The following is a 57,066-nucleotide window of genomic DNA, read 5'->3' as shown; positions in this document are numbered from 1 at the left end:
GGTCACGCGGCTGGCGCTCTTCAACACGCTCTTCTACACAACGGTGGCGAGCGTGTTCAAGTTCTTTCTCGGCTTGTGGCTGGCGGTGCTGCTGAACAAGAACATCCGCTTCAAGACCTTCTTCCGGGCGGTCATCCTGCTGCCCTACATCGTGCCGACCGCACTGTCGGCGATTGCCTTCTGGTGGATCTACGACTCGCAGTTCTCGATCGTCAGCTGGGCGCTGGTCAAGATGGGGCTGATCGATCATTACATCGACTTTCTCGGCGACCCCTGGAATGCACGCATGGCGGTGATCGCCGCCAATGTCTGGCGGGGAGTGCCATTCGTGGCGATCACGCTGCTGGCTGGCCTGCAGACCATTTCGCCTTCGTACTACGAGGCATCGGCCATCGATGGCGCAACGCCCTGGCAGCAATTCCGGCATGTCACGATGCCGCTGCTGACGCCGATCATCGCGGTGGTCATGACCTTCTCGGTGCTGTTCACCTTCACCGACTTCCAGCTGATCTACGTCATCACACGCGGCGGTCCGCTCAATGCAACGCACCTGATGGCGACGCTGTCGTTCCAGCGTGCGATTTCAGGCGGCGCGCTGGGCGAGGGTGCGGCGATCGCGATTGCGATGGTGCCGTTCCTGCTGGCTTGCATCATGTTCAGCTTCTTCGGCTTGCAGCGCCGGGCCTGGCAGCAAGGGGGGTCCGACAAGTGAACTCGCCCCCAGTCTGCGCGCACTTCGTGTCGCTTCGCCAACCCCCTGCCGGGGGCAATACCAGCGGCCCGGCGAAGCCGGTTCCGCGGTATTCCTGTTGCTCGCCCCCAGGCTTGCCCACTTCGTGTGGCCGCCCACGCCCTACCGGGGGCAACACCAGCGGCCCGGCGAAGCCGGTTCCGCGGTATTTCTTGAAGGGGCCTGTGAAGGGTCAGGGAGTGGGGTCATGAAAGGTGGTCAGATCGATGTGGTCGGCATGGGCTACCTGGAGTCCATTCCGCGCAAGATGGTGACGGTCTACCTGCCGCTGCTGGCTTTCCTCATCGTGCTGCTGTTTCCGTTCTATTGGATGGCGATCACCTCGGTGAAGCCCGACGCCGAGCTGCTGTCGCGCGAAGGCAATCCTTTCTGGGTGATCGCGCCGACCATCGAGCACTTTCACAAGCTGCTCTTCGAAACTTCGTATCCGCAATGGCTGTGGAACACGCTGATCGTCTCGGTGGTGTCGACCTTCTTCTCGCTCGCGGCGTCGGTGTTTGCCGCCTACGCCATCGAACGCCTGCGCTTTCGTGGCGCGCGGCATACAGGGCTGGCGATCTTCCTGGCTTACCTGGTGCCCCCGTCGATTCTTTTCATTCCGCTGGCGAGCGTCGTCTTCAATCTGGGGCTCTTCGACACGCGCTGGGCGCTGATCCTGACCTACCCGACCTTCCTGATTCCGTTCAGCACCTGGCTGCTGATGGGCTATTTCAGATCGATCCCCGCGGAACTGGAGGAGTGCGCGCTGATCGACGGCGCCACGCGCTGGCAGATCCTGGTGAAGATCGTGCTGCCGCTCGCAGTGCCGGGCTTGATCTCGGCGGGCATCTTCGCTTTCACGCTGTCGTGGAACGAGTTCATCTATGCGCTGACCTTTGTTTCCTCGTCGGAGATCAAGACGCTGCCGGTCGGCGTCGTGACCGAGCTCGTGCAGGGTGATGTCTACCAGTGGGGGCCGCTGATGGCCGGGGCGCTGCTGGGCTCGTTGCCGGTGGCCTTCATCTACTCGTTCTTTGTCGAGTACTACGTCTCGGGGCTTACGGGGTCTGTGAAAGAGTGAGGTAGACCTGCCGATGCACCGGACTACCACTGGCAGCGTGGCCCCTTCGCTGCGCGCCTGCCCTGTCGTTGTCCAGATATTGCGCGAGCGTCCGTCCAAGGCGAAAGCTGATCCCGGGGGACGTAGGGAATGGGTTCAGGCATTGCTCTTCGCTCCCCGACGAGACGCTGTCTGGATTTCGCTTTCCAGCGCCGCAAGGTCGTGCTGTGGTGCGGCCAAGGTGGCGAGAGCGTCGTGACGCTGGATCAGCCACAGCGCCGTGCCGTAGACCCCGACAGACACTGTCGGATCGCCTTTTTCCATCTTGGCGAGCGTTGGGACAGAGACGTTCAGACGCGTTGCCCAACTTCGGAGCGACTGCTTGCGCCGCTTGCGTGCAAGCGCAAGATCGGAGCCGAGCTGAGTCAATGCGACAGCGACGGCTGAAGGAAGTGTTTCGATGGCATCGGAGTTCCGCGGCATGAAACTATTTTTTCACAAAGGACGTGATTTGGCTAATGATAGATATCGACCGACCACATCATCGGGGCTCGGGAACACGGCCGAATTCGCTTTATCGAAGCTTTTGCCGGCCGGAATTTCTCGTGTCTGGAGGCCGGCAGGAGGTGTGTGATGAAGCGACTCAAGCATTGGCAGGACGTGGTGAATGCGCTGCTTGGCGTTTGGCTGGTCCTGTCCCCCTGGATCGTGGGCTTCCAGGGCGAAAGGACCCCCACCGCGAACGCCGTCGTGGTGGGCGTGGCGCTGATCGCGGCTGCGCTCGGAGCCATGATCGTGCCGCGCGCATGGGAAGAGTGGATCGAGTGCGCGCTCGGCGCCTGGCTGGTGATATCACCGTGGGTGCTGGGCTTCAGCACGATGCGGGATCCGATGCTCTCCACGGTGATCAGCGGCATCGTGGTCGCGGTGCTGGCGCTCTGGACGCTGACGACCGACAAGGACTACAGCGGCTGGCTGCACCGCGCCGCGCATTGAACTGAAAGACGCGGCGGGAGCCCTGCGGAGGCGGCCCGCCGCGAGCGTCTTCGCACGATATGTCGACGAGGATCGACAGGAGGTCGTAGTGCCGCCGCTCAGGGCTCGTCACAGAGCCGGCGGATCTCGGGCGGAATCGGCACTGCGCGGATGCCGCCGCCGTCGCGCCTGGCGGCGAAGATGCGCACTTCGTCGCACTCCAGGATCAGGTCTTCGCCGCGCGTCACGCGATAGCGTTGCACGAAGCTCTTTTCGCGCCACTCGGGAATCGTGGCCGCGATGCTCAACGTGTCGCCATAGCTGGCGCTCTTGACGAAGCGCGTGTGCGTGTCGACCAGCGGCGTGCCGATAACGCCGAGCGTCTGGGCCGTCTCTTCCCAGCGCGGCACGCCGCGTTCCGCAAAAAAGTGGCGCGACGCCGCATCGATCCAGCGAAAGAAATTGGGAAACCAGACGATGCCGGCCGGATCGCAATCGCCGAATTCGACCCGCACGGTGTAGGTGACTTCGATGCTCATCAGTTCATTCTCGTCGGGAGCCACAGCGCAATGATCGGGAAGGCGATGAGGATGATGAGGCGCAGGATGTCGGTCAGGATGAACGGCAGAACGCCCTTGAAGATCGTCGTGAAGCTCACATCCTTCACCACGCTTTTGATCACGAAGACGTTCATCCCCACCGGCGGATGGATCAGCCCGAGCTCCACGGTCATCACGATGATGACGCCGAACCAGATGGGATCGAAGCCCAGATGCACGATCACCGGAAAGATGATTGGCACCGTCAGGATGATCATCGCCATGGCGTCCATCAGGCAGCCCAGTACCAGGTACATCAGCATGATCAGGGCCAGCACGCCATAGCGGCCGATGCCGAGACTGGTCAGGAATTCGGTGAGCTTCTGCGGGCTTTGCGTGATCGTCAAAAAGTAGCCGAACAGCAGCGCGCCGATCAGCACCGTGAACACCGCTGCCGCGGTGCGCGTGGCTGACAGAAGGGCTTCGCGGATCTTCGGTCCGTCGAGCTTGCGCCGCAGCACGCCCAGGATGAAAGCGCCACTGGCACCCACGCCGCCAGCCTCGGTCGGCGTGAAGAACCCGCCATACAGCCCGCCGATCACGAAGATGAAAAGCACCAGCGGCGCCCACACGTTCTTGAGATCGGCCACCCGCTCTGCCCATGGCTTGATCTCGCCGCCGGGGAGCCACGTCGGCCTGAAGCGCACGATGAGCGCGATGGTCATCACATACATCGCCATCGCCAGAATGCCGGGAATGATCCCCGCCATGAAGAGCTTGCCGATGTCCTGCTGCGTGAGGATCGCGTAGACCGCCAGCACTGTCGATGGCGGAAGGATGGCGCCCAGCGTGCCGCCCGCGGCGATGACGCCTGTGGAAAACGACTGCGGGTAGTTGAAGCGCCGCATCTCCGGATACGCCACGGCCGAGAACGTGGCAGCCGTTGCCACCGACGAGCCGCAGATCGCCGCAAAGCCGCCGCAGGCCACCACGGTCGCCACGCCCAGGCCGCCGCGCAGGTGGCCGATCATCGAGTTGGCGGCCTTGAAAAGCTCGCGGCTCACGCCCGACACGGAGACCAGCGCCCCCATCAGCATGAACATGGGAATGACGCCGAAGGTGTAGTCGGTCACGGTGCGCATCGAAGTCTGGCCGACCAGCTTGAGCGCAGGCCCGGGGCCGACGATCCACGCGTAGCCGGTGACTCCCACCAGTCCCATGGCCATGCCGACCGGCACCCGCAACAACATCAACGCGAAAAGAACAAAGAAGCCGAGAACGGCAATCGCGTCAGTGCTCATTCATCAGCTTTCATTTCCGGCTTCTCGTCGTGGAGCAACTCAGGATGGAAGATCAATCGATAGGTGCGGATAGCGATCAGCACGACCGCCGAGACGTCGCCGAGCCACGCCACCGCATAGAACGGCCAGGTGGGGATGTTCATGTCGTAGGTCAGCACGTGGTCGACATAGGTGCCGCGCACCTTGTCGAACAGCGTGGCGGTCTGCACCGCGACCACGAACAGCAGCACCAGCGTGGCGAAGACATCGATCCAGCGCTTCATGCGCGGGCTGGCCGCTGTCCACACGAGGTCGACCGTGATGTGGCCGCCCCTGTAGCTCGTCGCGGCAATGCCCCAGAAGATGAGGATGCCCAGCAGCATGCGTCCGAAGTCGTAGGCGTCGGGGATCGACGTGTCGAAGAACTTGCGCAACACCACCGCCACGAAGATATTGAGCGCGACGATGCCGACAAACATGGCCGCGAGCCATTCGATCCCGTTGATCAGCTTGTCGCTCAGCATCCCTTTCACAGGCGCCGGCGATGGCATGTCGTCCCGGCCCGCCATCACAAGGCAGCTTTGTTCTTGACGAGGTTGGCTTTCAGCGAATCGAGCACGGCCTTCGGATCCTGTCCGACCTTCTTCACGCCTTCAGCCCACTGCGCTTCGACGGGCGCGGTCGCCTTGCGCCACGCGTCGAGCTGTTCGGGCGTGAGCTTGTAGATCTCGTGGCCGGCCTGCGAGCCGATCTTCGCGCGGCCGCCATATTCGAAGTCGGCCCATGGCGCGGCCACCTTCTCAGCCCACTCGCTGGTGCAATGGTCGTCGATCACCTTCTTCTGCGCGGGCGACATGCTGTCGTATTTGCTCTGGTTCATGGCCCACACGAAAGGCGTGACATAGAGCGGAACATCCATGTGATAGCTCACCACCTTGTCGATGCCGAACAGCCCGATGGAGCCCCACGGGAAGGTGATGGCGTCGGCCACGCCGCGCTCCAGCATGTCGCGCGATTCGGGCGCCGAGGCTTGCACGTTGGTGCCGCCGAGCGAAGTGACCATCTGGCCGATGGTGCTTGTCGCAGGGCGAATCTTCATGCTCTTGATGTCGGTCGGAAGCACGATCTTCTTGCGCGCATGGAAGGTGCCGGGGTCATGCACGAAGGCGAAGCAGAACTTGACATCCTTCATCTCCTTGGCGGCGTACTGCCGGTACCACGTGTCGATGGCGACGGTGCCGCCCTTGGCGTTGGCAAAGAGGAAGGGGAGCGATGCGCCCGCCATGATCGGAAAGCGGCCCGGCTGGTAGCCGGGGTTGATGTAGGCGAAGTCCGCGATGCCGTCGCGCGCCATGTCGTAGTGGTCGAAAGCCTTGCCGAGCTGCTCCGATGGGAACAGCGTCGCGGTGATCGTGCCGTTCGACGCCTTCTTGATGTCATCGGCCCATGCCTGCAGCGATGGATTCAGCGGATGCTGCGCCGGCACCCAGCTGGACAGCTTGAGGTTGACCGGCTTGTCCTGTGCATGGACCGGTGCGGCGGCGAGCGCCAGCGCGGCCGAAAGCGCCAGCACGGCGCGCGCGGCGGCCGAAGTCATGAAGCGAGTTGTCGACATGGGTGTCTCCTAGGTGTTGTTGGTTCGGTGGCAGTCGGCACTCTGCGGATGCCGACTTTGTGCGGTGCGAAATCGGTTATTTTTTATAAGAGTCGCTGATTGCGTAAATCGGCGTTTACCTTGAGAGACTTTTCTCAGTGCGCGCGAGGCGCGGCATTTGGCGTGCGCTTCATCCATCGGATCGGTTGCGGCTTGACGGGACGCGGCGCTGCGCCGTGGCGCACCAGCGTGGCATCGAGCGCGGTGCCGGCATCGTCCGCGAGTGCGGCTTCGCGCGCCGCCGCGATGGCCGTGGCGCGCGAGGCCGGCGAACCGTCGGGGAGCGGCGCGATGGCCAGATGGTCGATGACGTGCAGCAGATTGTTCTTGCCGCGCTCGTTGGTGCTGCCATAGCCTTTGATGAGCCGGCCACAGAGCGCGATCTCATGCCCCAGGCGCCAATGCGTGCGCGTGCCCTCGACCACCGCCCAGAGCCAGCGTTCGATCAGTGCCTGTTCCTGCGCGAATCGCTGTCCGCGTCTGCGCAGCCAACGCAGGGACGCCAGCAAGCGCAGCGAGGCCATGCCGAAGACTGAATGGCTGCCCACCTTGAGAGGCAGCGCCCAAGGCGCCGAACGGCGCCGATCCCATGCGGTCACCCGATTGGCCAGCGAAGCCGGCAGCAGCGCCGCGAACTCCGGCGCGCCGGGCTTGAAGTGGTCGTAGACCTTCACGATGTCGTCTTCGCCGGCCTTCACTTCATCGCGCACGCGCCGCGAGCGGCTTGCGCGGCTCTTGAGTTCGGCCACCCGCACGATGTCGTCGAAGGCCATCCACAACGCGAGCCAGCGTGCCATCTCGCGCGTGACGGCGAAGCCCTGTGCACCCGCCGGATCGGCAGCGCGCTCGGCGGCGAGCACCCGCTGAAGGCGCTCGACGTAGAGATCGGCGTAGCGCGCATCCTGATAGTCGAGAACGCGTGCATGGCCCAGCGCCAGCATCTCGTGCACTGACGGAGGGAACAAACTCGCCACCGATGAGGACAGCGCCTCTGCGCCCGGCGCCTCGTCTCCGCTGGAGGCCAGCAGGCTCGTGATCATCGCGGCGTGCTGGCGCGGTGCGTTGACCGCGTCGAACGCCTTCGAGAACCCACGCAGACTGGCCGCCGCCATCTTGCTCACCTTCTCGGGCGCGCTGGTGTCCCCACCGCGCACGACGCGCTCATAGGCTTCGCGCGGAAAGGGAAAGAGCCCGCTCCCTGCGATCGCGCCCAGCATGACTGCGCTGACGACGGTGCCCGCTTCGCGTGCCGCAGCGCCCATGTCGAAAACGTGGTGCTCGCGGCTGAAAGCTTTCACGACATCCAGCAGTCTTTGCCCATCGGCGCGGCCGTCGCCGGGCTGCATGCGTTCGGCGGTGGTCAGCGTGCGGTTCGACGAGGTGATGACGATGGTTCGCTCGGGCGCGCTCATGCCATTGCCGATCTGTCGCGTGGTCTCCAGCAGCTCCGAAGAGATGATGGCGTCCAGCGCGCCCGGCACCGGGCTCAAGCTGAAGATCGGCCGGCGCCCCCCGAGCTTGGCCAGCGGCACCGGAAAGACTTCGACGTAATAAGTGGTGGCGCCCGTACGCTGCGCCACCCCGGGAATGGACGTGCTCTGCGCCGCAAAGCCGGCATGTCGCGCCGTATCGACGAGCCATTCAGTCAGCACACCGCCGCCTTCGCCGCCGAGCGCGCAAATGAGGAGGGTGATCGGTTGAGAGTCGTTCATGAAGAATCCTGCTTACTCTGCGCTTGTCTGTTCCAGAAATACCGCGGAACCGGCTTCGCCGGGCCGCTGGTATTGCCCCCGGCGAGGGGGTGGGCGGCTACACGAAGTGAGCCAACCTGGGGGAGTGCCAATCTCATGCCGTTTGGAGCGCACGCACGACGGCGCCGCGCAGCGAATGCAGCAGCCTTTCGTGCCACTTGGGGTTCTGCACCACTTCCGCGCGATAGAAGCTCGGGCACAGCGTGGCGGCGTGCGCATTGGCGCCGCACAAGCCACAGCCCACGCAGCCGTCGATGACCACGGCCACCGGATCTACCTTCAGCGGATCGGGGTTGTCCTTGATCGTGAGCGTCGGGCAGCCCGACAGGCGGATGCATGCGTGATCGCCGTTGCACACGTCCTCGTCGACGCCGTATTTCACGCGCACCACGCGCTCGCCCTTCTTGAGCAGGCTTGCAATCCACGGCTTGATGCGGCGCTGGCGCTCCAGTTGGCATTCGCCCTCGGCGATGATGACCTTCAGCCCGTTGAAGTCGCTCGTGAAGGCTTCGTTGAGCGTCTTGCGCATCTTGTCGACGTCATAGGTGTGAACGGTCCGCAGCCATTGCACGCCCAGGCCCTTGAGCGTCGACTCGATGGTCTGGTTCTTGTCGACCAGGCTCTGCTGCTTGTCGATGGCCCGCTCTTTCACCTCGTCGTCCGGCGTCGAGATGATGTCCTGCGTGCCCGTCGCCGAGGTGTAGCCATTCTTGAAAATAAGCAGCACCGCGTCATCGCCGTTGAAGAGCGCGCTCTGCACCCCGGTCAGCAGCCCGTTGTGCCAGAAGCCACCGTCGCCCATGATCGAAAGCGCCCGGCGCTGCATCATCGGCGACACACCGGCTCGGCTTGCGAGGCTCATGCCGTAGCCGAGGATCGAGTGGCCCATCGAGAAGGGCTCGAAGGTGCCGAACGCGTGGCAGCCGATGTCGGCGGCGATGTGCACCGGGCCGCTGTCCTGCTGCGCCAGCTTGAGCGCGGCAAACACAGGTCGCTCGGGGCAGCCAATGCAGAAGCTGGGCGGGCGGGTGGGCAGCGGTGACTCCAGCGACTTCGCCACGGCTGCGCGGCGGTCGCGATTCCCGGTCAGCCATTCCGCGGCGGAGTCTTGCGCATGTTCCGGCAGATAGCGCGCCGCGAATTGGCCAAGTCCGGTCGCCAGCACTTCGACGCCGTATTCGCCGGCGGCCGGCAGCATGTCGCAGCCATGCAGCGGCGTCTGGATGTCGCGCCGGCGGAGCAGGGTGGCGATCTCCTGCTCGATGTATTCGGGCTGGCCTTCCTCGACCACCAGCACCGCGCGTTTGCCCGCGCAAAAGTCCGCCACTTCTTCCGGCACCAACGGATAGGCGACGTTGAGCACCAGCAGGGGAATGTCGGTGGCGCCGAAGGCATCCGCCAAGCCGAGTTGCTGAAGACTGCGGATGAGCGCGTTGTAGAGCCCGCCTTGCACGACGATGCCGAGGTCGGCGTGCGTGCCGGGGATCAGCTCATTGAGCTTGTGTTCGGCGATATAGCGGCGTGCGGCCGGCAGCCGTTCTTCGCCCTTGAGCTTCTCGTGGCGAAAGGTCACCGGCGGATGCGCGAGCCGCATGTAGTCGAAGCCGGCCGGTTCTTCGATCAACGCGCGCTTCGAGATGGCTGGCGGCAGGTTGTCCTTGCATTCGAAGCTGCCGCGCACATGGCAGGTGCGAATGCGCAGTTCCATCATGCAGGGCATGTTCGAGTGTTCGGAGAGGCGGAAACCGTGCTCGACCATGTTCACCATCACGCCAAGGTCGGGCCGCGGGTCGAGCAGGCACATGCTCGACTTGAGTGCGTAGGCGTGCGTGCGCTCCTGGATGACGGAAGCACCCTCGCCATAGTCTTCGCCGACGACGATCAGCACGCCGCCTTTCACGCCCGGGGACGACAGGTTGGACAGCGCATCGGCCGCCACGTTGGTGCCGACGATCGACTTCCACGTCACCGCGCCGCGCAGCGGGTAGTGGATCGACGCACCGAGCATGGCTGCCGCCGAGGCCTCGTTCGAACACGCCTCCACATGCACGCCGAGCTCGTCCATATACGGCTTGGCCTGCACCATCACGTCGAGCAGGTGCGACACCGGCGCGCCCTGGTAGCCGCCCACATAGGCCACGCCCGATTGCAGAAGGCCCTTGGTGATGGCGAGGATGCCTTCGCCGTGAAACGTATCGCCTGCACCGAGGCGCAAGGCCTCGATTTCCTTGCTGAATGAAACTTCCAAGAGACTTGACTCCGATCGCGTTTGAAATTGCTGCCGCTATTGGCGCTGCTGTTTGCGCTGCTACTTGCCGGTCGATGGTTTCGGCGCGCCGGGAAAGCGCGCGATGTAGTAGGCGAGCGTGTCGAGGTCGTCCGACGGAATCGGCCTCACGGCCTCGGCCATCGCCTGTGTGTAGCCCGGGCGCTTGCCCGATTGAAATTCGTGCAGCGTGAGCTTCAGGTAGTCCTCGCTCTGTTGCGCGATGCGCGCCACCTGCTGGCCGCCGCTCAGATCCGCGCCATGGCACATCACACAGCGAAACTCCTGCGAGAGCGCCTGGCCGCGCGCCATGCGCGCGGCATCGGGCGGCGCGGCCGGTGCAGGTGCAGGCACCGGCGGCAGCGTCGCGATGAAATCCGAGAAGCCCCGCATGTCCTGGTCCGTCATGCCCTTGGCAATGGCCGACATCGCCTCATTGCTGCGCCGGCCTTCGCGAAACAGAAAGAGCTGTGTGATCGCATAGAACGAATGCTGGCCCGCAAGCGATGGCGTCCCCGCCATCTCGCTGCGCCCATTGGCGCCATGGCAGGCCGCGCACACGCTTGCGAAGCGCTGCGCATAGCTGCCTTGCGTGGATGCCGCGCCTTGCGTTCCCTGGGCGCTTGCTGCCAGAGCCGCAAGCCCCAGGAGCGCCATGGCCCCCGCTCTGATCGCCGGTTGCGCCAGCCTCCTCATCGGCCGCCGTAGCTGATGCGATAGATCGCACCCGCGTGGTCATCGCTCACGAGCATCGAGCCGTCCTTGAGTACGAGGAAATCGACCGGCCGCCCGAGGTATTGGTTGTTCTCGACGAATCCGGTCATGAAGGGCTCGACCTTGGCGCCGCCCTTGCCGTCAGGCCATGCCACGGCGATGTCGGCGTACTTCTTCGAGCGGTTCCACGGGCCATGGCGTGCGATGAACATCGCGCCCTGGTACTTCTTCGGGAACATCTTGCCGTCGTAGAAGACCAGTCCCAGTCCGGCCACGTGCGGGCCGAGCAGCGCCGCGGGCTTCACGTAGTCGTCACAGCTCTTGCCCCAGCCGAACTCAGCGTCGAGGATGTTGCCCTGATGGCAATATGGATAGCCGAAATGCTGGCCGACCTTGGTCAGGTGATTGAGCTCATCGTTCGGCAGGTCTTCGCTGAACCAGTCGCGGCCGTTGTCGGTGAACCAGAGGTCGCCCGTCTTCGGATCGAAGTCGAAGCCGACCGTGTTGCGCACACCCTGCGCAATGGTCTCCACGTTGCTGCCGTCGAGGTTCATGCGAAAGATGCGTCCGTGCTGGTCGTCCGGCTCGCAGAGGTTGCAGGGTGCGCCGACGGCGTAGTAGAGCTTGTCGTTGTGTACGCGCAGAAAGCGCCAGCTGTGGTCCTGGCCGCCCGGCAGCTTGTCCGTGAGCACCACGGGCGTCCCGGGGTTGTCGAGCTTGTCCTCGATGTTGTCGTAGCGGTAGATGTGCGTGTTGGTGGCGAGATAGAGCGCGCCCTTGTGATAGGCGATGCCAGTGGCAAAGGGCATCTTGTCGATGAGCGTCTTGGGCTCGTGCTTGCCTTTTTCAGGAATCACGTAGACCTTGTTGCCGACGAACAGCGTGCTCACGAACACGTTGCCCTTGGCGCCTTCGCGCAGTTCGCGCGCGTCGAGCACGCCAGAGGCCCAGGTCTCCACCTTGAAGCCCGGCGGCAGCTTGAACTTGGCTGTAGGCAACTGGTCGGGTGCGGTCGGTATCGGGAAGGCCGGCACCGGCGCCAGACGATTGGCCGCGTCCGTCTTCGGACGCCCCTTGGCCCAACCGGGCTCGTCTGCCGGAGCTTGCTGGGCCCATGCGGCGGTTGCCGCGCAGAGCAAAGCGGCTATCACCGCGAACTGACGGATCGTGGCCATGTGGTGTCTCCTTCTCGTTGTGGGTTGGCTTGCGCCACCCGCCAGTGTGCGTTTGCCGCTGTGCGCGTTCAATAAAATAATCGAGCTAAGCAATATGAACGCCATGCATATCGACGCCATCGACCTCAACCTTCTGCGGCTGTTCGACGCCGTCTATCGAGCCCGCAGCGTCAGCCGTGCGGCCGAATCGCTTGGGCTCACGCAGCCCGCCGCAAGCCACGGGCTGGGGCGCTTGCGTCTGCTGCTGAAGGACGCGCTCTTCATCCGGGCGCCGGGAGGCGTCGCGCCGACCCCGCGCGCCGAGCGGCTCGCGGTGGCGGTGCAATCGGCGCTGGGCACGCTCGAAGATGCGCTCAGCGAGCCCGATCGCTTCGAGCCCGCCGAATCGCGCAAGACTTTCCGCATCCACATGAGCGATATCGGCGAAGGCCGTTTTCTTCCGCTGCTGATGTCCAGGCTGGGCGAATTGGCGCCTGGCGTGCGGCTGGAGACCTTTCCGCTGCAGCCCGGCGACATCGCGCCCGCGCTCGACAGCGGGCGTGTCGATTTCGCGTTTGGGTTCCTTTCGAAGGTGCGCGACACCCAACGCGCGGCGCTGCTGAAGGACCGCTACATCGTGCTCCTGCGCAAGGGCCATCCGTTCGCGCGATCGCGGCGCAATGGGCAGGCCATGCTGGAGGCCTTGCGCAAGCTCGAATACGTGGCGGTGCGCACGCACGCCGAGACGCTGCGCATCCTGCAACTGCTCAATCTAGAAGATCGTGTGCGCCTGACGACCGAGCACTTCATGGTGCTGCCGGCCATCGTCCGCGCGACGGACCTGGCCGTGGTGATGCCGCGCAACATCGCGCGCGGCTTTGCCGAAGAGGGCGGCTACGCGATCGTCGAGCCGGCGTTTCCGTTGCGCGACTTCACGGTGTCGCTGCACTGGAGCAAGCGCTTCGAGGCCGACCCTGCGAACCGGTGGCTGCGTCAGGTGGTCCGGGATCTGTTCACGGAGGCGTAGGTGCTTAGGTGTTTACCCACCCCTTCCATACCAAGCCCCACATAGCCGATATGGGCACGCATATATGCGTATGCGGCTCTAAAGGACTAACTTCCAGTTGGCCCGATTTTTGAACGAGCATGAGCATGACACCGAGCACACAACCCATCCGCTTTTTCCACCAAGGCCGGATCGTCGACATCAGCGGCGTCCACCCGACGCGCTCCGTGCTGGACTGGCTGCGCGAGGATGCTCGCTGCACCGGCACCAAGGAAGGGTGCAACGAGGGCGATTGCGGTGCATGCACCGTTGTGATCGGCGAACTGGCCGAACCCGGCGAAAAGGGCGCGATCGGCGGATTGCGGTTGCAGACCGTCAATGCCTGCATCCAGTTTCTGCCGACCTTGCACGGCAAGGCGCTGTTCACCGTCGAGGATCTCAAGGCGCAATGCAGCCAGGGCCGTGACGCGCACGTGCACGACAAGCACCCCGTGCAGCGCCTGCATCCGGTGCAGCAGGCGATGGTCGACTGCCACGGTTCGCAATGCGGCTTCTGCACGCCGGGCTTCGTGATGTCGCTCTGGTCCACCTATGAGCACCATCAGGCCGATGGCACGCGGCCGACGCGGCAGCAACTGGCCGACGATCTTTCGGGCAACCTCTGCCGCTGCACCGGCTATCGCCCCATCCTCGACGCCGGTCAGCGCATGTTCGACCTGCCTGATGCGCGCCTCGACACCCAGCCTGTGGTGAAGGCGCTCACGAGCCTGCAGCACGAGAGCACTTTCGAATACGCCGCCCCCTTGGGTCAGCGCATCGACCACTTTCATGCGCCCACCACCTTGGCCGAGTTGGCGGCGCTGCGCATGGAAAAGCCCGCGGCGCAGCTTCTGGCCGGGTCGACCGATGTGGGCCTGTGGGTGAACAAGCAGTTCCGCGACTTGGGCGACATCATCTTCGTCGGCGATGTGGCCGAAATGAAGACCATCGAGGAGCGCGCCGACGAGCTTTATCTCGGCGCCGGCGCATCGCTCGAATCCGCCTTCGCGGCCCTGACGCGGCGCGTCCCCAGCCTGACCGACGTGTGGCTGCGCTTTGCCTCGCCGCCGATCCGCAATGCCGGCACCATCGGTGGCAATGTCGCCAACGGCTCGCCCATCGGCGATTCGCCGCCCGTGCTGATGTCCCTCGACGCCGAAATCGAACTGCGTCGAGGCGAGCACGTGCGCCGCATGCCGCTGCCCGATTTCTATGTCGACTACATGAAGAACCGCCTGCTGCCAGGCGAATTTGTCCAGGGGCTCGCGATTCCTCTCGCCGCGCTCCAGCGCCAGATCAGGGCCTACAAGATCAGCAAGCGATTCGATTGCGACATCTCGGCCCTGTGCGGCGGATTCGCGGTCACCCTCGACCGTGACGTCGTGAAGGAGGTGCGCCTGGCTTTCGGCGGCATGGCCGCGATCGTCAAGCGTGCTGCGCAGGCCGAAGCCGCCCTTGTCGGCAAGCCCTGGACACAGTCCAGCGTGAACGCCGCCAAGCTCGCGCTGGCGCAGGATTTCAAGCCCTTGACCGACATGCGGGCAAGCGCAGACTATCGACTCCAGGTGGCGCAGAACCTGCTGCAACGGCTTTGGCTGGAAACGCGCGCGACCGATCCGTTGCCGCTCGAAGCGACCAGCGTCTGGAGCGTGATGCCGCACATCGTGGCGGAAGGAGCCTGAGATGAACAAGCCATTGGACCCGAACCTCCTCAAACCGGCTGAGGCTTTTGCCGACTACCTCACCAACACCGCCGCACGCATCGACGTGGGCGCGGAAGCCAAGGCGCATGACGATGGCGCGCGCGTGGGCATCAGCCGGCCGCACGAATCGGCGCGGCTGCACGTGGCCGGCGAGGCGACCTACATCGACGACATCCCCGAACTTGCGGGCACGCTGCATTGCGCACTGGGTCTCTCGCCCGTGGCCAACGGCCGGCTCAAGGACATGAAGCTCGATGAGATTCGCGCCATGCCGGGCGTGGTGGCGGTCATCACCGCCGCGGACATCCCGGGCAGCAACGATTGCGGATCGATCGTGCACGACGACCCCATCCTCTGCAGCGGTGACATCCGCTACATGGGCCAGCCCGTCTTCGCCGTCATCGCCGAAACACGCGATGCCGCACGACGCGCCGCCGCCCGCGCCAAGGACGCGCTCGACATCGAGGCCGCGCCGCCCGTCCTGACGCCGCAAGAAGCGCATGCGAAAGAGCAGTACGTCGTGCCGCCGATGCACGTCGTGCGCAGCACGAACGAAGGCGGTGCGAAGGCGGCCATCGCCAGGGCGCCGCACCGGCTGAAGGCCGAGCTCGACGTCGGCGGGCAGGAGCAGTTCTATCTCGAAGGCCAGATCAGCTATGCCATCCCGAAGGAAGGCGGTTCGATGCATGTGTATTGCTCGACCCAGCATCCGAGCGAGATGCAGCATCTGGTGGCGCATGCGCTTCATCTGCATGCCAACGAAGTGCACGTGGAGTGCCGTCGCATGGGCGGGGGCTTCGGCGGCAAGGAATCGCAATCGGCGCTCTTCGCCTGCGTGGCATCCGTCGCCGCCAACAAGCTGAAGCGACCGGTCAAGCTGCGGCTGGACCGGGACGACGACTTCATGATCACTGGCCGGCGCCATTGCTTCTGGTACGAATATGAAGTCGGCTACGACGACGAAGGCCGCATCCTCGGCGCCGAGATCACGATGGTCTCGCGAGCAGGGCACTCGGCCGATCTCTCGGGCCCGGTGATGACGCGTGCGCTCTGCCACTTCGACAACGCCTACTGGCTGCCCGACGTGGCCATGCACGGTTTTTCCGGAAAGACCAACACGCAAAGCAACACGGCCTTCCGCGGCTTTGGGGGTCCACAGGGTGCCATTGCGATGGAGAACATCCTGGACACCGTGGCGCGTGAATTGGGGCGCGATCCGCTGGATGTGCGCCGGGTCAATTTCTACGGCAAGGGCGAGAACAACGTCACGCCCTACGGCCAGGTCGTGACCGACAACATCATTCATGAACTGGTCGACGAACTGGAGACCAGCAGCGACTACCGCGCGCGCCGCGAAGCGATTGCGGCTTTCAACGCCGCGAGTCCGGTTCTCAAGCGCGGCATCGCACTCGCGCCGCTGAAGTTCGGCATCTCGTTCAACGTCAAGCACTTCAACCAGGCCGGCGCGCTGGTGCACGTCTACACCGACGGCTCGATCCTCGTGAACCACGGCGGCACCGAAATGGGGCAGGGGTTGAACACCAAGGTGGCGCAGGTCGTTGCGCATGAACTGGGAGTGAGCTTCGAGAGCGTGAAGGTCACGGCCACCGATACGCAGAAGGTCGCCAACACCTCGGCCACCGCGGCATCGACCGGTGCCGACCTGAACGGCAAGGCCGCCCAGGATGCCGCCCGGCAAATTCGCGAACGCCTGGCCGCATGCGCGGCCGCACGCCACGGCGGCGAGGCTTCGGCAGTGCGCTTTGCCAACGACAAAGTCGAAGTCAACGGGCGCACACTGCCTTTCAGCACGCTGGTCGGCGAGGCCTACCTCGACAGCGTGCAACTGTGGTCCGACGGTTTCTACGCCACGCCCGGCCTGAGCTGGGACAAGGACAAGATGCAGGGCCGTCCCTTTTTCTACTACGCCTATGGCGCGGCGGTGAGCGAAGTCATCGTCGACACGCTGACGGGTGAATGGAAGTTGCTGCGCGCGGACATCCTGCATGACGCCGGCAAGTCGCTGAACCCTGCAGTCGATATCGGCCAGGTCGAAGGCGCCTTCATCCAGGGCATGGGCTGGCTGACCACCGAAGAACTGGTGTGGCACCCGAAGACCGGACTGCTGACCACGCATGCGCCCAGCACCTACAAGATTCCGACCGCGAACGATTGCCCGCCGGTGCTCAACGTGCGGCTTTACGAAGGCGAGAACTTCGAGGATTCGATCCATCGCAGCAAGGCGGTGGGCGAGCCACCGCTGCTGCTGCCGTTCTCGGTGTTCTTCGCGATCCGCGACGCCGTGTCGGCAGCGGGCGAGCATCGCACCGATCCACCGCTGCGCGCGCCTGCCACCAGCGAGTCGATCCTGCGTGCGGTCACCGCGGTGCAGAACGCGGCTGCCTGAGGGCGCTTTCATGTGAAAGCCGCGCTGTATAACTGCCCGCACCTACCAGACCTACGCGGGCAGCTATGAGAGACCAGGCGCTTCTAGACAAGATTGATCTTCATCTCATCAGGGTTCTTCACACCGTGTTGACTGACCGCAGCGTTTCGCGTGCCGCCATCCGATTGGGGATGTACCAGCCCGCCGTCTCCGCAGCCCTGAAGCGGCTGCGCGAGCTGTCGGGCGACCCGTTGCTGGTGCGCTCGGGCTCGGGCATGGTCCCGACGGATGCGGGGCTGCGGATGATCGAGCCGGCTGCCGCCATCCTGCGGTCCGCCGAGGTGCTTTTCAGCGACGCGCGCGGGTTCGATCCGCAGACGGCGGCCACCACCTTCCGCATCGCGGCGAGCGACTACATGGACCCGCTCTTCCTGCCGCAACTGGTGGCGCAGATCAAGAGCCAGGCGCCGCTCTGCCAGATCGAGATCCATCCGCTGTCCTCGGATTCGGACTATCACGCGCATCTCTCGCTCGGGCAGGTCGACGTGGTGATCGGCAACTGGCTCAAGCCGCCGGAAGACCTGCACATGGCGCGGCTCTTCGGCGACGACATCGTCTCGCTGGTCAACAAGGACCATCCGGCTGTGCGCCGCGGATGGGACCTGGAAAGCTGGCTCTCGGCCGAGCACATCGCGCCGACGCCCACCCATCCGGGCGCGCGCGGGATCATCGACCAGATGCTCGACGACATGGGCCGGCAGCGCAACATCACAGCGCGCTGCGCGCACTTCGGGCTCATTCCGGACATCGTCGCGTCGAGCCTGCTGGTGCTGACCACCGGCCGCCAGTATTGCGAGCGCTTCCTCGACCGGCTGCCGGTGGCGATCCTCGAATGCCCCGTGCCGCTGCCGCGCCTCATGTATTACCAGTTGTGGCATGAGCGCACCCATTCATCGAGTTCGGCGCGCTGGCTGCGCGAGCGGGCCAAGTCGGTAGCGGCGTCGTTGCGGCCCATGGCGGCCCCCGGCTCCGGCCCCGAATAGAACAGTTTTTCGCGCCGGCGTCGCGATCAAGACAACCCACGCCATCGACACACACAAGCACTCGGAGACAAGACGATGAACCGGACAGATCAGATGCTCGACCTCAGCGGGCAGGCCCCCCCACGCCACGCGGCCCCGCAGCAAGCCTCTGCCAAGGGCTGGGCGGAACGGATGTTCAAGCTCGAAGAGCACGGCACCACCGTGCGCACGGAAATCGTGGCGGGCCTCACGACCTTCCTGACGATGGCCTACATCATCTTCGTGAACCCGTCGATCCTCGGCGACGCGGGCATGCCGAAGGACGCGGTGTTCGTTGCCACCTGCCTGATCGCCGCACTCGGCACCGGCATCATGGCGCTGTATGCCAACTACCCGATCGCGCTGGCGCCGGGCATGGGGCTCAACGCGTACTTTGCCTATGTGGTGGTGCTGCAGATGGGCTTCACCTGGCAGGCTGCGCTGGGAGCGGTGTTCATCTCGGGGTGCCTCTTCCTGCTGGTGACGGTGTTCAAGCTTCGCGAGCTGATCATCAGGGGCATACCGCATTCGATCCGAATCGCGATCACAGTCGGGATCGGGCTCTTCCTCGCGATCATTGCGCTCAAGAGCGCGGGCATCGTGGCGCCCTCCAAGGCGACCTACGTCACCCTGGGCAATCTGCACACGCCCGAGGTCGTCCTGTCGACGCTCGGCTTTTTCTTGATCGTGGTGCTCGACCGGCTCAAGGTGCCCGGCGCGATCCTGATCGGAATCATCGCGGTGACGGTGCTGTCCTTTTTCTTCGGCGGCAACACCTTTCATGGCGTGTTCGCGGCGCCGCCTTCGATTGCGCCGACCTTCCTGCAGCTTGACATCAAGGCGGCGCTGTCTGGCGGCATCCTGAACGTGGTGCTGGTCTTCTTCCTTGTCGAACTCTTCGACGCCACCGGCACGCTGATGGGTGTGGCCAAGCGCGCGGGCCTGCTGGTGCCGGGCAAGATGGACCGCCTGAACAAATCGCTTCTCGCCGACAGCGGCGCGATCTTCGCGGGTTCGCTGCTGGGCACGTCGAGCACGACCGCCTATGTGGAAAGCGCCGCGGGCGTGCAGGCAGGTGGCCGCACGGGGCTGACGGCGCTCACCGTGGCCGTGCTGTTCCTGGCGGCGCTGGTCATTTCGCCCCTGGCAGGTGCAGTGCCGGCGTATGCGACAGCCCCGGCCTTGTTCTTCGTGGCCTGTTTGATGCTTAGGGAATTGACCGAGCTGAATTGGGACGAGACCACCGAGACGATCCCCGCAGTCGTGACGGCGCTCACCATGCCATTCACCTATTCCATCGCCAATGGCCTGGCGTTCGGCTTCATCACCTATGCGGCGCTGAAGCTGTTCACGGGCAAGGTCAAGGAGGTGCACTGGATGGTGTGGCTCATCGGCGGAGTCTTCCTCTTCAAGTTCATCTACATAGGCGGTTCATGACCCGGCCTGTTTCGGGGGTGTAATACGCGCATGAAAAGGCAGGCACAGCCATGAAAATCCACAGACTCCAGCTCGCGCACATCACCAAGCGCTATCCGGCGGTCGTCGCCAACAGCGATGTTTCGCTGACGGTGGCTGCCGGCGAAACGCATGCGGTGCTCGGCGAAAACGGCGCCGGCAAATCCACGCTGATGAAGATCATCTACGGCTCGGTCAAGCCGGATGAAGGCACCGTGATGTTCAACGGCCAGCCGGTGAACGTGCGCAACCCGCAGGAAGCGCGGGCGCTGGGCATCAGCATGGTTTTCCAGCACTTCAGCCTCTTCGACACGCTCACCGTCGCCGAAAACGTCTGGCTGGGCCTGGACAAGAGCCTTGCGCTGGCGGAAGTCGCGCGTCGCGTCGAGGCCAAGGCTGGCGAATACGGGCTGGACATCGACCCCTCGCGCCCGGTGCACACGCTGTCGGTCGGCGAGATGCAGCGCGTCGAGATCATCCGCGCGCTGCTCACGGACCCCAAGCTGCTGATCCTCGACGAGCCGACCTCGGTGCTGACACCGCAGGCGGTGCAAAAGCTCTTCGTCGTGCTGAAGAAGCTGGCGTCCGAGGGCTGCAGCATCCTCTACATCAGCCATAAGCTGCATGAAATCCGCGAGCTGTGCACGGCCTGCACGGTTTTGCGCGGCGGCAAGGTGACGGGGGTCTGCAACCCGCAGAACGAATCCAACGAATCGCTCTCGCGCCTGATGATTGGCGCGGAGCCGCCGCCGCTCACGCACCGGCCGATCCATGCGGGCGCGGTGGCGCTCGAGGTCAAGCGCCTGTCGCTGGCGCGCGAGGACCAGTTCGGCGTCGACCTGGACGGGATCTCGCTGGATGTGCGCGCCGGCGAGGTGGTCGGCATCGCGGGTGTGTCGGGCAACGGGCAGAAGGAACTGCTCTATGCCTTGTCGGGCGAAGACACCCGTGCGGAGTCCCGGATGATCGAGGTGTTCGGGCAGCCTGCCGCGCACTTCAGGCCACGCCGCCGCCGCGCGCTGGGGCTGCATTTCGTGCCCGAGGAGCGGCTGGGCCGCGGCGCCGTGCCGACGCTGGGTCTGGCGCACAACCTCTTGCTCACGCGCAGCAATGCGATCGGAAAGGGCGGATGGATTCGCACACGCGCGCTGAACCAGCATGCCAGCGACATCATCAAGCGCTTCAACGTCAAGGCCGGGGGGCCGGGCGCTGCGGCACGCTCGCTGTCGGGCGGCAATCTGCAGAAATTCATCGTCGGCCGGGAGATCGACGCCAACCCGAAGATCTTCATCGTCTCGCAACCGACCTGGGGCGTCGACGTGGGCGCCGCGGCGTTGATTCGCGGCGAGATCCTCGCGTTGCGCGACGCAGGCTGCGCAGTGCTGGTGGTGAGCGAAGAACTCGATGAGCTCTTCGAGATCAGCGACCGCTTGTACGTGATCGCCAAGGGCAGGCTGTCGCCGTCCATCGACCGCGCCGCTGCGACGGTGCCGCAGATCGGCGAGTGGATGAGCGGGCTCTGGGACAAGTCGCACCAGGGCGCCGCGGCGTCGTCGGAGGTGGCCCATGCTTAAGCTCGAACCCCGCCCGCAACTGTCGCGCTTCTGGAGCTACGGCTCTCCGATCCTGGCACTGTTGATCACGGTGTTGATCGGCATGGTGCTCTTCGCGCTGCTGGGCAAGGACCCGGTCAAGGGCTTGCTGGTTTTCTTCTGGGAGCCGATCAAGAGCAGCTATGCGTTGGGCGAGCTGATGGTCAAGGCCACGCCGCTGTTGATCATCGCGCTCGGTCTTGCGGTGTGTTTTCGCGCCAACGTGTGGAACATCGGCGCCGAAGGGCAGTTCGTCTTCGGCGCCATGGCAGCCGGCGGCGTGGCGTTGCTGGCCGACAAGGAGACCAGCCAGTGGATCGTCGCTGGCATCCTGCTCGCGGGCATTGCCGGCGGGATGGTGTGGGCCGGCATCGTGGCGTTCCTGCGGGACAAGTTCAATGCGAACGAAATCCTCGTGAGCCTGATGCTGGTGTACGTGGCGACGCTGCTGCTGGGCTACATGGTCTACGGGCCATGGAAGGATCCGCACGGCTACAACTTCCCCCAGACGAAGACCTTCGAAGCGGTGACGCAGATTCCGCGGCTCATGAAGGGCTCGCGCGTGAGCATCGGCCTCGTCATCGCGCTGATCGGCGCGGCGGGGCTATGGGTCTTTCTGTTCCGCACGCGGGCGGGCTTCGCTCAGCAGGTCGGCGGATTGGCGCCGGCCGCGGCGCGCTACGCAGGCTTCTCGGCGCGGCGCGCGGTGTGGATCGCGCTGCTCACCTCGGGCGGTGCGGCCGGTCTTGCAGGGGCGCTCGAAGTCGCCGGGCCAATCGGCCAGCTCAATCCCTATGTGCCGGCCGGCTACGGCTTCGCCGCGATCATCGTGGCCTTCGTCGGACGGCTGCATCCGGTGGGAATGATCTTCTCGGCGGTGCTGATGAGCATGTTCTATATCGGCGGCGAACTGGCCCAGTCGCGGCTGGGATTGCCGAAATCGCTCACGGGAGTGTTCCAGGGCCTGCTGCTGTTCACGCTGCTGGCTTGCGACACGCTCATTGCCTATCGCATCCGGCGCAAGCTCGCGCCCAAGGCCGTGGCTGAACCCGGAACGTCTTCGCTGCAGGCCAGCACACCCCTCACTGCGCCCGTCGCCCGTCCTTCCGAAGGAACTGCATGATGGAAAGCTACGCACTCCTCCTGGGGTCAACCCTGAGCGCCGGCACGGTGCTCGCCATTGCGGCGCTGGGCCTGCTGATCAACGAGAAGGCCGGCATCGTGAACCTCGGCGCCGAGGGCATGATGCTCTGCGCCGCCATCGCGGGCTTTGCCACGGTGGTCACGACGCACAACACCTGGCTCGGCTTTCTGGCGGGCATGGCTGCCGGTGCATTGCTGGCTACCTTCTTCGGCGTGCTGGTGATCTGGCTCAACACCAACCAGTACGCGACGGGGCTTGCGCTCAGTCTCTTCGGCGTCGGCTTCTCGGCATTCGCAGGCATCAACTTCGTGCAGGCCAAGCTGCCGGAGAGCGTGTCGTATGCGATCCCGGTGCTCGGCGATATCCCTCTGGTCGGGCCGGCGCTGTTCCGGCATCACCCGATGGTGTATTTCGCGGTGGTGCTGACCTTCGGGCTCATCTGGTTCCTCTATCGCACGCGGGCGGGACTGGTGCTGCGCTCGGTCGGCGAATCGCCGGAGTCGTCGCATGCGCTGGGCTATCCGGTACGGCGCATTCGCTTGACGGCAGTGATCGCAGGCGGCGCGCTGTGCGGATTGGCGGGCGCTTATCTCTCGACGGTGTACACCCCGCTGTGGGTCGAAGGCATGGTGGCCGGACGGGGTTGGATTGCATTGGCACTGACGACTTTCGCGACCTGGCGGCCGGTGCGCGTGCTGCTCGGCGCATACCTGTTCGGCGGTGTCTCCATGCTCGGTTTTCACCTGCAAAGCACTGGCGTCAACGTGCCGAGTCAATTCCTGAGCATGCTGACGTACGTCGCGCCGATCGTGGTGCTGGCATTGATCTCGCGCAACCCCGCTTTCATTCGCGTGAACATGCCCGCTTCGATAGGAAAACCGTTCTACCCCGGCTCATAATCTCGCGTTTCCGTTTTCCGTTTCGCTCTGTTTCTCTGCCAACCTGTCCTTTGAGGATTTCAAGAAATGAATGATCTGAACAAGCGTTCCCTGCTCAAGCTGGCTGCCCTCACGGCAGTGGCTTCGGCCGCCCTCATCGGCTGCGGCAAAAAGGAAGAAGCCGCCGCACCGGCGGCAGCACCCGCAGCGCCGGCACCCACTGCCGCTGCGCCGGCACCGGCTTCGACGGGCCCGCTCAACATTGCTTTCGCCTACGTGGGCCCGGTGGGCGACGGCGGCTGGTCGTTCGCGCACGACAACGGCCGCAAGGCGCTCGAAAAGGAATTCGGCGACAAGATCAAGACCACCTTCGTCGAAAGCGTGCCCGAAGGCGCCGACGCCGAGCGCGTGTTCCGCGACATGGTGAGCCAGGGCAACAAGCTGATCTTCGGCACGACCTTCGGCTACATGGAGCCGATGCTCAAGGTCGCAGCCGACAACAAGGACGTGAAGTTCGAGCACGCCACCGGCTACAAGACGGCCGAGAACATGCGCACCTACGACAGCCGCACCTATGAAGGCGCCTACATGGCCGGCATCGTCGCCGGCTCGATGACCAAGAGCAACACGCTGGGCGTGGTCGGCTCGGTGCCGATCCCCGAAGTGCTGCGCAACATCAACAGCTTTACGCTGGGCGCGCAATCGGTGAACCCCAAGATCACGACCAAGGTCGTGTGGGTGAACGAATGGTTCAGCCCGCCGAAGGAAACCGAAGCCGCTACCGCGCTGATCAACGGCGGCGCCGACGTGCTCTTCCAGAACACCGACTCGCCCGCCGTGCTCAAGACCGCGCAGGAAAAGGGCAAGCGCGCATTCGGCTGGGATTCGGACATGACTGCCTACGGACCGAAGGCTCACCTCGCCTCGGCCGTCATCAACTGGTCTCCGTACTACATCAAGGCCACCCAGGACGTGCTCGACGGCAAGTGGACGACCGGCCAGAGCTGGTGGGGCGTGAAGGAAGGCGCGATCGATCTCGTCTCGATCGCCGAGGACGTGCCTGCCGAAGCCAAGGCCAAGGTCGACGAAGTCAAGAAGGGCCTGAAGGACGGCAGCTTCTCGATCTGGAAAGGCCCGATCGTGGACCAGGAGGGCAAGGAACTGGTCGCCAACGGCGCGGTGGCGGACGACAAGTTCCTCACCGGCATCAATTTCTACGTCAAGGGCGTGGAAGGCAAGGTTCCGGGCGGCGACAAGAAGTAATCCGCAGCCCGGTTCTCCGGCGCAAAGGGTTGTCCTTGGGCAACCCTTTTTCATTTCAGCTTTCTCATTTCAGATCTGGCAATGATCGAAAGACAACTCTGGCATCCCGTAGCGCTTGTCAAAGACGTGGCGAACGCGCCCGTCGCGGTTCGGCTGCTGGGTGAAAACATCGTTTTGTGGCGCGACGACAAGGCTGCCGTGCACGCCTGGCCCGACCGCTGCCCGCACCGAGGCGCTCAGCTTTCGCTGGGGCGCGTGGTCGACTGCGAGGGCACTGCGCACCTTGAATGCCCCTATCACGGCTGGCGCTTCGAGGCGGGAGGCCATTGCACGCAAGTACCCGCTCTGCCCGCGTTCGTCCCTCCGGCGACACACCGCGTTACACCGCACGCAGCGCATGAGGCGAATGGGCTGATCTGGGTTCAACTTGCGGCGCCGGAAGGGAGCGGCGATGAATTGCTGCCCACGTTCGCCGCAGAAGCCGATGCGAGCCTTCGCAAGATCGACTGCGGACCCTACGACGTCGAAACCAGCGCTCCCCGCTTGATCGAGAACTTTCTCGACATGGCGCACTTCGGCTTCGTGCATGAAGGCTGGCTAGGTGCGCGAGACATGGCAGCCATCGACGACTACCGCGTCGAAGCCACGCCCAACGGCCTTCTTGCCACCGGGTGCAAGGCATGGCAGCCGCAGTCGACCGTCAATTCGACCGCGCCCGCGCAGGTCGAATACACCTACGAGGTCACTGCGCCGTATGCGGCGGTGCTCACCAAGGTGCCCGACGCGGTGAGCGTCGGCATCGGCGACTACCGCGAATCGATCGCGATGTACATCTGCCCGATCGACGCCGAGCGTTGCCGTGTCTGGTTCCGCTTTGCGACGGCCGACTTCGAGCGCGACGAGGCTTCATTGCGCGCGTTCCAGGACACCATCTTCCTGCAGGACAAGCCGGTGCTCGAGTCGCAAAGCCCCAAGCGCCTGCCGCTCGATCTCCGGGCCGAGCTTCACACCGTGGCCGACAAGGCCTCGTCCATTTACCGCCGCCATCTCAAGACGCGCGGCATTACCTTCGGAGTCTGCTGATGAATATCTCCAAGTTCCGGCCCACCCGGCACGCAGTCCGCGACGTGCCTGCCGACCGCCTGCCCGCGCTGCTCGCCGCCATGCCCAAGGCCGAACTGCACATACACATCGAGGGCTCGCTGGAGCCCGAACTCATCTTTGCGCTGGCGAAGCGCAACGGCGTCGCCATTCCGTATGCGAGCGTGGAAGACCTGCGCCGCGCCTACGCATTCACGAACCTGCAGAGCTTTCTGGACATCTACTACGCGGGCGCCAGCGTGCTGCTCAAGGAGCAGGACTTCTACGACATGGCCTGGGCCTATCTGGAGCGCGCCGCTGCGGACAACGTCATCCGCACCGAGATGTTCTTCGACCCGCAGACCCACACCGAGCGCGGCGTGTCGATGCAGACGGTGATTGACGGGCTGCACCGCGCCTGCGTCGAGGCCAAGGCCAAGCTCGGAGTCGATGCCGAACTGATCCTGTGCTTTCTGCGGCACCTGAGCGAGGAAGACGCTTTCGCGACGCTCGAGCAGGCGCTGCCGTTCCGCGATCGCTTCATCGGCGTCGGCCTCGATTCGAGCGAACTCGGCCATCCGCCCGAGAAGTTCGCGCGGGTGTTCGCTCGTTGCCGTGAGCTGGGTTTTCATCTCGTCGCGCACGCGGGCGAAGAGGGACCACCAGCCTATATCTGGAGCGCGCTCGACGTGCTCAAGGTCGAGCGCGTCGACCATGGCGTACAAAGCACCAAGGACGCAGCGCTCATGAAGCGGCTCGCACACGACCGCATCCCGCTGACCGTGTGTCCGCTGTCGAATCTCAAGCTCTGCGTTTTTCCCGATCTCGGCCAGCACAACCTACGGGAGTTGCTCGATGGCGGTCTGGTGGCGACGGTGAACTCGGACGACCCGGCTTATTTCGGCGGCTACATGAACCAGAACTTCATCGAGACCTTTGCCGCCACCGGCCTCACTGCGCAGCATGCTTGGCAACTGGCCGCCAACAGTTTCGAAGGGAGCTTTGTCGAGGCGGCGGCCAAGCGTGCCTATGTCGACCGGCTCAACGCTGTGTTCGACGGCTTCGCCTGAGCGGCGTGTTTGAGTTCGTCACGTCGGGGACGTGGGTTTGGGTTTCGTCATCGTTTCGCCACGGACGAGGGTTAACGTCCAAAGGGTTTTCCCTTACTTCCCTCATCCAAAGGATTCGACATGAAACTCTCCCAGATCACGTGTGGCGCGCTTTTGGCCGCATGCGCCGTTGCCAGCGCCCAGGCTCAGACCGTTCAAGGCCGCAGCCGTGCCGATGTCCAGGCCGAGGCCGTCGCCGCAGCCCACGCGCCCAACCAGAACGTGACGCGCGGCTCGCGCGGCGCTGAAGTCTTCACGCCGATGGCCGATCCTGAAAAGATGGCGCAGCAAGCGATCGCAACGGCGCATGCACCGGACCAGAACGTGACGCGCGGTTCGCGCGGTGCGGAGCCCTTCACGCCGATGGTCGACCCAGCGGTCATCAATGCACAGGCAATCGCCGCTGCTTCGGCGCCGGATCAGAACGTCGTAGGCGGCTCGCGCGTCAACAGCCGAGTCATTTCAACCATGAAGAATCCGGCGACCGCTTCCAAGTAGAAAAAATCCATAGAAAGAAAAAGGGGCGCGGCCTGAGCAGCGCCCCTTTTTGCTTCCTGGTTCAAAGATCCGGCTTGCCGAAGGCCGGATCACTCACGGAATGCTTGCCAGTCTCTACGCGACCGGCAAACCGGCGGCAATAGGCCGGGTCCGAATCACAGGTCACCGAGAAGTCATACCAGCAGCCGCTGTCGTCCAGGTCCCAGTGCAACTCGGTATCTTCACCGCCCTTGACGCGAACCTGCCGCGCGTCATTGCGGTAAGCCTTGGCCTTGACGGTGAACTGGCATGGCCGGTCGCCGTCATTGCGCAGCTTCACATAGAGGTCGCCGCGGCGCTTCTCGTATCCGACGCGCAACTCCGGCTCGGGTGCACCGCGGGCGCGCAAGCGATTCAGGTCTCCCTTGAAGTGCCGATGGAAGCCGTTGGGCCCGAGCACCCAGAGATCGTAGAGACCGGCGTTGCTGGTCATGGCGCTCCAGTCGTCTTCCAGGCGCTCGCCTTGTTCGACCATGTAGCGCCTCGGAAGGCGATCGAGATTGAGCTTGTCGTAGACGTGGAACACGGCCCCTGCCTCGCCAGTATTGGCGAACACGAGCCGGACGCGCCCATGCAGTGCATCAGCGCGCGCGCTCACGTGCAGTTCATAGGGCAGCGCGCGCGACGGCCGCGTTCCGGTGGCCTGCTGCGGCAGCAGCGGGTTGGCGGGCGGCGTGATAGGCGTGAGCTTTTCCTGTTCGGCGCGCAGCGCGTCCGCCTGCGCGCGCGACTTGCGGCCTGCTAGCGTGGGCAGCACTTCGTCATTGGGATTCTCGAAATTGAAGGCGCTCGTCAGGTCGCCACACACCGCCCGGCGGAAGCGGCTGATGTTCGGCTCCTTGACGCCGAAGCGCTTCTCGATGAAGCGGACGACCGAGGTGTGATCGAACTCCTGCGAATTGACCCAGCCGCCGCGGCTCCATGGCGAGATCACATACATCGGCACGCGCATGCCGGGTCCGTACACGCGCCCGTCGGGCTGCGGTTGGCCTTTCGTGCCGGGTGGATTGGGATGCGTGAAGCGCTCGAAGGCGACTTCGCGCTCGGGCAGCGTCGTCTTGCCGGCCGGCGTGCCGTCCGGATTCAGCGAAGGCGCGGAGGGGGAAGGGCAGTGGTCGAAGTAGCCGTCGTTCTCGTCGAAATCGACGATCAGCACGGTCTTGCTCCAGACCTCGGGCACGGCAGTCAACGCATCGAGCGTCTCCTGGATGTACCAGGCGCCCTGAACCGGGCTGGACGGGCCCGGGTGCTCCGAATAGGTCGCCCCGGCAATGAGCCATGACACCTGCGGCAACTTGCCGGACTTGATGTCCTGGCGGAACCGATCGAAGTGGGTCGACGGATCGTTGAGATCGCCCGGCATCGTGTTGGCAATGCCCTTGTAGAGCGGGTTGCCGGCATCATCGCTCGCAGGATCGTAGGCGGGCGAAAGCGCGTCGTTGCTCACCGGCTTGCCCGAGACTTCGTTGGCGATGCGGTACTGCTTGAATCCCGCGAGCGGGTTGTCGCCGAAGTTGTCCGGCATGTTCTGGTAGACCATCCAGCTCACCTTGGCGGCCTGGAGGCGCTCGGGGTAGGTCTTCCATTCGTATCCGAAGGTCGATGCATCGATGGAGTCCCACTCGTTGTTGACCGACGCGACACCCGCGCCGGTCGGGCCATTGGTGCCGGTCCAAAGGAACATGCGGTTCGAATTGGTGCCCGTATGCATGGAGCAGTGATAGGCATCGCAGATCGTGAAGGCATTGGCCAGCGCAAACTGATAGGGCAACTCGGCTTCCTTGAAGTAGCCCATCGACGCGGCCGTCTTGTAGCGCGGCCATTGATTGATGCGGCCGCCGTCCCACGCGTTCTGGCCGTCCGCCCATGAGTGCGGCGTGCCGCTGAAGCGCTGGGCATTGCCCGTGCTGCCGTCGAGATGGAAGGGCAGCACCTGCCGGCCGTTGGCATCGGTCTGCTGCCAGACGTTCAGGCCCTGCGGCAGTGGGATCGTGAACCGGTCGCCGAAGCCGCGCACGCCGCGCAGCGTGCCGAAGTAATGGTCGAAGGAGCGGTTCTCCTGCATCAGGATCACGATGTGTTCGACATCCTTGATGCTGCCGGTCTTGTTGTGCGCCGGAATCGCAAGAGCGCGTCGAATGCTGGGTGGAAATGCGGCGAGCGTGGCGGCGGCAATGCCGGTCGTGGCGGTGCCTTGGATGAATTTGCGGCGCGAGTTCATGGGGTTCTCCTCCGGGAGTTGGTTCGTGGGCTGTGAACGCACACGAGACTAGGGAGAAGCCGTGACATCGCCGTGAAGAGTGTGTGACACGGGCCCGCCTCATTCAAGCACAGCGCGCGTAAAATGCCCGCCCGGCGCTGCTGCCCCGCAGCGCCATTTTTCTTTTTGGGGCCATGTAGAGGACTACCATGTACAAAAACCTCGCTGCCGCGCTCGCGGCCGCCTGCTTTTTTCTTCCCGCTTTTTCGCAACCCGCGAACACCGCAACCCCCGCGAACACCACGCCGAAGCCCGATCCGCTCAAGATCGGATTCGTCTATGTCGCGCCCGTCACCGACGCCGGCTGGGTGCGCCAGCATGAAAACGGGCGCAAGACCGTCGAGGCCGCCCTCGCAGGCAAGGTGAAGACCACCTATGTCGAAAACGTTCCCGAAGGCGCCGATGCCGAGCGCGTCATCCGCGATCTCGCGCAGCAGGGCAACAAGCTGATCTTCACGTCGAGCTTCGGCTACATGGAGCCGACGCTGAAGGTGGCGCGCGATTTTCCGGATGTGAAGTTCGAGTCGATCACCGGCTACAAGACCGCACCCAACGTCGCGATCGCCAACGCGCGCTACTACGAAGGCCGGTATCTCGCAGGTGTCGCGGCCGGCCGCATGACGAAGACCAATGTCGCCGGCTACGTCGCCGGCTTTCCGATCCCCGAAGTGCTGCAGGGCATCAACGCCTTCACGCTGGGCATGCGCTCGGTCAATCCCAAGGCGCAGGTCAAGGTGGTGTGGCTCGACGTCTGGTTCGACCCGCCCAAGGAGCGCGAAGCAGCGATGACCTTGTTCAACCAGAACGTCGACGTGATCGCCTTTCACACAGGGTCGACCGCCGTCATGGCCGCGGCGCAGGAGCGCGGCAAGATGGCCGTGGCCTATCACTCCGACATGCGCAAGGTCGCACCCGATGCGCAGATCATCGCGGTCACCCACCAGTGGGGCGAGTACTACACGCAGCGCGCGCGCGCCGTGCTCGACGGCACCTGGAAGAGCGGCAGCGTGTGGGGTGGCGTCAAGGAAGGAATGATCCGCGTGGGCGATTTCGGCACGAAGGTGCCCAAGGCCGTGCAGGACGAAGTGATGCTGCGCCAGCAGGACATCGCTTCAGGCAAGCTGCAACCTTTTCATGCCGTTGCCGACGTGCGCGACAACCAGGGCCATGTCGTCATCCCCAAGGGCCAGAGCCTGACCGATGAGCAGATCCTCAAGATGAACTGGCTGGTCGAAGGTGTTCAAGGCAAGGTCAACTGACCTCCCGCCACAGCCCGCCCTGGATTCAGTCAACGAAGCCGCTTGCGCGATGGAAGTAGGCGTCTTCGGGGTCGAGGGTCTTCACCTTGGCAGCGGGTTGCCCTGCATAGACGGCGTATTCCTCGGTGTGGACCTTGTTCAGCACCGATCCGGCGCCCAGCACTGACCTGTCGGGCAAGGCCGAGCCGCCGAGCACGGTGACCCGCGTGCCCACCAGGCAGTAGGCGCCGATGCGGATCGGCTTGCAGTCCTGCCGGCTTTCGAACACGTTGATCCCATGCGTGATGAGCTGCGATTGGTAGCCGGCGACGGTCGTGAAGGCGCCGATCTCGATCCTGTCGGTGCAATCGATGATGTGCGACTTGGTGACCGCCGCATGGTCGCCGAGCAGAAACGCCGGATCGCGCTGCGTCCGTTGCGTGAAGTGGGCGCCGCCCGGCGGGTGGCCGGTGATCCAGTTGGAGCGATTGATGATCGAGTGCGCACCGCACTCCATCCGGCCCAGGTGAATGGCGACGTTCAGGTGCCCGATGTAGGCGCCTTCGCCCATCACCAGCTGGCCCGGAAAGATATAGGACAGCCCGATGCGCGCCCCGTCCGCGATCTGGTAGCCCCAGAAGCGGCGCAAGACCCAGCGCTTGATGGCCCAGGGGAGAAACACGACGCCGAGCGCCAGCAGCTTTCTCATGGGGCCTTTCGCGGGTGCGGTTGGTTCGTCGCGCTTCGCTCGGCAATCACTCGCCGGTAAGCGGAGACGTAGTTGGATGCCATCCGTTCAGCGGTGTAGTTCGCGGCGTTCTCGAGGCCGAGGCGGCGCATCTCGTCCAGGTGCGGTGCCGCCGACTCGATCGCCGCGGCCATGGCTGTCGGATCGTTCGGATCGACGTAGACCGCGCCGGGGCCGCCAATTTCGTTCATTGGCGCACGATTGGACGTCAACACGGGGCAGCCGCAAGCCTGCGCCTCGATGACCGGCCAGCCGAAACCTTCCTGGAACGACGGAAAAAGCAGCGCCACGGCGCTCGAATAGAGCGCCCGCAGTTCCTCATGCGAGATGTTCCTGACGGTCAGGATCAGATCCGCCACGCCGTGCTGGCGTGCCACGTTCATCAATTCGTCGTTCAGGTCGGGCCCGACCAGCGCCAGGCGCTGGACGATGGCAGGCGTTCCGCCGGCCCGGGCGCGCTCTTGCAGGGCGATGAAGGCTTCGAGCACTCCGCGCCGGTTCTTGCGGTCCAGTTCCGAGCCGACGTGGAGCAGGTATTTGTCTTCGGGAGAAAGGCCGAACCGCGAAATCAGCCGCCTCGCATCGTCCGTCGGCACCGGGGCGAAGTTGTCGTTCAGGCCGTTGAGCACGGTCGTGACCCTGCGTTCGTCCGCGAAGCCCAGCGCGAGCAGGTCACGGCGGGTCAGATCCGACACGCAGGTGATGAGGTCGGCCTTTGCCAGCCCCCGTGCGATGAGCCGCTGCAGCAGCCGCCCGAACCGGCCGACCTGCCAGCCCTCGATCATGCCTTTGGCCGCTTGCACCGCGATCACGTCGTGGCACGTGACGACGTTGGGCTTGCTGTCCACCCAGGGAACGTAGATGCTGTTGGAATGATCGACCACATGAACCACGTCGGCCCAGCGCACCGGGCGCGCAATCGACGGCATGAACAGGATGAACTTGTCCACGTAGGCGGGCCACTTCCACCAGCGCGACGTCTTGAAGTAGCGCAGCAGTCGCATGGTGGGCGCGATCACGCGGACTTCGCACCCGAGCCGGGGCAGTTCACGTTCGAGGACGCGCTTGAAAGCCAGCATGCTGGCCTGTCCGTCCGGCTCGTAGTTTGCGATCAGCAGCACCTTCATCGGCTGCGGGCGCTCTTGGCGGCGTCACGTGATTTCATGATCTTCCTGGAAAGAGTTGCCGGAATTATGGTCGAGCCTCGCGCCGGTGCCGCGCTTACCATCGGCCGGAAAGCTGCAGTATTGCCGCCGTATAGCGCCCATACGCGCATGCACATCGCGTACCCGCATTGCTGACTTACCCTCCGTGCCCATGCAAGCGTACCGTGCCTCCCTTTTGCGATTCGATCCCGCCGGCCAGCCGGTCTTCGACGAAGACGGCCTCCTGGTCGTCGGCCCCGATGCCAATGGACGGCAGCGCGTGCAGGACGCCGGTGCCTACGCCGCACTCGCGCAGCGGTATCCGCAAGTGCCTGTCACGCATTGGCCCGGGCGCATCCTTGCGCCGGGGTTTATCGATATGCATGTCCATTTTCCGCAGACCGACATCATCGGCGCGCCTGCCGACGGGCTGCTGCCCTGGCTCGAGAACTACACCTTTCCGGCCGAAGGCCGCTTTTCCGACCCGGTTCATGCCGGCGAAGTCGCCGAGGTATTCCTGGACGAACTGATGCGCAATGGGGTGACGACCTCGCTGACCTTCGCCACCTCCCACCCCGCATCCGTGGACGCCTTCTTCGAGGCCTCCCGGCGACGCAAACTCCGCATGATCACGGGGAAGGTGCTGCAGGACCGCCATTCGCCTGACGGTGTACGTGACCAGACCGAGCAGAGCCTGATCGATTCCGAGGCGCTCATTCGCCGGTGGCACAACGTCGACCGGCTCGGCTATGCCATCACGCCGCGCTTTGCGCCCACCAGCACCGACGCCCAGTTGCGCGGCGCCGGCGAGTTGGCGGCCAAATACCCCGACACCTGGATTCACTCGCACGTCGCGGAAAACAAGGACGAGGTGAAATGGGCTCGGGAGCTCTTTCCGCATGCCCGTTCGTACCTCGATGTGTATGCCGGCTTCGGCCTGATGCGCGAGCGCGCCGTGTACGCGCATTGCATCCACTTCGACGACGACGATCGCCGCCTGATGCGCGAAACCCGTACCGCGACAGCCGTCAGCCCGACGAGCAATCTCTTCCTGGGCAGCGGTTTTTTCGACTTCGAAGGCGCAGATCGCATTGGCTATCCGTATGGCCTGGCAAGCGATGTCGGCGGCGGCACCAGCTTCAGCCCTTTCGCCACCATGTTGGCTGCCTACTACGCGGGCCGCGAGGGCCAGACCAAGCCCGGCGTCAGCATTCCGCCCTCGCAGCTCTGGTGGCGACACACGGCAGGGGCAGCGCGAGCGCTCGGGCTGGAAGGCGTGGTGGGCAATCTGCAGCCTGGCTGCGAGGCCGACTTCGTGGTGATCAACCCGACGGCGACGCCGCTGCTGGCGCGCAAGACGGCACTGGCGAACACGCTCGAGGAGATGCTGTTTGCCCTCATCGTGCTGGGCGACGACCGGCTGATCGAGCGGACCGTGGTCTCGCAAGCTCTCGCCGACTGAGGCAGCGGAGGGCAGGGGGACGGAGGGCCGCCGCTGCCTAGAATAGCGGCCCCTAGGAAGGACCCCCGACATGAGCATCAAGAGCGACAAGTGGATCCGGCGCATGGCCGAGAAGAACGGGATGATCGAGCCCTTCGAGCCCGGCCAGATCCGCGAGCGCGATGGTCACAAGATCATCAGCTACGGCACCTCGAGCTACGGCTACGACATCCGCTGCGCCCCCGAGTTCAAGGTCTTCACCAACATCCACAGCACGGTCGTCGACCCGAAGAACTTCGACGAGAAGAGCTTCGTCGACTTTCACGGCGACAGCTGCATCATTCCGCCCAACAGCTTCGCACTCGCGCGCACGGTCGAGTATTTCCGCATCCCGCGCAACGTGCTGACCATCTGCCTGGGCAAGAGCACCTACGCCCGCTGCGGCATCATCGTCAACGTGACGCCCTTCGAGCCCGAATGGGAAGGCTACGTCACCCTCGAATTCAGCAACACCACGCCGCTGCCGGCCAAGATCTACGCTGGCGAAGGGTGCGCGCAGGTCCTGTTCTTCGAAAGCGACGAAGTCTGCGAGACGAGCTACAAGGACCGGGGCGGCAAGTACCAGGGCCAGCGCGGCGTGACCTTGCCCAAGGCCTGAGTGGCTTCCCGAAACCTGTGGGCCACCTCGGGCCCGGTCCTACAGCATCTCGGGGCCGGAGCGGCCTTTGCCGGCTGCCCGCGACCGGCAGCATCTCGCCATCAATGTCGGAGACGTGGTGCCGCGGTGAACGCGTACCATCTTGCGACCGCTGCGGCAGCGGCAAGGAGTGCGTCATGAGATGGGAAGGCAACGAACAATCCGACAACGTCGAAGACCGCCGCGATGATGGCGGCGGCGGGGGCTTTGGCCTGCCGATCGGCGGGCGCGGGATCGGTATCGGAACGGTGGCCGTCGCGTTGATCGCCGGCTGGATCTTCGGCATCAACCCGCTGACGGTGCTCGGGCTCCTGAGCGGCGGCGAGCCGGCGCCCCAGGTGCAGCAGCAGGGCCCGGCGCACAAGCCGCCGGCCAACGACAAGGACGCGGCCTTCGTCTCCACCGTGCTCAGAAACACCGAAGTGGTCTGGGGTGACATCTTCCAGCAGCGCGGCGCGAGGTACACGGCGCCGAAGCTGGTGCTCTTCCGCGGCGCCACGCCGACCGCCTGCGGCACCGGCCAGTCGGCTATGGGTCCTTTTTATTGCCCCGGCGACCAGAAGGTCTACATCGACCTCGGCTTCTACGACACGCTGAGAAACCAACTCGGCGCGCCCGGCGTCTTCGCGCAGGCCTACGTCATTGCGCACGAAGTCGGCCATCACGTGCAGGACGAACTCGGCGTCACCGGCAAGGTCGACCAGATGCGCGGCCGTTTGAGCCACGGCCAGAACAACGCGCTGAGCGTCCGTGTGGAACTGCAGGCCGATTGTTTCGCCGGCGTCTGGGCTCATCATTCCCAGGAGTCCAAGCAGTGGCTGGATCCGGGCGACATCGAATCCGCCATGAACGCCGCCCAGAAAATCGGCGACGACGCCCTCCAACGCTCAGCCGGCCGCGCCGTCGTCCCCGACAGCTTCACCCACGGCAGCAGCGCCCAGCGCCAACGCTGGTTCATGACCGGCTTCAAGAGCGGCAACATGGAAGACTGCGACACCTTCGCCTCAAAAAGCCTCTAAAAACCCGCCAGCCAGTGTGCCTTCATTCGCCCCCCCCCGCAGCGGGACGGCGAAATCCTAGAAACACTGCGGAACTGGCTTCGCCAGGCCGCCGGTGTTGCCCCCGGTCAGGGGGTAGGCGAAGCGACACAAAGTGCGCGGAGCCTGGGGGTGAGAGAATGCTCGGCTTCATGACAAGCTCCTTCTCCAATCTTTCCCTGGCCGAACCGCTGGCGCGCGCCGTAGCCGAAATGGGCTACGAAACCATGACGCCGATCCAGGAGCAGGCCATTCCCGTGGTCCTGTCGGGCCAGGACGTGATGGGTGCCGCCCAGACCGGCACCGGCAAGACGGCGGCGTTCTCGCTGCCGTTGCTGCAGCGGATGCTCAAGCACGAGAACAGCTCCACCTCGCCCGCGCGCCATCCGGTGCGCGCCCTGGTGCTGCTGCCGACGCGCGAGCTCGCCGACCAAGTCGCGCAGCAGGTCAAGCTGTACGCCAAGTACACGAACCTCCGCAGTGCAGTGGTGTTCGGCGGCATCGACATGAAGCCGCAGACGCTCGAACTCAAAAAAGGCGTCGAAGTGCTGGTAGCAACGCCCGGCCGCCTGCTCGACCACATCGAGGCCAAGAACGCGGTCCTCAACCAGGTGGAGTACGTGGTGCTCGACGAGGCCGACCGCATGCTCGATATCGGTTTCCTGCCCGACCTGCAGCGCATCCTGTCCTATCTGCCCAAGCAGCGCATCACGCTGCTGTTCTCGGCAACCTTTTCCCCTGAAATCAAGCGGTTGGCTGGCAGCTACCTGCAGAACCCGGTCACGATCGAGGTCGCGCGGCCGAACGAAACGGCCTCCACGGTCGAGCAGCGCTTTTACAGCGTGGGTGACGACGACAAGCGCCGCGCGCTGAAGCAGATCGTGCGCCAGCGCGGCATCACGCAGGCCTTCGTCTTCGTCAACAGCAAGCTGGGCTGCGCGCGGCTCGCGCGTTCGCTCGAGCGCGAGGGGCTCAAGACCACCGCGCTGCACGGCGACAAGAGTCAGGACGAGCGACTCAAGGCGCTTGCTGCATTCAAGGCCGGCGAGGTCGACCTGCTGGTTGCGACCGACGTCGCTGCGCGCGGACTCGACATCAAGGACGTGCCGGCGGTGTTCAATTTCGACATTCCGTTCAACGCCGAAGATTATGTGCACCGCATCGGACGCACGGGTCGCGCCGGAGCCTCAGGCCTGGCGGTGAGCTTCGCCAGCGGCGGCAACGACGTTCGACTCGTCGCCGACATCGAGAAATTGATCAAGAAGAAGATCGAGCTCGAGCCGATCGAGTTCGAGGAAGACCGTCCGCGCGGCCGCATCAACGATGGCCGCCGCCATTGGCGCGAAGAGGGCGAAGCGGGCGATGCACGCGACGTGCTTGACACGCTGGACCGCCCCCGCGACCGTGGCGATGCCCGTTCGGCTCGAGGCGGTCGCCCCCACCGTGCACCCGCGGCCCCCCGAGACCCGTTCTTCGAGCAGCCCTATGAGGCGCCCGCCGAGCGCGAAGCCGCCCCCGCATGGGAAGCCGCGGCCAAAGCTGCGCCTGCCCGAGGGCTCTCCAGCAACATCAAGAGCAAGCGCAAGGTGCCCGCCCTCTTCAAGTCGGCGGAATAGGGCTCGCCCCCAGGTTGCCCGCACTACTTCGTGTCGGGCGCCCACCCCCTGCCGGGGGCAACACCAGCGGCCCGGCTAAGCCGGTTCCGCGGTGTTTCTCGAAGGGGGCTGATCTATGCTCAGCCTGGTTTTTGGGCTTGGGGGCATTTCACCTGGATCAGCTCGCGTTCTTGCGTAGATGCGCCAAAGCGCACGGCGCTGAGGCAACCGCCCCACACGCAGCCCGTGTCGGTCGAGATCAGGTCCGGCCGTGACAACCAGCCCAAGGTCGACCAGTGGCCGAAAGCGACTGTGGCGGTCGCCGTCTTGCGCGCTGGGACGTCGAACCACGGCATGTAGCCCCATGGCGCAGTGCCGACCGCATCCTTGCTCTCGAATTCCATTGCACCCTCGGCAGTGCAGAAACGCATCCGCGTCAGCGCATTGACGATGACGCGCAGCCGTTCGGCGCCGGTGAGGGCGTCATTCCACTGGTCGGGTTCATTGCCGTACATCACAGGCAGGAAATCGGCGATCGCCGGGCCGCGCAGCACCGATTCCAGTTCGGACGCCAGCGAAACGGTGTCTTCGACCGTCCATTGCGGCAAGACGCCCGCATGCACCATCAGCAGGTCGTCACCGCCGATCTTCTGATGGAGCGCCATGTGTTGGTGGCGCAGCCAATCGAGCATGAGGTCGCGGTCAGGCGCCGTGAGCACGTCGGCGGTGGTGTCCTTGCGCCCGGCCTTCTGGGCGCCATAGGCAACGGCGAGCAGGTGCAGGTCATGGTTGCCGAGAAGGCTGCGCGCCGAGGCGCCATAACGCTGCATTCGCCGAAGCACGCGGGCGGAGTCCGGCCCACGATTGACAAGGTCGCCGAGCACCACCAGAGCGTCGCGGCTCGGCGAGAAGGCGATGAGGTCGAGCAGGCGCTGCAGCGGTTCGTCGCAGCCTTGCACATCGCCGATCAAGTAAAGTGCCATGGTCCCCATTCTCTCCCGCGTCCATGGATGTTTTCCTACTGGCTTTGCTGACCACGCTCAATGCGCTGTTCGCAATGTCCGAAATGGCCCTTTCCACCAGTCGCCGCGCACGCCTCGCGGCCTTGGCAGAGACGGGCGACGCAGGTGCCGCCGCGGCGCTGAAGCTGATGGCCGATCCGACGCAGTTCCTGTCCAGTGTCCAGATCGGCATCACGTCCATTGGCATGCTGAGCGGCATCGTCGGGGAGGCGGCTTTCGCGGCGCCGCTCGCCGAGTGGATGGAAAAAGCAGGCATGGGCCGGGGCAGCGCCAGCATCGCGTCGACGGCGGTCGTCGTGAGCTGCATCACCTTTTTCACGATCATCTTCGGCGAGCTGGTGCCCAAGCGCATCGGACAGCTCTATCCGGAGCCGGTCGCGCGCTTTGTGGCGCGCCCCATGCGCGGCCTTGCCACGGCAGCCAAGCCTTTCGTCCTGCTGCTGTCGGGCGCCACGGCCGCAACCCTCAAGCTGCTGCGCATCGATTCGAACGCCGCACGCGTAGTGACCGAAGAGGAAATCTCCGCCAGTCTCGAAGAAGGCGTCGATGCCGGCGTGATCGAAATGCACGAGCACCAGATGGTGCGCAATGTGTTTCACCTCGACGATCGGCGGCTCACGTCGCTGATGGTTCCGCGCGCCGACATCGAATGGCTCGAAGCCTCTTTCACGATCGCGCAGTGCCTTCGGAAGGTTTCCGACGCCGGCGCTCTCGACCTGGTCCATTCCTGGTATCCGGTCTGCCGAAATTCGCTGGACGACGTCATCGGCGTGATCAGCGTCGCCCATCTGCTCCGGCTCGGCCCCGATCACCAAGGGACTGTCGAACAGGCGGCGCAGCCGGCCGTGTTCGTGCCTGAAACACTGACGGGCATGGAGCTGCTCGAGCAGTTTCGTCTGCGCGCCGGGCGGCTGGTGTTCGTGGTCGATGAATACGGCGTCGTCCAGGGCCTGATGGCGCCGCGCGACCTGTTGGAGGCGATCACCGGCGAATTGCAGGTGCAGACGCACGAGGAAGCCTGGGCGCGGGAGCGTCCCGACGGCGTGTGGGAGCTCGATGGCCTGATGCCGGTGTCCGAACTCCGCGCGCGGCTTGGTATTCGCGAACTGCCCGATGAAGATCGCGGCCGCTACAACACCGTGGCCGGGTTGCTGATGTCTGTCTCCGGCCAGCTGCCCGAAGTCGGCGAGCGCATCGAATGCGCAGGCTGGTGCTTCGAAGTCGCGGCCCTGGATGGCAAGCGGATCGACCGGGTGCTGGCCTATCCGGATGCGGGCGCGGATGATCTTGCGCCTTGATTTGGTCTCCTGATCTTCTCAAAAAAGATAGTAAAAATCGGTCGATCGCGCTATGAGATGATGGGAATAATCTTCTCAGGAATCTTCTCAGGAATCTTCTCATAAAGAGCATGCGAATTCGTAACCAGGCTGCGCGCGACCAGCTGACCGCGCTACTCGCCAGACGCCCGATGGCTAGCGCCGCCGAGTTGGCTGATGCTGTGGGTGTCAGTGTCGCGACCTTGCATCGGCTGTTGGGCGAGCTTGGAGACCGAGTCCTAACCATCGGTAAAGCGCGGCGCGCGCGCTATGCATTGCGCCGTCCCTTGCGCGGGGACGCCTCCGACTTATCCTTGTACGAGGTCAATGCCGAGGGCAGGGCCGAATCCATCGCGTCGCTGACCCCGGTATCTCCTTCTGGCGCCCTGCTGGATCTCGCCAAGGCCGGTTGGCCGCTGGACGATGCGTCGCGCGACGGGTGGTGGGAGGGCCTTCCCTATCCCCTCTACGACATGCGTCCGCAAGGGTACATGGGCCGCCAGTTCGCACGGGCTGAGCATCGCCAGCTTGCGGTGTCCCCGGATCCGACCGAGTGGTCCGACGACGACATCCTCTTCGTGTTGAGCCGTACAGGTTCAGATGCCAGTGGCAGCCTCATCCTCGGCGACCTCGCCTACGAGAATTGGCTTCAGCACAAGGTCAAGCCGGCCGAGCCCTTGAACAGCTCGCGCGTAGGCCGCGCCTACGCCGCGTTGGCGGAACAGGCGATTGCGGCAGGGGTGCCAGGCTCGAGCGCCGCGGGTGAATTCCCGAAGTTCCCAGCATTGCGAACGCTCGAAGGACAGGCGACGCCCCATGTGTTGGTCAAGTTCTCGGGGTCTGACGGATCGCCGGCGGTCCGGCGTTGGGCGGATCTGCTGGTGGCCGAACATCTGGCGCTGGAAGCTGCCGGGACGCTGCCCGGCATCGAGCGCTCGCGAAGTCGCATCCTCGTGCACGATGGCCGCACATTCCTGGAGGTGGAGCGCTTCGATCGAATCGGCATGTTTGGAAGAAGCCGCCTGTGCAGCCTTGAAGCAATCAACGCTGCGCTGGTTGGCGAAGCTGCGATGGACTGGACCAGGATCGCGGGCCGTCTTGCCGGCGCGGGGCTGCTATCTGCCCATGATGAAATCCGCATCCAGCATCTGTGGTGGTTCGGTCGGTTGATTGCCAACGCCGACATGCATCTTGGCAACCTCAGTTTCCGGCCGCAAGGCTGCCTGTCGCTCGCGCCGGTCTACGACATGCTGCCGATGCTCTATGCGCCACTCGCGGGCGGGGAGGTCCCGCCGCGGAACTTCGAGGCACCTCTTCCGTTGCCGGCTCAACGGGCTGTCTGGACGGGCGCGTGCCTGGCTGCCCTGGACTTCTGGCATCGCGCGTCTACGGATGCACGCATCAGCGATCCCTTCAGGGCAATCGCCGCAGCCAATGCGCGGCACCTGAAGGATCGGGCCGAGCACGTCTGATCCCTGACTCCTATACTGACCGCCCTCATTTCGCAGACCGGACACCGCCATGCACCTGCCCAAGACCACCCTCCAATTGCGTTCGCTGATCCGCCGCGACGGCGTGCTCGAACTCGCGCTCGCGGAGGAAGCACTGCCGCAGCCAGCGGCCAACGAAGTGGTCGTCCGCGTCGAAGCAGCACCCATGAATCCTTCGGACCTGGGCCTGCTGTTCGGCGCGGCGGACATGCGCACAGCCAAGGCCGGCGGCACGCCGGACCGGCCGGTGATCACCGCCACGGTGCCCGAAGCCGCCATGAAGGGCATGACCGCTCGCCTGGATCAATCGATGCCGGTCGGCAACGAAGGCGCAGGGGTGGTGGTCGCGGCGGGCGCCTCGCCCGAAGCGCAGGCGCTGATGGGCAAGACGGTCGCGGTGCTCGGCGGCGCGATGTACACGCAATTCCGCTGCATTCCCGTTGAGCAGTGCATGGTGCTTCCCGACGGCGCGACGCCTGCCGAAGGGGCGTCCTCGTTCGTCAATCCGCTCACGGCCCTGGGCATGGTCGAGACGATGCGGCGCGACGGCCACAAGGCGCTGGTGCACACGGCGGCGGCGTCCAATCTTGGGCAGATGCTCAACCGGATCTGCATCCAGGACGGCATCGGGCTGGTGAACATCGTGCGCAAGAAGGAGCAGGAAGACCTCCTGCGCGGCATGGGCGCCAAGTATGTCTGCGACGCCACATCGCCGACCTTCATGCAGGATCTGACGGAGGCGCTGGTCGCCACCGGCGCCACGCTGGCTTTTGACGCAATCGGCGGCGGCAAGCTGGCGGGCCAGATCCTGACCTGCATGGAAGCTGCCGCAAACAGGACCGCTACCGAATACAGCCGCTATGGCTCGACCACCTACAAGCAGGTCTACATCTACGGCGGCCTCGATCGCGGGCCGACGGAGTTCGTGCGCAATTTCGGCATGACCTGGGGGATGGGCGGCTGGCTGCTGTTCCCCTTCCTTCAGAAAATCGGCCCCGAAGGGCAGCAGAAGCTGAAGGCGCGGGTGGCGAAGGAGCTCAAGACGACTTTTGCGAGCCGCTACACCAAAGAAGTCTCGCTGGTCGAGGCGCTGCGGCTGGATGAGATTGCCGTCTATTCGAAGCACGCAACCGGCGAGAAATACCTGCTGAATCCGAACAAGTAGCCGGGCGCGGCTTTCGCGCCCGATGGGGAGAGCTCAGCCCAGCGCCAGGCGCGCGCGGCCGCCGGCCGCCGTCTTGCGGGCGCCGTCCGGTCCATAGAACATCTGCACGCTCGACTGCAGGAAGTGCAGCGCCTTCTGCGTGAAATCGAGCTGCGCGTAGACAACGGAACCGTTGCGCAGGTTGTGAACTCGCGCCTGCTCGGCCAGTTCGAGCAATGCCGCCCAAGCCTGCCGGGTTGCTTCCCCACCAGCTGCAGCCGCCGCATCGGCCCCGGCGCGGCCGGGTTCGAAGCCGAGTGCGGCCTGTGCGGCTTCGCGCTGGCGGTCGAGCTCGGCGAGGCGTTCCAGCAACTGGATCTTTTGTTCGGTGATCTGCTCGGCTTCCGCAAAGCGGCGGTTCGTCATGGCCTCCTCTTCCTGCGACAGGATGGCCAGGAATTCCTCCACGCAGGATTTTTCCGCGTGCAGGTAGAGCAGCATGGTGTTCATTGCTTCTTCTCGGCGCCGAGCAGGTCGCGCACGCTGTCGAGCAGGCCGCTGGCGATCCGCTCGGGGTTGACTTGATAGCGGCCGGCGCGGATGTCCTCGCGGATTGCCGCGACGCGGGCCGCGTCGAAATCGCTGCCAGCGGAGTTGGGCAGCGCGTGGATTTGTCCGGACACCTGCACCACCTCCTTGGAGCGGCTCGCGGCGTCGGCGGCGGACGCTGGGGCAGAGCCCGGCTTGGAGGGGCGGGAAAGAGGCGTGGCCGAAGGCGCGGGTTGATCGATTTTCAAGATGATTCCTCAAAGGGCTGGCCCATATATCGGCGGCTTGACCGGGAACTTTAGGCCCGATCGCATCGAATGGCGAGCGCGGCTTACTGAGCAAGCCGGATCTGGCCTTCCTCGTCGGCGATCCCACTCACCAGACGGCCATCGCGCGTTTTGGCCTGCACCGTGGCGCCGGCTTCGGCGCGCGTCATCGCCTTGCCTTCGGTGCTGACGGCGTAACCCTGGCCCTGAGCGACCAGTTGCACGGTCTGGCCCTGCTGGATCACGACGACGCCGCGCATCAATTCCTTTCGCAGCGGCGCGCCTGCGGCAATGCGCTGCGTGCTGGTGACGCCCCGCAGCGCCGAAACGTCGGTGACGACCGAGCGCGGCAATCTGCTCAGGTCGCCGGTGCGTTCGATCACGTCTCCGGGGCCGAGGCTCTCGCCAGGCGATATGGCCCGTGCGGCGACGAAGTATGTGCCTGTCACGGCGACGTTGACCGAGATGAAGCGGCTCCAGGGCTTGTCGCCCCGGCAGCGAAGGCCTACCGACAGACGCCCCCAAGGCGTCGTGCCGGTCGGCATGAAGGCCTCGAAGTCATCGCATGGCGGAAGCGGTGCAGACCCCGTCGAGTTGATGGAGACCGTCGCCTTGCCTGGCAGGCCGGCCGTCTGCGCCTGCAGAAGCTTGTCGATGGCTGCGCGTGCCGCTTCGGGCACGGGCGCGGGCGCGGCCGCGGCCGCGAGAGAGGCCGTGCCCATGCAGGCCATCCATGCCGGCAGCATGAGGCGCAGCAGGCGGTTCCGGGTCTTGCGTTGTTGCATGGTGATCGAGGAGTTGCCGGGCAATTCTAGGAAGACACCCCCGATGCCGAAGTGGCGAAGTGCCGCTGAAAACCCCCTTTGTTCGACCCATTGCAAAAACGGCGCGTCCATAGACTCGCTTTCCATCTGTCGCCATGCCCAGTGCGGACGCGACGCCACCAAGGATGGAAAGAATGATCGACAAGCTGGATGCGGCGCTTCGCTTCAACCGCGAGGCACTCAATCTCCGGGCGGAGCGCCAGGAAGTGCTGGCGGCCAACATCGCCCACTCGGACACGCCTAACTACAAGGCCCGCGATTTCGATTTCAGCAGCCGTCTGTCGCAGGCCGTGGAGCAAGGGCGCCAGTCGCAATCGTTTGCGCTGGCCACGACATCGTCACGCCATCTCGCGGGCGAAGCGAAGTCGATGCCCGACCAGGACTTGCTTTATCGCGTGCCGACGCAATCGAGCATCGACGGCAACACGGTCGACATGGACGTCGAGCGCATTAACTTCGCGGACAACGCGCTGCGCTATGAATCGAACCTCACCGTGATCGGCGCCAAGATCAAGACGCTGCTCTCCGCGGTGCAGCAGTAAGCGAGGGAACACGCGATGCCAATCTCCAGCGGTTCCATGAACATCTTCAGCGTGGCGGGTTCCGCCATGACTGCGCAGTCGCAGCGCATGAACGTCACTGCGAGCAATCTTGCCAATGCGGAAAGCGTGGCGGGCCCCGACGGCGAACCCTACCGTGCCAAGCAGGTCTTCTTCGAAGTCGCGCCCTCGGGTCAGCAGGACATCGGTGGCGTGCAGGTCTCGGGCGTCGTGGAGGACCAGTCGCCCGCAAAGATGGTCTTCGATCCGAAGAACCCGCATGCCAACGGCGAAGGCTATGTGGCGATGCCGAACGTGAACGTCGTCGAAGAAATGACCAACATGATTTCAGCGTCGCGCAGCTACCAGGCGAACGTCGAAGTGCTCAACACAGCCAAGACGCTGATGGTCAAGACGCTGACCATCGGCCAATAAAACCACTCACGGAAAGCAAGGAAAGCATCCATGGCCATCGCAGACACGTCTTCCATCAGCGGGCTGAACGCAGCCAGTGCCGCAGCGAGCACCGCCAGTGTCTCGAACAACGACACCGAGCAGCGCTTTCTCAAGCTGCTGGTCACGCAGCTCAACAACCAGGACCCGCTCAATCCGATGGAGAACGCGGAGCTCACCTCGCAGCTCGCACAGATGAGCACCGTGAGCGGCATCGAGAAGCTCAACAACACGCTGTCGGGTCTGGTGAACCAGACGGGCTCCAACCAGGTGCTGCAGGCTGCGTCTCTCATCGGCTATCACGTGCTGTCGCCGGGCGACTCACTGACCACCACGGCGCCGGAAGACGGCAAGGACCCGGCTGTGCAGGCCTTTGCAGTGCAGTTGCCAGGCACCGCGGCCGACGTGCAGATCAAGATCGTCGATGCGAGCGGAAAGACCGTGCGCACCATCGAAGCCGGCTCCATGACCGAGGGCGTCAACGCCGTGACATGGGACGGCAAGGACGACCAGGGCAACGCCGTGGCGGCCGGCAGCTACAAGTTCACGGTGGCCGCAACCAATGGCGGCACGGCTGTGGACGCCACTGCGCTCACCTTCGCGCAGGTGGCCGCCGTCAAGCAGAGCGCGAGTGGCCCGACGCTCGAGCTCGCATCGGGCCAGACCATCAATCTCTCCGACGTGCGCATGTTCCTCTGACGCAAGGCAGGCACGCCTTCCGTCTCCCGTCTTCCGTTTTCCTTCTGCATCAAACAAGGATTCATCATGAGTTTCTCCCAAGGCATCAGCGGCCTGAGCGTTTCCGCCGCCAACCTCGACGTCATCGGCAACAACATCGCGAACTCGGGCACGGTGGGCTTCAAGTCCGCTGCCGCCACTTTCCAGGACGTCTATGCCGGTTCGCGCGTCGGCCTCGGCGCGTCGGTGGCTGGTGTGGTGCAGAACTTCACGCAAGGCGTGACGCAGACCAGTAGCCGTCCGCTGGATGTCGCGATCCTTAACGGCGATGGCTTCTTTCGCATGTCCAGCGCCAGCGGCGAGGTCATGTATTCGCGCAACGGCCAGTTCACCAAGGACAAGGACGGCTTCATCGTCAACGCATCCGGCCTGCGCCTGACGGGCTTCGGCGTCAACGCCAGCGGCGGCATCAACGGCGGCACGCCGTCGGCCATCCAGATCCCGACCGCCGCCATGACGCCGAACGCCACCACGGGCGTGGACGCCGAGTTCAATCTCGATTCGCGCAGCACTGCCCCGACGAAGACGCCTTTCGACGCCAATGATTCGGCGACCTTCAACTATTCCAATGCGATCGGTCCGGTGTACGACTCGCTGGGCAATCCGCACGACCTCGCGGTCTACTTCGTGAAGACGGGCGCCGGCACGTGGGACACCTATGGGACCCTCGACGGCGCTGCGCTCAACGGCGGCGCCAAGCTCGCCGGCGGTTCGCTGACCTTCGACACCAACGGCAATCTCACGGCACCCGCGGGCGGCAAGATCACGCTGCCGACCGCGAACTTCCCGAACGGCTCGGCGGCGCTGAACATGACGGTCGACCTCAGCGGCACGACGCAGTTCGGCTCCACCAACGCGATGAGCAAGCTCAACCAGGACGGCTACACCTCCGGCGAGCTGACGTCGTTCTCGATCAATTCCGACGGCACGATCACCGGCAAGTTCTCCAACGAGCAGAGCAAGTTGCTGGGCCAGGTGGTGCTCTCGTCTTTTGCCAATCCCAACGGCCTGGAACCCAAGGGCCAGAACATGTATGCCGAGACGCAGGCTTCGGGCCAGGCGCTGACCGGCACGCCGGGCGAGGGCACCAAGCTCGGTTCGCTCGAATCCGGCGCACTGGAGTCATCCAACGTCGACCTGACTTCGGAGCTGGTCAACCTCATCGTGGCGCAGCGCAACTACCAGGCCAACGCCCAGACCGTGAAGACGCAGGATCAGGTCATGCAGACCTTGATCAACATGCGCTGAAGCAGGAGCAGCCGTGGATCGAATGTTGTACGTCGCCATGAGCGGCGCCAAGCAGGCCATGGAACAGCAGGCCTCGGTCGCCAACAACATGGCGAACGTCTCGACACCCGGGTTTCGCGCGCAGGTGAATGCCTTCCGTGCGGTGCCGGTCGTTGGGGAGGAAGCGCAGACGCGTGCCTTCGTGGCGGCGACCACGGCGGGCGCCGACTTCTCGCACGGCCCGATCACAGAGACCGGGCGCGAGCTCGATGTCGCGGTCAAGGGCGACGGCTGGCTCGTGGTCCAGACGCCGGATGGCGGCGAGGCCTATACGCGCGTCGGCAACCTGCAGGTGGGTCCGGACGGCCAGGTGATGACGATGGGCTCGCGCCCGGTCGTCGGCGACGGCGGCGCGCTCGTGATTCCTCCCGGTTCCACTGTCACGATCGCAGCGGACGGCGCCATCGCCGCGCGCGGCCCCGGCGATCCGATCACCGGCGTGTCCGAAGTCGGCCGCCTGAAGCTGGTCAACCCGCAGACGGCCGATCTGGTTCGCGGTGACGACGGCCTCTTTCGGATGCGCCCCGGGCTGCCGCCCGCCGACGCCGATCCCGCCGTCACGGTCACCGCGGGTGCGGTGGAAGGCAGCAACGTCAACCCGGTCGAAGCCATGGTCGCAATGATCGCCAACGGACGCAGCTTCGAGATGCAGATGAAGTCGATCCAGTCCGCCGACACCAACGCGCAGTCAGCCAACAAGCTGCTTGCCTACAACTGAGAAATCCAATGATCCGTTCCCTTTACGTCGCCAAGACCGGCCTTGAAGCCCAGCAGACGCAACTCGACGTGGTGTCGAACAACCTTGCCAACGTGGCGACCACCGGCTTCAAGAAGAGCCGCGCGGTGTTCGAGGACCTGCTCTACCAGAACCTGCGTCAGGTGGGCGGCCAGACCTCCGATCAGACGCGCCTGCCTTCGGGCCTGCAAGTCGGCACCGGCGTGCGCGTGGTCGCGACAGAGCGCATGCACTCGCAAGGCAACCTGACGAAGACGGACAACCCGAAGGACGTCGGCATCAATGGCGCCGGCTTCTTCCAGGTGCTGATGCCGGACGGCACGACCTCGTACACGCGCGATGGCTCTTTCCAGACGGACAAGGACGGCCAGCTCGTGACGGCGAGCGGCTTCACCATCCAGCCGGTCATCACGATTCCGCAGAACGCCACGAGCATGACGATCGGGCGCGACGGCATCGTCTCGGTCACGCAGGCAGGCAGTACGGCAACCGTGCAGGTCGGCCAGCTCCAGCTCGCCACCTTCCTGAATCCGGCCGGGCTGCAGAGCACGGGCGAGAACCTCTATACCGAATCCGATTCGTCCGGCGCGCCCAACCTGGTGAACCCCGGCGTCGATGGCGCGGGCATCCTGAGCCAGGGCTACACCGAAGCGTCGAACGTCAACGTGGTGGAAGAACTGGTGAACATGATCGCGACGCAGCGCGGGTACGAGATCAACAGCAAGGCGATCCAGACGTCGGATCAGATGCTGCAACGGCTGGCGCAGCTATGAGGCACACCCCCAGGCTTCGCGCACTTCGTGTCGCTTCGCCTACCCCCTTGCAGGGGGCGACACCGGCGGCCCGGCGGAGCCGGTTCCGCGGTGTCTCTGGTATGGGCGCGGGGGTTCTTTGGGGCGTCGTTGTGTTGTCGGCCGGGTGTGCGCAGTTGCCTCGGGAGCCGTTGGTGCATCAACCTATGACGGCTCGGGCGGACACGATGGGGTCGATGCAGCGGCGGCCGTCTACGGGGGCGATCTTCAATGAGAGCGTGGGGGTGGCGCTGTTCGAGGACCGCAGGCCGCGGTATGTCGGGGACATCCTGACGATCGTGATCAGCGAGAAGGTGAATGCGAGCAAGAACTCGGGGGCCAACGCGAGCCGCGATGGCAGCGTGGGTGCGGCCTTTGCGACGATTCCGAAGTTCATGATCGGATTGCTTGATGGGCAGGACGCGAAGATGTCCGGCTCGAACGCGCTGACTGCGAAGGGCGGCGCCAATGCCGCGAACACTTTCAACGGCGTGATCACCGTGACAGTGACCGACGTGCTGCCCAACGGCAACCTGCTGGTGAGTGGGGAAAAGCAGATGGGCATCAACCAGGGGACCGAATTCATCCGGTTCTCGGGTGTGGTGAATCCGCGCACGGTGACCGGCCAAAACACCGTGCTGTCGACCCAGGTGGCCGACGCGCGCATCGAATACACGGCCAAGGGCTACATCGACGAGGCCCAGCACATGGGCTGGATGCAGCGCATCTTCCTGAATGTGTCGCCATTCTGATCATGATCACCAAACGCTTCATCCTCTCCGCCGCGCTGGGCGCCCTTTGCGCCCTGTGCCTCAACCCCTACGTGCATGCCGAGCGACTGAAGGAGCTCGCGACCTTCCAGGGCGTCCGCGACAACCCGCTGATCGGCTACGGCCTGATGGTGGGCCTCGACGGTACGGGCGACCAGACGATGCAGACGCCGTTCACGACGCAGAGCCTGAACAACATGCTTCAGCAGCTCGGCATCACCATCCCGCAAGGCGTGAACATGCAGCTCAAGAACGTGGCGGCGGTGATGGTGACTGCTACGCTGCCTTCGTTCGCGCGGCCAGGGCAGAGCATCGACGTGACCGTATCGTCCATGGGCAATGCCAAGAGCCTGCGCGGCGGCACCTTGCTGATGACACCACTCAAGGGTGTGGACGGTTCGGTGTATGCCATCGCGCAAGGGAACATGGTCGTCGGTGGCGCGGGTGCGTCGGCCAACGGCAGCAAGGTGCAGATCAACCAGTTGAGCTCCGGACGCATTCCGTCGGGAGCGACCGTCGAGCGCACGGTGGAGTCTTCCATCGGCGGCGATGGCATGCTGACCATCGAACTCACGCGTTCGGATTTCAGCACGGCACAGAAGGCTGTCGAGGCGATCAACCGGCAGTTCGGTTCAGGCGTTGCGGACGCTGTCGACGCGCGCGTGATTCGCGTCCGTGCCCCGGAGGCGCCCCAGGAGCGGGTCAGCTTCCTCGCGCGCCTCGAAGGCGTCGAACTCACGCCCGCGCAGGCGGTGGCACGCGTCGTCGTCAACGCGCGCACGGGCTCGGTGGTCATGAACCAGGCCGTCCGCGTCAACGACTGTGCAGTCGCGCACGGCAATCTGTCGGTGGTCATCAACACCGAGCCGGTGGTGAGCCAGCCCGGACCGTTCTCCAACGGCAACACGGTTGCCGCGCAGGTTTCGCAAATCTCGGTGAACCAATCCGGCGGTGCGCTGCAGATGGTGCGCAGCGGTGCTTCCCTCTCGGATGTGATCAAGGGTCTCAATGCCCTGGGCGCAAATCCGCAGGACCTGGTCTCGATCCTGCAAGCGATGAAATCGGCCGGTGCCTTGCGCGCCGAGCTTGAAATCATCTGAGGGCGGACATGGCGATCCCCGCAGCCACTTCGTGGACCGGCAGCGACGCTGGCAGCCGTGCCGGCGCACTCGACCAGCGTTTCGCGCTCGATGTGCAGGGCGTCGATGCCCTGCGCCGCACCGTCCGCAACTCGCCGGAAGAGGGTCTCAAGCAGGTCTCTCGCCAGTTCGAGGCCATGTTCATGAACATGGTGCTCAAGAGCATGCGCGAGGCGACGCCATCCAGCGGCCTGCTCGACGGTGGCCAGAACGAGAAGATCTACACGTCGATGCTCGACCAGCAGCTTTCACAGAACCTGTCGGGACGCGGCGTGGGCCTGGCTGAGGCCATGCTGGCGCAGCTCCAGCGCAGCGTCGCGTCAGGTTCGACCAACATGGACGCCGACGTCGCGCCGATGTCCCTGGCACCTCGCGGCGCGATGCCGCTGAAGCCGGACGCGGGCGTGCCGGTGGGATCTTCGCCGTCGCCCGCGGCGCGTGCGGATCTCAGTGCCTACCAGGTCAACAACGATCGCTCGGCAAGCAGCTCGGCCGCTACCGCATCGCTGCAGAGCCACATCGACGGATTCGTCAACCGCATGGGCGCCTCTGCACAGGCGGCGAGCAACGCGAGCGGCGTGCCGGCTCCGCTGATCCTGGCGCAGGCCGCGCTCGAATCCGGCTGGGGCAAGCGTGAGATCCGTGCCGACGATGGCACTCAGAGCTTCAATCTCTTCGGCATCAAGGCCGACCGCAGCTGGAAGGGCCCCGTGGTCGAGACGACCACGACCGAATACGTGGATGGCGAGCCGCAACGCGTGCGCGCGAAGTTCAGGGCCTATGGCTCCTATGACGAGGCATTTACCGATTACGCGCGCTTCATGACGCGCAATCCGCGCTACGCCAACGTGCTGGCCACCGACGACCCGGCCGAAGCCGCACAGGGCTTGCAGCGCGCGGGCTACGCGACGGATCCGCAATACGGCCAGAAGCTGGTTCGCATCATGCAGAAGTTCGGTTGAAAGGAATCCAAATGGCAGAGATCACGAGCATTCAACAACACGCGAGCAGCGCCGCTGCGGCGGCGGCACTCGCGAGCGCGCGCCGCCTGGAGGTGGTCACCTTCACGCTGGGCGACGAGGAATACGGCATCGACATCCAGAAGGTGCAGGAGCTTCGAGGCTACGACGCGGTCACGCGCATTGCCAACGCTCCGGAGTACATCAAGGGCGTGGTGAACCTGCGCGGGATCATCGTTCCGATCATCGACATGCGCATCAAGTTTGCGCTGGGCACGCCGAGTTATGACCAGTTCACGGTGGTGATCGTGCTGAACATCGGAGGCCGCGTGGTGGGCATGGTGGTGGACAGCGTCTCCGACGTGATCACGCTGGCGGCCGAGCAGATCAAGCCGGCACCCGCGATGGGCTCGGTGCTGGACACGGACTACCTGATCGGCCTGGGCACGCTGGACGAGCGGATGCTGATCCTGGTGGACATCGACCGCCTGATGTCCAGCGAAGACATGGGACTGATCGAGAAGATGGCCGCCTGAGGCCCTGAAACCCTGAAATCCATAACGAAACCATGGGAGACCGGAATGAAGGATTGGAAGATCGGGACGCGCCTCGGAAGCGGATTCGCGCTGGTGCTGGCATTGGCTGCCGCGATCGCCGTCGTCGGTGTGATGCGATTGCAGAGCCTTGGCGACGCGACCCACGAGATGGCGCGGAAGTCGCTCGAGAAAGAACGCCTGGCGGCAAACTGGCTCCTGCTCACGAGCACGAACAGCGTGCGCACCTTCTCGCTGCTCAAGAGCAACGATGCCGAAGTGCAGGATTACCTGCAGAAGAACATCACCAAGACCAGTGCGGCGATCTCGGAGGCGCAGAAGCGGCTCGAGAGTGTTCTTGCATCGCCTGAAGAGCTCGCGCTGAGCGCGGACATCAAGAAGAACCGGGGCGAATACGTCGAGCTTCGCAACACGATTCTCAAGCTCAAGTCCGAAGGCAAGCGCGACGAAGCCGACCGGCTCAGCGGCGACAAGCTGCTGGCTGCACTCGACAGCTATGACGGAAGCATCCGCGCGATGCTTACCTATCAGAAGGAGCAGATCGACAAATCGGCAGACGCTATCGAAGGGCTTTACCGTTCGGGCCGGATCCAGTTGGTCGTCCTCGCAGCGCTCGCGCTGGCGGTCGGTGCCGTGTTGGCATGGCTGTTGACGCGCAGCATCGTCGAGCCGATCGGCGAGGCGCTGCTGATTGCAGAAACCGTTGCCGCGGGCGACCTCAGCAAGGACTTCGATTCCGATCGCGGCGGCGACTTCGGACGTCTGTTGCGCGGAATGGGTGAAATGGAAGACAAGCTCACCGACGTGGTGGGCCGCATTCGCGCATCGACGGATTCGATCCTCGTGGCTTCGCAGGAGATCGCGGCGGGCAATCACGATCTCTCATCGCGCACTGAAGAGCAGGCGAGTTCGCTGGAAGAGACGGCGGCTTCGATGGAAGAGCTGACCTCCACGGTGAAGCAGAACGCTGACAACGCGCGGCAGGCGAACCAACTCGCAGTGTCGGCCTCGGCAGTCGCGGTCAAGGGCGGCAGCGTGGTCAGCCAGGTGGTGGACACGATGGCTTCGATCAATGCATCGTCCAGGAAGATCGTGGACATCATTGGCGTCATCGACGGCATCGCGTTCCAGACCAACATCCTTGCACTGAACGCGGCGGTGGAAGCCGCGCGCGCCGGCGAGCAGGGCCGCGGCTTTGCCGTGGTGGCCTCTGAAGTGCGAAGCCTTGCACAGCGCTCGGCAGCGGCGGCCAAGGAAATCAAGGGCCTCATCGATGACTCGGTGGGCAAGGTCGATGCGGGCAGCGCGCTGGTGGGCGAAGCGGGCAAGACCATGGAAGAGATCGTCGAGAGCGTCAAGCGGGTGACGGACATCATGGGCGAGATCACTTCGGCCAGCCAGGAGCAAACGTCGGGCATCGAGCAGATCAATCAGGCGATCACGCAGATGGACCAGGTGACGCAGCAGAACGCCGCACTCGTGGAAGAAGCATCGGCCGCCACCCAGTCGCTGCAGGAGCAGGCCGGCGGTCTCTCGGAGGTCGTGGGCATGTTCAAGCTGGAGGACGACTCGGCGGATCTCGCGCCCACGTTGGCGCACGCCCGTCACGCATCACCCGGTCGTTCCTTGCCTCCACCCAAGCTTCCGAGTCAGCGGCCTGGCCCCAAGCAGGGTGCGAAGGCGCCTGAAGCAGCGACGGCCAGCGCAGGCGACTGGACCGAGTTCTGAAACGGAGGCCTTCAGCGAAACCTCATCGCGAGGAGCATTCGGGCCTCAACTTTTGCTGCTGACTGCCGATAGATAGAGAAGGTACGTCAACGCTCCAAGGCGCCTCGGCGCGCCGTCTCTGTCGATTCGAATTCACCAAGGAAAGTGCGATGAGTTTCAAGGATATGAAGATTGGCACGCGTCTGGGCGCCGGCTTCGCCGCGATGCTGGTGCTGATGGCGGGCATCTCCGCGACCGGCATGATCCGCCTGGGCAACGTGGGCGATGCAGTGGAGCAGATGGTCGAGGGGCCGCTGGCCAAGGAGCGCCTGGTCGCCCAATGGTCGTCGCTGCTCGCGGCCAACATCGTGCGGACGTCAGCGATGGTCAAGTCGATGGACAGCACCACCGAGGCGTACTTCAAGAAGGAGCTCGCCGCGGGCCAGGCGCTCACCAACCCGCTGCAGAAGCGGATCGAAGAAGTGATGACTTCGCCGGAAGAAAAGAAGCGCTATGGCGAAGTCGCCGAGGCGCGCCGTGTCGTGCTCGAGCTGCTCGCGACGCTCAACAAGCTCAAGGCGGGCAATGACTGGGAAGGCGCCAATGCGTTTGCCGACAAGGAATTCGCGGGCGGGCTGGTCGCCTACGAGAAGGCGGTCGCCAATCTCGCTGCCCACGAGCGCGAGCAGATCGATGCAGCCGCCCAGGGCATCGGAAAGGATCACCAAACCGGCCGCCTCTGGCTCATGGCGCTGTCGGCCATTGCCCTGCTGGTGGGTGCGCTTGCCAGCTGGTGGCTGACGGTGGGCATCGTGCGTCCGCTCGGAAAGGCCGTGCAAGTGGCGGAGACCGTGGCGGCAGGCAATCTGGGCAGCCGCATCGAGGTGGCAAGCCGCGACGAAACCGGCCAGTTGATGCAGGCGCTGAAAAACATGAACGACAGCCTGGCAAGAGTTGTGGGTGAAGTACGTACGGGTACGGACACCATCGCGACGGCCTCGGGCCAGATCGCCACGGGCAACCAGGACTTGTCCTCGCGCACCGAAGAGCAGGCGAGCTCGCTGGAAGAGACAGCGGCTTCTATGGAAGAGCTGACTTCGACAGTCAAGCAGAACGCGGACAACGCGCGGCAGGCGAATCAACTCGCAGTGTCCGCCTCGGCAGTCGCGGTCAAGGGCGGCAGTGTGGTCAGCCAGGTGGTGGACACCATGGCTTCGATCAATGCATCGTCCAGGAAGATCGTGGACATCATCGGAGTGATCGACGGCATCGCGTTCCAGACCAACATCCTTGCACTGAACGCAGCGGTGGAAGCCGCCCGCGCCGGCGAGCAGGGCCGCGGCTTTGCCGTGGTGGCCTCTGAAGTGCGAAGCCTTGCACAGCGCTCGGCAGCGGCGGCGAAGGAAATCAAGGGCCTCATCGATGACTCGGTGGGCAAGGTCGATGCGGGCAGCGCGCTGGTGGGCGAAGCCGGCAAGACCATGGAGGAGATCGTCGAGAGCGTCAAGCGCGTGACGGACATCATGGGCGAGATCACTGCGGCCAGCCAGGAGCAAACGTCGGGCATCGAGCAGATCAATCAGGCGATCGCGCAGATGGACCAGGTGACGCAGCAGAACGCCGCACTCGTGGAAGAAGCATCCGCGGCAGCGCAATCACTGCAGGAGCAGGCTGGAAGCCTCTCGCAAGTGGTGGGCGTCTTCAGTTTCGAATCAGCCCGACCGGCGCTCGCGTGATCGCGAAGCGCCACAGATTCACCCAATCAAGCATGGAGCAAACAAGATGTTGACCAAGACCACAGATGCCGCAAACGCCGGCAAGCCGCTGGAGTTTCTCTCTTTCACCCTCGGGCACGAGGAATACGGCATCGACATCCAGAAGGTGCAGGAGCTGCGAGGCTACGACGCGGTCACGCGCATTGCCAACGCTCCGGAGTACATCAAGGGCGTGGTGAACCTGCGCGGGATCATCGTTCCGATCATCGACATGCGCATCAAGTTTGCGCTGGGCACGCCGAGCTACGACCAGTTCACGGTGGTGATCGTGCTGAACATCGCGGGACGCGTGGTGGGGATGGTGGTGGACAGCGTCTCCGACGTGATCACGCTGGCGGCCGAGCAGATCAAGCCGGCGCCCGCGATGGGCTCGGTGCTGGACACGGACTACCTGATCGGACTGGGCACGCTGGACGAGCGGATGCTGATCCTGGTGGACATCGACCGCCTGATGTCCAGCGACGAAATGGGCCTGGTCGAAGCCGCGGCCACAGCCTGATTCAAGCAAACCCACACCGCGGGCCCCATCATGAATTTTCTATCCAACATACGCATCGGAACGCGTCTGGCCATCGGCTTTGCCGTGGTGCTGGGCTTGACGATTCTCTCATCCGTGTTTGCACTGAACAGTGCCCGGAACACTGCCGCGGCGACGCGGCACATGATGGAGAGCCCGCTTGCCAAGGAGCGGCTCATCTCCGACTGGTATGTGCTTACCTACTCGGCCATCGCGCGCACGTCGATGATCGCGAAGACCACCGACGACACGCTTCCAGTCACTTTTGCCGAAGTCATCTCCGACAGCGTCAAGAAGGGGAGCGAGACGATGAGCAAGGTCGAGGCTCTCCTGGTCGTCGACGAGGAAAAGAAGCTGTACAAGACCATCGTCGAGCTCCGCGCCAAATATCAGACCGCCAAGGACCTCGTCGGAAAAACGAAGGCCAGCGGCGACGTCGCGGAAACGGAGCGGGTCTTCAAGCAATCCTTCCTGCCTGCTGCGAAGGCCTATGAAAGCAGCGTGCTCGATCTCCTCTCGATGGAGCGCAAGGCGATCAACGACATGAGCCAGGCCATCGACGCGGCCAACGAGCGCGCCTTCGAACTGAGGGCGATCCTGACGGTCCTCTCGGTGTTGATCGGTGCGGCTTTCGCGTTCCTCATCTCGCGCAGCATCGTTCGTCCTCTGGCCGCGGCGGTCAAGGTGGCGGAGACTGTCGCAGCGGGTGACCTGACCTCGCGCATCGAAGTCCACAGCCGGGACGAGGCCGGCCAGTTGATGCGGGCGCTCAAGAACATGAACGACAGCCTGGCAAAGGTGGTGGGCGAAGTGCGTACGGGCACGGACACCATCGCCACGGCATCGAGCCAGATCGCCACGGGCAACCAGGACTTGTCCTCGCGCACCGAAGAGCAGGCGAGCTCGCTGGAGCAGACCGCCGCTTCGATGGAAGAGCTCACATCGACCGTCAA

The 57,066-nt window shown here is 64.5% G+C and carries 53 protein-coding genes (1 of these 53 only partly in view); 37 read left to right on the top strand and 16 right to left on the bottom strand.

What is annotated here, in order from left to right:
- On the top strand, positions 1–712 hold the 3' portion of the coding sequence (locus AC1DSF_RS15845) for a carbohydrate ABC transporter permease (protein ID WP_478127141.1). The gene continues 200 nt to the left of window position 1, outside the view; 712 of the gene's 912 nt are visible here — the last part of the coding sequence; the start codon falls outside the window, past its left edge; the stop codon is at positions 710–712.
- Positions 713–938: 226 nt separating this feature from the next.
- Positions 939–1,811, top strand: a complete 873-nt coding sequence (locus AC1DSF_RS15840) for a carbohydrate ABC transporter permease (protein WP_478127140.1) — start codon at positions 939–941, stop codon at positions 1,809–1,811.
- Positions 1,812–1,946: 135 nt separating this feature from the next.
- Here the strand turns inward: AC1DSF_RS15840 and AC1DSF_RS15835 are convergent, their stop codons facing one another.
- Positions 1,947–2,273, bottom strand: a complete 327-nt coding sequence (locus AC1DSF_RS15835) for a RodZ family helix-turn-helix domain-containing protein (RefSeq protein WP_478127139.1) — start codon at positions 2,271–2,273, stop codon at positions 1,947–1,949.
- Between the two features lie 150 nt (positions 2,274–2,423).
- Between AC1DSF_RS15835 and AC1DSF_RS15830 the strand changes: the two genes are divergently transcribed.
- Entirely contained in the window at positions 2,424–2,786 is a 363-nt protein-coding gene (locus tag AC1DSF_RS15830; protein ID WP_478183107.1) for an SPW repeat protein, read from the top strand.
- A gap of 98 nt (positions 2,787–2,884) precedes the next feature.
- Here AC1DSF_RS15830 and AC1DSF_RS15825 read toward each other — a convergent pair whose 3' ends face one another.
- The 8 genes from AC1DSF_RS15825 to AC1DSF_RS15790 all read right to left on the bottom strand — a co-directional run bounded on the left by AC1DSF_RS15825 (position 2,885) and on the right by AC1DSF_RS15790 (position 12,144).
- Positions 2,885–3,304, bottom strand: a complete 420-nt coding sequence (locus AC1DSF_RS15825; RefSeq protein WP_478183106.1) for an acyl-CoA thioesterase — start codon at positions 3,302–3,304, stop codon at positions 2,885–2,887.
- Positions 3,304–4,605, bottom strand: coding sequence for a TRAP transporter large permease (locus AC1DSF_RS15820; RefSeq protein WP_478127136.1), 1,302 nt, complete (start codon positions 4,603–4,605; stop codon positions 3,304–3,306). The genes AC1DSF_RS15825 and AC1DSF_RS15820 overlap by 1 nt, the downstream gene beginning before the upstream one ends.
- Complete coding sequence (locus tag AC1DSF_RS15815; RefSeq protein ID WP_478145786.1) at positions 4,602–5,108, bottom strand: TRAP transporter small permease; 507 nt, start codon at positions 5,106–5,108, stop codon at positions 4,602–4,604. Before AC1DSF_RS15815 ends, AC1DSF_RS15820 begins: the two co-directional genes overlap by 4 nt.
- 44 nt (positions 5,109–5,152) lie before the next feature.
- Positions 5,153–6,199: a TRAP transporter substrate-binding protein gene (locus tag AC1DSF_RS15810; protein ID WP_478127134.1), complete on the bottom strand. Its 1,047-nt coding sequence runs from the start codon at positions 6,197–6,199 to the stop codon at positions 5,153–5,155.
- 134 nt (positions 6,200–6,333) lie between these two features.
- A complete protein-coding gene (locus AC1DSF_RS15805; RefSeq protein WP_478183105.1) occupies positions 6,334–7,950 on the bottom strand; it encodes an indolepyruvate oxidoreductase subunit beta family protein in 1,617 nt (538 codons plus the stop codon).
- Positions 7,951–8,083: 133 nt separating this feature from the next.
- Positions 8,084–10,237, bottom strand: coding sequence for a thiamine pyrophosphate-dependent enzyme (locus tag AC1DSF_RS15800; protein WP_478127132.1), 2,154 nt, complete (start codon positions 10,235–10,237; stop codon positions 8,084–8,086).
- A 60-nt stretch (positions 10,238–10,297) separates the two neighbouring features.
- Entirely contained in the window at positions 10,298–10,912 is a 615-nt protein-coding gene (locus tag AC1DSF_RS15795; RefSeq protein ID WP_478183104.1) for a c-type cytochrome, read from the bottom strand.
- A 35-nt stretch (positions 10,913–10,947) separates the two neighbouring features.
- Positions 10,948–12,144 (bottom strand): PQQ-dependent sugar dehydrogenase, encoded by a 1,197-nt coding sequence (locus tag AC1DSF_RS15790; RefSeq protein WP_478183103.1) that lies wholly within the window; start codon positions 12,142–12,144, stop codon positions 10,948–10,950.
- Positions 12,145–12,238: 94 nt separating this feature from the next.
- Between AC1DSF_RS15790 and AC1DSF_RS15785 the strand changes: the two genes are divergently transcribed.
- From AC1DSF_RS15785 to AC1DSF_RS15730, 12 genes are all read left to right on the top strand, one after another.
- Positions 12,239–13,150: a LysR family transcriptional regulator gene (locus AC1DSF_RS15785; RefSeq protein WP_478127129.1), complete on the top strand. Its 912-nt coding sequence runs from the start codon at positions 12,239–12,241 to the stop codon at positions 13,148–13,150.
- Between the two features lie 119 nt (positions 13,151–13,269).
- Positions 13,270–14,850 carry a xanthine dehydrogenase small subunit gene (xdhA, locus tag AC1DSF_RS15780; protein WP_478183102.1) on the top strand — a complete coding sequence of 527 codons (1,581 nt, stop codon included), beginning with the start codon at positions 13,270–13,272 and terminating at the stop codon, positions 14,848–14,850.
- Between the two features lies 1 nt (position 14,851).
- Entirely contained in the window at positions 14,852–17,278 is a 2,427-nt protein-coding gene (gene xdhB, locus AC1DSF_RS15775; RefSeq protein ID WP_478127127.1) for a xanthine dehydrogenase molybdopterin binding subunit, read from the top strand.
- Positions 17,279–17,343: 65 nt separating this feature from the next.
- Positions 17,344–18,300, top strand: a complete 957-nt coding sequence (locus AC1DSF_RS15770; protein ID WP_478127126.1) for a LysR family transcriptional regulator — start codon at positions 17,344–17,346, stop codon at positions 18,298–18,300.
- Between the two features lie 171 nt (positions 18,301–18,471).
- Positions 18,472–19,755 carry an NCS2 family permease gene (locus tag AC1DSF_RS15765; RefSeq protein ID WP_478127362.1) on the top strand — a complete coding sequence of 428 codons (1,284 nt, stop codon included), beginning with the start codon at positions 18,472–18,474 and terminating at the stop codon, positions 19,753–19,755.
- Between the two features lie 50 nt (positions 19,756–19,805).
- Entirely contained in the window at positions 19,806–21,347 is a 1,542-nt protein-coding gene (locus tag AC1DSF_RS15760) for an ABC transporter ATP-binding protein (RefSeq protein WP_478127125.1), read from the top strand.
- Positions 21,340–22,488, top strand: coding sequence for an ABC transporter permease (locus AC1DSF_RS15755; RefSeq protein WP_478127124.1), 1,149 nt, complete (start codon positions 21,340–21,342; stop codon positions 22,486–22,488). The genes AC1DSF_RS15760 and AC1DSF_RS15755 overlap by 8 nt, the downstream gene beginning before the upstream one ends.
- On the top strand, positions 22,488–23,408 hold the full coding sequence (locus AC1DSF_RS15750) for an ABC transporter permease (protein WP_478127123.1): 921 nt from the start codon (positions 22,488–22,490) through the stop codon (positions 23,406–23,408). The genes AC1DSF_RS15755 and AC1DSF_RS15750 overlap by 1 nt, the downstream gene beginning before the upstream one ends.
- A gap of 66 nt (positions 23,409–23,474) precedes the next feature.
- The gene (locus AC1DSF_RS15745; RefSeq protein WP_478127122.1) at positions 23,475–24,650 is read left to right on the top strand and encodes a BMP family ABC transporter substrate-binding protein; all 1,176 of its coding nucleotides are present in this window, start codon (positions 23,475–23,477) and stop codon (positions 24,648–24,650) included.
- Positions 24,651–24,731: 81 nt separating this feature from the next.
- Positions 24,732–25,733 (top strand): aromatic ring-hydroxylating dioxygenase subunit alpha, encoded by a 1,002-nt coding sequence (locus AC1DSF_RS15740; RefSeq protein WP_478127121.1) that lies wholly within the window; start codon positions 24,732–24,734, stop codon positions 25,731–25,733.
- Positions 25,733–26,800, top strand: coding sequence for an adenosine deaminase (locus AC1DSF_RS15735; protein ID WP_478127120.1), 1,068 nt, complete (start codon positions 25,733–25,735; stop codon positions 26,798–26,800). The genes AC1DSF_RS15740 and AC1DSF_RS15735 overlap by 1 nt, the downstream gene beginning before the upstream one ends.
- A gap of 120 nt (positions 26,801–26,920) precedes the next feature.
- Positions 26,921–27,337 (top strand): hypothetical protein, encoded by a 417-nt coding sequence (locus AC1DSF_RS15730; RefSeq protein ID WP_478127119.1) that lies wholly within the window; start codon positions 26,921–26,923, stop codon positions 27,335–27,337.
- A gap of 61 nt (positions 27,338–27,398) precedes the next feature.
- Here the strand turns inward: AC1DSF_RS15730 and AC1DSF_RS15725 are convergent, their stop codons facing one another.
- Positions 27,399–29,597: a phosphocholine-specific phospholipase C gene (locus tag AC1DSF_RS15725; protein ID WP_478127118.1), complete on the bottom strand. Its 2,199-nt coding sequence runs from the start codon at positions 29,595–29,597 to the stop codon at positions 27,399–27,401.
- A 188-nt stretch (positions 29,598–29,785) separates the two neighbouring features.
- On the opposite strand from AC1DSF_RS15725, the gene AC1DSF_RS15720 reads away from it, so the two are divergent.
- Positions 29,786–30,895, top strand: coding sequence for a BMP family ABC transporter substrate-binding protein (locus AC1DSF_RS15720; protein ID WP_478127117.1), 1,110 nt, complete (start codon positions 29,786–29,788; stop codon positions 30,893–30,895).
- Between the two features lie 25 nt (positions 30,896–30,920).
- Here AC1DSF_RS15720 and AC1DSF_RS15715 read toward each other — a convergent pair whose 3' ends face one another.
- Positions 30,921–31,583, bottom strand: a complete 663-nt coding sequence (locus AC1DSF_RS15715) for an acyltransferase (RefSeq protein WP_478183101.1) — start codon at positions 31,581–31,583, stop codon at positions 30,921–30,923.
- Positions 31,580–32,743 carry a glycosyltransferase family 4 protein gene (locus AC1DSF_RS15710; RefSeq protein WP_478183100.1) on the bottom strand — a complete coding sequence of 388 codons (1,164 nt, stop codon included), beginning with the start codon at positions 32,741–32,743 and terminating at the stop codon, positions 31,580–31,582. The genes AC1DSF_RS15715 and AC1DSF_RS15710 overlap by 4 nt, the downstream gene beginning before the upstream one ends.
- Before the next feature lie 196 nt (positions 32,744–32,939).
- Here AC1DSF_RS15710 and guaD point away from each other — a divergent pair, with 196 nt between their 5' ends.
- The 4 genes from guaD (at position 32,940) to AC1DSF_RS15690 (ending at position 37,558) form a co-directional block, all read left to right on the top strand.
- Complete coding sequence (gene guaD, locus AC1DSF_RS15705) at positions 32,940–34,229, top strand: guanine deaminase (protein WP_478127361.1); 1,290 nt, start codon at positions 32,940–32,942, stop codon at positions 34,227–34,229.
- 70 nt (positions 34,230–34,299) lie between these two features.
- Positions 34,300–34,866 (top strand): dCTP deaminase, encoded by a 567-nt coding sequence (gene dcd, locus AC1DSF_RS15700; RefSeq protein ID WP_478127114.1) that lies wholly within the window; start codon positions 34,300–34,302, stop codon positions 34,864–34,866.
- A 176-nt stretch (positions 34,867–35,042) separates the two neighbouring features.
- On the top strand, positions 35,043–35,924 hold the full coding sequence (gene ypfJ, locus AC1DSF_RS15695) for a KPN_02809 family neutral zinc metallopeptidase (protein ID WP_478127113.1): 882 nt from the start codon (positions 35,043–35,045) through the stop codon (positions 35,922–35,924).
- A 170-nt stretch (positions 35,925–36,094) separates the two neighbouring features.
- The gene (locus AC1DSF_RS15690) at positions 36,095–37,558 is read left to right on the top strand and encodes a DEAD/DEAH box helicase (protein WP_478127112.1); all 1,464 of its coding nucleotides are present in this window, start codon (positions 36,095–36,097) and stop codon (positions 37,556–37,558) included.
- A gap of 119 nt (positions 37,559–37,677) precedes the next feature.
- Here AC1DSF_RS15690 and AC1DSF_RS15685 read toward each other — a convergent pair whose 3' ends face one another.
- On the bottom strand, positions 37,678–38,520 hold the full coding sequence (locus tag AC1DSF_RS15685) for a symmetrical bis(5'-nucleosyl)-tetraphosphatase (protein WP_478127111.1): 843 nt from the start codon (positions 38,518–38,520) through the stop codon (positions 37,678–37,680).
- A 23-nt stretch (positions 38,521–38,543) separates the two neighbouring features.
- On the opposite strand from AC1DSF_RS15685, the gene AC1DSF_RS15680 reads away from it, so the two are divergent.
- From AC1DSF_RS15680 to AC1DSF_RS15670, 3 genes are all read left to right on the top strand, one after another.
- The gene (locus tag AC1DSF_RS15680; RefSeq protein ID WP_478127110.1) at positions 38,544–39,857 is read left to right on the top strand and encodes a hemolysin family protein; all 1,314 of its coding nucleotides are present in this window, start codon (positions 38,544–38,546) and stop codon (positions 39,855–39,857) included.
- A 110-nt stretch (positions 39,858–39,967) separates the two neighbouring features.
- Complete coding sequence (yjjJ, locus tag AC1DSF_RS15675; protein WP_478183099.1) at positions 39,968–41,347, top strand: type II toxin-antitoxin system HipA family toxin YjjJ; 1,380 nt, start codon at positions 39,968–39,970, stop codon at positions 41,345–41,347.
- A gap of 49 nt (positions 41,348–41,396) precedes the next feature.
- Positions 41,397–42,530, top strand: a complete 1,134-nt coding sequence (locus AC1DSF_RS15670) for a zinc-binding dehydrogenase (protein WP_478183098.1) — start codon at positions 41,397–41,399, stop codon at positions 42,528–42,530.
- Between the two features lie 33 nt (positions 42,531–42,563).
- Here the strand turns inward: AC1DSF_RS15670 and AC1DSF_RS15665 are convergent, their stop codons facing one another.
- From AC1DSF_RS15665 to flgA, 3 genes are all read right to left on the bottom strand, one after another.
- The gene (locus AC1DSF_RS15665; RefSeq protein WP_478183097.1) at positions 42,564–43,010 is read right to left on the bottom strand and encodes a flagella synthesis protein FlgN; all 447 of its coding nucleotides are present in this window, start codon (positions 43,008–43,010) and stop codon (positions 42,564–42,566) included.
- Between the two features lie 5 nt (positions 43,011–43,015).
- Positions 43,016–43,306, bottom strand: a complete 291-nt coding sequence (gene flgM, locus AC1DSF_RS15660; RefSeq protein ID WP_478127106.1) for a flagellar biosynthesis anti-sigma factor FlgM — start codon at positions 43,304–43,306, stop codon at positions 43,016–43,018.
- Between the two features lie 83 nt (positions 43,307–43,389).
- Positions 43,390–44,109 (bottom strand): flagellar basal body P-ring formation chaperone FlgA, encoded by a 720-nt coding sequence (flgA, locus tag AC1DSF_RS15655; RefSeq protein ID WP_478183096.1) that lies wholly within the window; start codon positions 44,107–44,109, stop codon positions 43,390–43,392.
- Between the two features lie 173 nt (positions 44,110–44,282).
- Here flgA and flgB point away from each other — a divergent pair, with 173 nt between their 5' ends.
- The 14 genes from flgB to AC1DSF_RS15585 form a co-directional block, all read left to right on the top strand.
- A complete protein-coding gene (gene flgB, locus AC1DSF_RS15650) occupies positions 44,283–44,690 on the top strand; it encodes a flagellar basal body rod protein FlgB (RefSeq protein ID WP_478183095.1) in 408 nt (135 codons plus the stop codon).
- A 36-nt stretch (positions 44,691–44,726) separates the two neighbouring features.
- Positions 44,727–45,122 carry a flagellar basal body rod protein FlgC gene (flgC, locus tag AC1DSF_RS15645; protein ID WP_478127360.1) on the top strand — a complete coding sequence of 132 codons (396 nt, stop codon included), beginning with the start codon at positions 44,727–44,729 and terminating at the stop codon, positions 45,120–45,122.
- Between the two features lie 30 nt (positions 45,123–45,152).
- Positions 45,153–45,839, top strand: a complete 687-nt coding sequence (locus tag AC1DSF_RS15640) for a flagellar hook assembly protein FlgD (protein WP_478127103.1) — start codon at positions 45,153–45,155, stop codon at positions 45,837–45,839.
- 66 nt (positions 45,840–45,905) lie between these two features.
- Positions 45,906–47,126, top strand: coding sequence for a flagellar hook protein FlgE (gene flgE / locus AC1DSF_RS15635; protein ID WP_478183094.1), 1,221 nt, complete (start codon positions 45,906–45,908; stop codon positions 47,124–47,126).
- A 13-nt stretch (positions 47,127–47,139) separates the two neighbouring features.
- Positions 47,140–47,883, top strand: coding sequence for a flagellar basal body rod protein FlgF (locus AC1DSF_RS15630; RefSeq protein WP_478127101.1), 744 nt, complete (start codon positions 47,140–47,142; stop codon positions 47,881–47,883).
- An 8-nt stretch (positions 47,884–47,891) separates the two neighbouring features.
- Entirely contained in the window at positions 47,892–48,674 is a 783-nt protein-coding gene (flgG, locus tag AC1DSF_RS15625) for a flagellar basal-body rod protein FlgG (protein WP_478127100.1), read from the top strand.
- Between the two features lie 101 nt (positions 48,675–48,775).
- A complete protein-coding gene (locus AC1DSF_RS15620) occupies positions 48,776–49,444 on the top strand; it encodes a flagellar basal body L-ring protein FlgH (protein ID WP_478127099.1) in 669 nt (222 codons plus the stop codon).
- Positions 49,445–49,446: 2 nt separating this feature from the next.
- The gene (locus AC1DSF_RS15615; RefSeq protein ID WP_478183093.1) at positions 49,447–50,562 is read left to right on the top strand and encodes a flagellar basal body P-ring protein FlgI; all 1,116 of its coding nucleotides are present in this window, start codon (positions 49,447–49,449) and stop codon (positions 50,560–50,562) included.
- Between the two features lie 8 nt (positions 50,563–50,570).
- Entirely contained in the window at positions 50,571–51,563 is a 993-nt protein-coding gene (gene flgJ, locus AC1DSF_RS15610; protein WP_478183092.1) for a flagellar assembly peptidoglycan hydrolase FlgJ, read from the top strand.
- An 11-nt stretch (positions 51,564–51,574) separates the two neighbouring features.
- A complete protein-coding gene (locus AC1DSF_RS15605; RefSeq protein WP_478183091.1) occupies positions 51,575–52,096 on the top strand; it encodes a chemotaxis protein CheW in 522 nt (173 codons plus the stop codon).
- Positions 52,097–52,141: 45 nt separating this feature from the next.
- Positions 52,142–53,842, top strand: a complete 1,701-nt coding sequence (locus AC1DSF_RS15600) for a methyl-accepting chemotaxis protein (protein WP_478183090.1) — start codon at positions 52,142–52,144, stop codon at positions 53,840–53,842.
- Positions 53,843–53,991: 149 nt separating this feature from the next.
- Positions 53,992–55,557 carry a methyl-accepting chemotaxis protein gene (locus AC1DSF_RS15595; RefSeq protein WP_478183089.1) on the top strand — a complete coding sequence of 522 codons (1,566 nt, stop codon included), beginning with the start codon at positions 53,992–53,994 and terminating at the stop codon, positions 55,555–55,557.
- 46 nt (positions 55,558–55,603) lie between these two features.
- Positions 55,604–56,095: a chemotaxis protein CheW gene (locus tag AC1DSF_RS15590; protein ID WP_478128979.1), complete on the top strand. Its 492-nt coding sequence runs from the start codon at positions 55,604–55,606 to the stop codon at positions 56,093–56,095.
- Between the two features lie 30 nt (positions 56,096–56,125).
- Positions 56,126–57,066: methyl-accepting chemotaxis protein (locus tag AC1DSF_RS15585; protein WP_478183088.1), on the top strand; the 941-nt coding region annotated here is incomplete at its 3' end.

This window comes from Variovorax sp. 01N429 (assembly GCF_056399425.1).
Note: the sequence above shows the minus strand (reverse complement) of the source record. Positions and strands in the feature narration are given on the sequence as shown.

Coding starts and splice junctions, on each gene's coding strand:
- AC1DSF_RS15830 (WP_478183107.1), top strand. CDS start 2,424: ATGAAGCGACTCAAGCATTGGCAGGACGTGGTGAATGCGCTGCTTGGC.
- AC1DSF_RS15745 (WP_478127122.1), top strand. CDS start 23,475: ATGAATGATCTGAACAAGCGTTCCCTGCTCAAGCTGGCTGCCCTCACG.
- AC1DSF_RS15730 (WP_478127119.1), top strand. CDS start 26,921: ATGAAACTCTCCCAGATCACGTGTGGCGCGCTTTTGGCCGCATGCGCC.
- AC1DSF_RS15665 (WP_478183097.1), bottom strand. CDS start 43,010: ATGCTGCTCTACCTGCACGCGGAAAAATCCTGCGTGGAGGAATTCCTG.
- AC1DSF_RS15735 (WP_478127120.1), top strand. CDS start 25,733: ATGAATATCTCCAAGTTCCGGCCCACCCGGCACGCAGTCCGCGACGTG.
- flgJ (WP_478183092.1), top strand. CDS start 50,571: ATGGCGATCCCCGCAGCCACTTCGTGGACCGGCAGCGACGCTGGCAGC.
- AC1DSF_RS15685 (WP_478127111.1), bottom strand. CDS start 38,520: ATGGCACTTTACTTGATCGGCGATGTGCAAGGCTGCGACGAACCGCTG.
- AC1DSF_RS15690 (WP_478127112.1), top strand. CDS start 36,095: ATGACAAGCTCCTTCTCCAATCTTTCCCTGGCCGAACCGCTGGCGCGC.
- flgG (WP_478127100.1), top strand. CDS start 47,892: ATGATCCGTTCCCTTTACGTCGCCAAGACCGGCCTTGAAGCCCAGCAG.
- ypfJ (WP_478127113.1), top strand. CDS start 35,043: ATGAGATGGGAAGGCAACGAACAATCCGACAACGTCGAAGACCGCCGC.
- AC1DSF_RS15785 (WP_478127129.1), top strand. CDS start 12,239: ATGAACGCCATGCATATCGACGCCATCGACCTCAACCTTCTGCGGCTG.
- AC1DSF_RS15680 (WP_478127110.1), top strand. CDS start 38,544: ATGGATGTTTTCCTACTGGCTTTGCTGACCACGCTCAATGCGCTGTTC.
- AC1DSF_RS15600 (WP_478183090.1), top strand. CDS start 52,142: ATGAAGGATTGGAAGATCGGGACGCGCCTCGGAAGCGGATTCGCGCTG.
- AC1DSF_RS15750 (WP_478127123.1), top strand. CDS start 22,488: ATGGAAAGCTACGCACTCCTCCTGGGGTCAACCCTGAGCGCCGGCACG.
- AC1DSF_RS15815 (WP_478145786.1), bottom strand. CDS start 5,108: ATGCTGAGCGACAAGCTGATCAACGGGATCGAATGGCTCGCGGCCATG.
- AC1DSF_RS15590 (WP_478128979.1), top strand. CDS start 55,604: ATGTTGACCAAGACCACAGATGCCGCAAACGCCGGCAAGCCGCTGGAG.
- AC1DSF_RS15835 (WP_478127139.1), bottom strand. CDS start 2,273: ATGCCGCGGAACTCCGATGCCATCGAAACACTTCCTTCAGCCGTCGCT.
- AC1DSF_RS15725 (WP_478127118.1), bottom strand. CDS start 29,597: ATGAACTCGCGCCGCAAATTCATCCAAGGCACCGCCACGACCGGCATT.
- AC1DSF_RS15620 (WP_478127099.1), top strand. CDS start 48,776: ATGGGCGCGGGGGTTCTTTGGGGCGTCGTTGTGTTGTCGGCCGGGTGT.
- AC1DSF_RS15595 (WP_478183089.1), top strand. CDS start 53,992: ATGAGTTTCAAGGATATGAAGATTGGCACGCGTCTGGGCGCCGGCTTC.
- AC1DSF_RS15640 (WP_478127103.1), top strand. CDS start 45,153: ATGGCCATCGCAGACACGTCTTCCATCAGCGGGCTGAACGCAGCCAGT.
- yjjJ (WP_478183099.1), top strand. CDS start 39,968: ATGCGAATTCGTAACCAGGCTGCGCGCGACCAGCTGACCGCGCTACTC.
- flgC (WP_478127360.1), top strand. CDS start 44,727: ATGAACATCTTCAGCGTGGCGGGTTCCGCCATGACTGCGCAGTCGCAG.
- AC1DSF_RS15805 (WP_478183105.1), bottom strand. CDS start 7,950: ATGAACGACTCTCAACCGATCACCCTCCTCATTTGCGCGCTCGGCGGC.
- AC1DSF_RS15840 (WP_478127140.1), top strand. CDS start 939: ATGAAAGGTGGTCAGATCGATGTGGTCGGCATGGGCTACCTGGAGTCC.
- AC1DSF_RS15765 (WP_478127362.1), top strand. CDS start 18,472: ATGTTCAAGCTCGAAGAGCACGGCACCACCGTGCGCACGGAAATCGTG.
- AC1DSF_RS15740 (WP_478127121.1), top strand. CDS start 24,732: ATGATCGAAAGACAACTCTGGCATCCCGTAGCGCTTGTCAAAGACGTG.
- flgA (WP_478183096.1), bottom strand. CDS start 44,109: ATGCAACAACGCAAGACCCGGAACCGCCTGCTGCGCCTCATGCTGCCG.
- flgB (WP_478183095.1), top strand. CDS start 44,283: ATGATCGACAAGCTGGATGCGGCGCTTCGCTTCAACCGCGAGGCACTC.
- AC1DSF_RS15820 (WP_478127136.1), bottom strand. CDS start 4,605: ATGAGCACTGACGCGATTGCCGTTCTCGGCTTCTTTGTTCTTTTCGCG.
- xdhB (WP_478127127.1), top strand. CDS start 14,852: ATGAACAAGCCATTGGACCCGAACCTCCTCAAACCGGCTGAGGCTTTT.
- AC1DSF_RS15825 (WP_478183106.1), bottom strand. CDS start 3,304: ATGAGCATCGAAGTCACCTACACCGTGCGGGTCGAATTCGGCGATTGC.
- guaD (WP_478127361.1), top strand. CDS start 32,940: ATGCAAGCGTACCGTGCCTCCCTTTTGCGATTCGATCCCGCCGGCCAG.
- AC1DSF_RS15810 (WP_478127134.1), bottom strand. CDS start 6,199: ATGTCGACAACTCGCTTCATGACTTCGGCCGCCGCGCGCGCCGTGCTG.
- AC1DSF_RS15795 (WP_478183104.1), bottom strand. CDS start 10,912: ATGGCGCTCCTGGGGCTTGCGGCTCTGGCAGCAAGCGCCCAGGGAACG.
- AC1DSF_RS15760 (WP_478127125.1), top strand. CDS start 19,806: ATGAAAATCCACAGACTCCAGCTCGCGCACATCACCAAGCGCTATCCG.
- AC1DSF_RS15670 (WP_478183098.1), top strand. CDS start 41,397: ATGCACCTGCCCAAGACCACCCTCCAATTGCGTTCGCTGATCCGCCGC.
- AC1DSF_RS15790 (WP_478183103.1), bottom strand. CDS start 12,144: ATGGCCACGATCCGTCAGTTCGCGGTGATAGCCGCTTTGCTCTGCGCG.
- xdhA (WP_478183102.1), top strand. CDS start 13,270: ATGAGCATGACACCGAGCACACAACCCATCCGCTTTTTCCACCAAGGC.
- dcd (WP_478127114.1), top strand. CDS start 34,300: ATGAGCATCAAGAGCGACAAGTGGATCCGGCGCATGGCCGAGAAGAAC.
- AC1DSF_RS15755 (WP_478127124.1), top strand. CDS start 21,340: ATGCTTAAGCTCGAACCCCGCCCGCAACTGTCGCGCTTCTGGAGCTAC.
- AC1DSF_RS15715 (WP_478183101.1), bottom strand. CDS start 31,583: ATGAGAAAGCTGCTGGCGCTCGGCGTCGTGTTTCTCCCCTGGGCCATC.
- flgE (WP_478183094.1), top strand. CDS start 45,906: ATGAGTTTCTCCCAAGGCATCAGCGGCCTGAGCGTTTCCGCCGCCAAC.
- AC1DSF_RS15605 (WP_478183091.1), top strand. CDS start 51,575: ATGGCAGAGATCACGAGCATTCAACAACACGCGAGCAGCGCCGCTGCG.
- AC1DSF_RS15770 (WP_478127126.1), top strand. CDS start 17,344: ATGAGAGACCAGGCGCTTCTAGACAAGATTGATCTTCATCTCATCAGG.
- AC1DSF_RS15615 (WP_478183093.1), top strand. CDS start 49,447: ATGATCACCAAACGCTTCATCCTCTCCGCCGCGCTGGGCGCCCTTTGC.
- AC1DSF_RS15720 (WP_478127117.1), top strand. CDS start 29,786: ATGTACAAAAACCTCGCTGCCGCGCTCGCGGCCGCCTGCTTTTTTCTT.